Raw genomic sequence first — 46,879 nt, 5'->3', positions numbered from 1 at the left:
GCGTGGCCGGGGGGTTTTTTTGGGGGGGGGGCGGGGGGGCCCCGCCCGGCGGGGGGGGGGGGGGGGGGGGTGGGGGTTTGGGGGGGGGGGGGGGGGGGGGGGGGGGGGTTGGGGGGGGGGGGGGGGGGGGGGGGGGGGGGGCGGGCCCCCCCCGGGGGGGGGGGGGGGGGGGCGTCCGCCGGCCCGACATGAGGGAGGGGTGGGCGTCCGCCGCCCGACACGAGGGCGGACGCTCACCCCTCCGCGAAGTGGGTGCGTGTCCTACCTCCGGACACCACAGCTCCCCTGCTCAGGACACCAACCCCGCCCCGCCAAAACCCGTTCATGGCCGCCCCGAAAGAGCTGGTAGGGTTCTACCCGTCGCCGCGAACACAGCGCCGATACGCCCCCGTAGCTCAGGGGATAGAGCAACGGCCTCCGGAGCCGTGTGCGCAGGTTCGAATCCTGCCGGGGGCACCCCTTATGAGGTGCCCAAAGACCCCGTCACCAGCGGAAACGCTGAGGGTGGGGTCTTCGCGTATGTGCAGCCGTATGCCACCGTGAGCGGTCCTATGTCGGAGTCCGTGGACTATTCGTGGACACGATCTTGAGGCATCGCCCCTGGTCAGCCCCAGGAACGGCGAAGGCCCCCGGACGAATCCAGGGGCCTGAAGCGTAGCGCGGCGCGTGTGGGATCACTCGTACTCGCGCAGTAGCTCTTCGATCTTGCGGTTGCCGGTCTCCTGCCGACCGTCGATGCACTTCGCGTAGCGGCTCAGCAGGACCTCAACGCTGTTGCCTGCGCGTTCGGCAACCTCCGTTGCGTCGACTCCGGAGTTGAGCCAGGTCGACAGCGCCGAGTGCCGTAGGTCGTATGGGCGGGCGGCGAGCGGTGAGGCGAAAACGGCAGGCGGGAGCGCCAGCGCGCGAGCCTCCTGCCACACGCGGAAGTACGTCGACGAGCCGACCACTCCCCCGCGTTCGTTGGTGAAGAGGCGCCCATCGTCGGCCACGCCGAAGGTGTCGATGTGGTCCCGCAGGATCGCGACGAGATGCGGCGGGATCGGCACAGGCCGGACCTCTTCCACGGGCCGGTTCTTGAGCCCGCGGTCGTCGTGCGTTTCGCCGGAGTCGGTCCACCGCTTGCCGACGCTGGGGCGAGTGTTATTCAGCAGCGCAGTTCCCCAGCCGCTTTCAGGCAGCTTCAAGTCTGCCTCTTTAAGACCGACAGTTTCGGCCGGACGCAAAGCGCCGTAGTACATGCAGGCGAAGAAGCCGACCAGTCGACGACCGCGAGCCCGACCATAGCCGCCGATGTACGAGACTGCGGCCAGAAGAGCACGGGCCTGTTCAGGGTTGGCCACCACACGGGGGTCGACTTCCTTGACAACCTTCGGCTTTTTCCAGCGAACCGAGGTGACCGGGTTCTCTTTGAACTCACCGAGATCCACCGCATAGTGCATGGAATTGACGAGTGTCCGCCGCTTGCGCCGTACGGTTTCCGCAGCCGCAGCCGTCCCGTCGAGCTTCAGTTTCAAGGAGTCCAGCACGGCCCTGGCGATCGATGCGTCGCCGAGGTCCGACAGCGGGCGCGAAGCCTTCCCCACCCAGTGCAGCGCGTTCGCGATCTCAGTCGGCAACTCGCGGTCGTCGGGACCAGGCAGGACGAAGGCCCAGTTCCGGAGAGCCTTCCGAAGCAGATCATCAGCCGGTCGTCCTGGACGATCGTCGAGGAGCGCCACAGTCACCGCGGTCAGCGACTCGTTGATTCCGTCGCGTGTGTTCGGCGCAGCGTGCGGCCACTTCATCGCAAGGTACTTCAACGCGAAGGCATACCACGTCATCGAGGGCGCCTTTTCGACCATCGAATCCGGCAGCCCGGTCACCGTGTCGAATTCCACTCCGTCGCGCATGGCACGGAGCAACTTGGAACGGTAGTTGTCGGCAAGTCCCTTGGTGCGGAACTGATCGGAGAACACGTTGCCAGCGACGATCCACCTGACATCGTAGGACGGTTTCTTGGTGTTCCTCTTCCGTACGCCCCAGACCTTCACGTCGAGTGACTTCATGCCGCAACCCTTTCTCGGCTATTCAGCCATGCCGTGAAGTCGCTCCGCCAGACCCTCAGTTCACCATTGGGCAACTTGAAGGCCTGCGGGGCGTGTCCCAGTTCGCGCCAGCGGTAGAAGGTCCGGCGCGAGATGCCCTTGAGTTCAGCGAGGATCTCCGGGACGGTCATCAGCTCGTCTTTCACGCCGGTTCTCCTTTCAAGGTTTCGCGGGCGGTGTCGCGGTTGAGTTGGAGGTCGCGGGCGATGGTGGCGGCGAGGGCGGATTCGCCGGGGGTGTGGCCGTGTCCGGCGTATTGCCAGTCGGCGAGGACGAGGACGGTGTCCGGCTCGACATCGTCCAGGCCGAGGGCGGCGCGTTCTTGTGTGGCGCGGTAGTCGGCGCGGACTTGGCGGAGTTCGCCGAGGGTGGTCGAGTAGCGGCGGGACTTGGAGCTGAAGTGGCCGCGGAAGCCGAGCATGTGAGCCCAGGCCCACAGCCGCCGGTCCGGGTAGAGCGGGTCGAGGTCGCGGCATGCGGTGATGAGTTGGCGGGCGTGGTCGGGGACGCTGTGGCGGTCGAGTTCGGCGAGTTCGCCGATCCGGCGGTCGAGGGTTCCGGTGTTCTCGGCGGCTTTGGTGGCGTATTTGGCAACGTAGGAGGCGACGGCCTGCTCTGTGATGTCGGAGCCGTCTCCGAAGGCCTTCACGGGCCGGACGTCGAGTTGTCGGCCCCACCGGAACGTACGGGCGGGTTGGTCACCGGAGGCCGGGACGCTGACGCTCGTGTAGGTGTGCGCGGCGGCGGCGCGGATCGCGGCCGTGAGCAGGTTGGTGCTGGCCCAGGACGGCGGCGGGGTTGCAGGGCCGTCGGGGCCGTCGATTCGGATCACAGCGTGGAAGTGGATGGCGCCGCGCTTTTGGAACTCGGCGACCTTGCCGTAGGAGACGCGGCACACGTCAGCCAGTTCGCGTTGGGTCAGTCCGGCGCGGGCGGCGATCTCACGGCGGAGCCGGTTGACGAAGCGCATCCACAGGTCGCCCGCGTGGTTGTTGAAGAGCACGGTGCCCGCGTAGTCGTAGGTGGCCGGGTCCAGGGCCGTGCCGAGCGCGGGATCGTCGGCGGCGTGCCGAACGCTGCAGCGGCAGACACCACGGTCGGGCCGGTTGTGGACCGGGCCGAACGACGGGGCGGTGAAGGTGGCGAAGACGCGGGGGTGTTCGCGGACGGTGGCCGGGATGTCCTTGTCGGCGTCTCCGGCGAGTCCGGCGCGGATGAGGTGGTAGGTGTCGCCCGCGTATGTCCAGGCGCAGGCCGGGCAGCGGGAGGCGCGGCGGTTGCCGCAGGCGATGCGGAGGCGTCCGCCCGGCTCACCCTCTGTGGAGTAGTGATGCAGGGTCTCGCCGGTGGTCTTGTCTTTGGTGAGGGTCCAGCCGGTGAGGTGGATCGGGTTGGCGCAGCCACCGGTGCGGCGGATCTGGTCTTGCCAGCGGTCGAAGCCCGGGGACCCGGCCACCCGGAGGAGGTCTCCCAGGGTGATCGGGTCCAGGCCCGCGAAGGTCGCGGTGTCGGTCATACGCGGCCCCCAGCGAACTGGGCGACGCGGGCGTGCCGGATGCCGGTGCCGTGGCAGGCCGTGCAGTCGACGGTGAGGGTGCGCAGGTGTCCACGGGCGTTGCGGCCGCCGGAGGTGATGGCGGCGGTGGCGAAGCCGTCGCAGTTCGGGCAGATCCGTGCCGTTGTAGCCGGAGCCGGGGTGTGGCCGGTCATGATGGAGGTTCCTTCCGGTTCAGTGGATCGGGCAGGGACGGCGCCCGGGCGGCGGAGACTTGGCGGTTTCAGGGCCGCCCGGGGGCCGGTCAACGGCGCTTGGCCTCGGAGGCCAGCAGGGAGCGCAGGACCACAGCGCACACGGCGACTGATGCGCCGGTGATGGCGACCGCGAGCAGGAGCGAGACGAGCACGGCGCCGACGACCAGGACGCCAGCGATGCCGCTGCCGACGAGGGCGACCACGGTGCCGGGGGTGAGCTGGACCACCGGCCGGGACGGCGCCGGGGCCATCGCGGGCGGCGGAGTGGGGGTCTGCGCGCTGGGGACGATGGCGGTCGGCTCCACGACGGCGGGCGGAGTGACGAGGCCGGTCGGTGTGGGCATGGTCGGAATCTTCGGGCGGAGCATCGGTGAACACCCTTCTGTGGTGGGCTACTTGACGAATGTGTTGATGGCGGGGGCGAGGACGCTGTCGGCGAGGAGGAAGCCGCCGAGCAGGAGAACGCCGATGAGCCATGCGGGCGGGCGGATGAGCTTGACGCCGAGGTAGCCGACGGCAAGCAGGGCGAACCAGAGCGGGACGTCCATGCCGGTGACCTCCTAGCGGACCTTGCAGCGGTGGGTGCGGGCGGCGAGCTGCGCGGCCGACTGGCTGGAGTAGTCGGAGGACCAGCCGCAGTTGTCAGCGCTGCACACGGCGGCGTGCTTGGTGTGGCCGTGACGATCGCGGTGGGTGCCGATCTGCACGGGGCCGATGCGCATCACGGAGTGGAAGAAGTCGCGGGCCGTCATGACGGGTGGTGCTCCTTTCGGGTCAGGTGAGTTGGGCGGCGATGGCGTTGGCGAGCGGGGCGGGGACGCCGAGGCGAGCGCGCAGGGTGTCGGTGTCGATGCGGGCGCCGGTACGGGCGTGGTGCTCGTCGGCGACCTTGCGGGCGTGGTCAACCAGCGCGGCCGGAACGGCGGGAGCCGGATCGGCAGCGGGCAGAGCCGGGGCAGGCTCGGCAGCAACCACCGGTGCGGGCTCCGCGGTTTCGGCGGGGTCCGGCTCGATGACAGTGCCTTCGGCTTCGGGGGCCGGGACTGCGGGCGCCGGCGGAACCGGCACCCGGTCCCCGGCTGAGTTCGAGTGGGCGAGGAGTGTGCCGCCGAGGAAGGCGAGCGCGGGCCATCCCGCGACGCCGAAGCGCAGCCAGGCCGGGGGATGTTGCAGGTTCAAAAATCCGGCAGTGGCGACGTTCGCGCCGAGCGAGGCAACCAAAGCAATCAGGAACCAGGACCACGCCAGCCGGGAGGGGCCGGAGTTGCGCAGCCGTCGCCAGGCAGCGACCAACAGCAGGTCCACGCTGATCGGGTAGGCCCAAGCCTTCCAGCCGGTCTGTCCAGCCGCGTCAGCGAGGTCGTGCAGGTGGGCGAAGGACAGCGCACCAGCGATCACAGCTTGCACGAGGACGGCATCGGGGCGGATCGAACGGGTCATGTCTTCACCTCCTTCAGGGTGGTTGGGCCTGGACGGGGCGGGGCTCACGAGGTCCAGCCGCCCCATCCCGGCGCGGTCAGCGGCGGTTGAAGCCGGGGCAGCCGTTGACCATGTGGTCCACGCACTGCGGGCAGTCCCCACGCAGGCCCCTGTGGACCGTGCGGTCGTGGGCGTGCCGCCAGCACTGCGGGCACTCGACCTTCGGCGTGGACAGGGACCGTTCAGCAGTACGCGGCGATGTTCCGAACAGACCCATCACGGGCTCCTCTTCTGTGGGTGGCGGCTGTTCAGGCCTGGAGCGCTTCGCCGGTGCCGAAGCAGCCGAGGCAGAGGCCGGTCTGCTGGCCGACCAGACGGCGCTTACGGCCGACGTGGACGGTGACGGCGACTTCACCGGTGCCCTTGCAGGCCGGGCACTGCTTCGCCCTCGGCTTGCGGACGGCGGGCTTGCGGGCGGCGGGCTTGCGTGTGGCCATGGGTGGTGCTCCTTCCGGTGTCAGGCATGGAGGGGGTAAGGACCTGGCGCGAGGCGGTCGCGCCGACCGGTGGAACCGGGGATGGATCAGGCCGCGGCGGGGGCGGTCTCGACGGCCGGGGCGGTGACCGGGGCCAGTGGGCCAAACCGGGGCCGGAACGGGGCCAGCGCGGGCAGGTCCGGGGTGCGGTCGGCGTGCCGGTTGCAGATGTTCACGGCCTGTCGCAGCGTGGTGTGCGGAGCACGGATACGGGCCCAACCACCCGTCGAGTCACCGGTGATGGCGATGCCGGGGGCATCGGTAGGGATCTGGATCGCGGCGAGGACCGCGTCGGGGGCGATGTCACCGAAGGCCATGTTCGCCGACGATTCGTCGTTGACTCGGTGCGCGGTGCGGCCGGTGAGCTGGGCCCGGAGCATGGTGATGCCCTTGCCGAGTTCGGAGCCGAAGCGCTGCCCGCAGATCTCCAGGTAGATGCCCGCGGCGCGGCCGAGCTGGGCGAGGCGGACGAGCGCCGTGATGATCTGATCCCGGCGCTTCTCCTCCGCCTTGCTGGCGAACAAGGCGAGTTCGGCGACCTCATCGACCAGCACCACGACCGGGATGGGGCGCAGGTCGGCGGGCAGGTCCCAGATGTCCGCGGCAATCTCCGCATCCGGCACATCCACGGTGATGCGCTGCTGGGCGCGGATGAGCTGGTAGACGTCCGCCATGTGTGCGACGAGGGCATCGAGCAGAGCGGCGGCGGTATCGGGGGTGTCGGCCAGCGCCGTGAACCGGCGGGCCAGCGGGAAGAGTTCCACGCCCCCTTTGCAGTCGATGCCGACCAGCGCCACATCGAGCGGGGCCAGCCCGGCAACGAGGTTGCGCTGATAGACGGACTTGCCGGACTCGGTGGCACCGAGAGTGAGGGCGTGCGGCACTGCCCGGTAGTCGCGGTAGTGCACGGCCCCGTCCTCACGCAGGGCAACCGGGACCCGCATCGGGCGCGTGTCGGTCCTGGCGGGCATCTGCACCCGCTTGAGCACGTCGTAGCCGGTCATCCGCAACTCCACGACACCCGAGTGCAGTTCGCGGGAGGTGACGCCGTACATCGCAAACGAGTGCCGCAGCCGGTCGCACGAGGCAGCCACGTCGAAGGCGTCCTGCCCGGGACGGAGCTTGAGACGCAGGACCAGGCCGGTGCGGGTCAGACCTATCCGGGCAATACGCGGGGCACGGGGACCAGGAATCGGGCGGTTGGCCATCCGGGCCAGGGCCAGGCGCCAGCGGGAGGGCGGGACGGTCAGCCCGCAGGCGTCCATCACAGACGCGTACCGCACCAGAACCCGCACGCTCGCGAGGGCAACCCCGAAGGTCAGCCAGTACCAGGCGGGACGCCGCCACCGCAGGAGCACTGCGGAGGCGACGACCATCACGAGCACGACCGTGCACCAGGCCATGGTCAGGCCGCCTTGGGCTTCGAGGCAGCGGCGACGAGCGAGGTCACGGCGACCGCACGAAACGCGATGCCGTGCCGCTTCTGGCCGTTGAACTCGTTCTCCCACGGCCGGGCGATAAGGCCCGTGAGCGCGACCGGGGTGCCCATGGTCAGCTCGCCGGAGATGCTCGGCTCCGGGACGGTGATGGACAGGATCTCTACTTCGTCGTTCGCCGCGAACATGACGTCGACAGTCATCATCGTCGCGCCGGTGTCGGCGTCGGTGGCGATCTCGCCGGTACGACGGTCCTTCACCTTGGGCTGCGGGGTCTTGGCGACCATCACGGTCGCGGTGGAGGTGTCGACGGGAATCTGACGCATCGTCTGTTCTCCTGATCATGCCGGGTGTTGGAACCGGCTGGCTTGCCGGTGAGATCAGGAGACCGCGAAAGGTAGTGGACGTATCACGGTCCGTATGGACGTTTAGGGACGTCTGAGCTATCGTCAAAACGTCCCCTAGACGTCCCAAGAGAGGGCTCGCCATGGCGAACGAGCGTCTGCGCGCGGCGATTTCGGCAAAGGGCGAGACCATCCAGTCCCTTGCCCAGCACGTCGGAGTCGACCCGAAGAGTGTGGAGCGCTGGATCACGACCGACCGGACGCCGCACCGAGGGCACCGGTGGAAGACCGCGAGCTTCCTGGAAGCAGACGAGATCTACCTGTGGCCTTCAGTCGAGAAGCAAGCTGAGACGGCAAGCACGTCCGAGCTCATCACCTACTACCCACACCGGGGCGCCGTTCCAGCCCCACTGTGGCCATCGCTTTTCGAGAAGGCCGCGAGCCAGATCGACGTCCTCGTGTATGCAGGCCTGTTTCTCTTCGACGGTCACCCCGACTTGCCCGAGCTGCTGGCGGAGAAGGCCAACGCAGGCACTCAGGTGCGCATCCTGCTAGGCGACCCGGACTCCGAGATGGTGCGGCAGCGGGGCGAAGAGGAGGGCATCGGTGACGGCCTGGCCGCGCGTGCCCGGATAACCCGCAGCTACCTCGATCCGGTCGCCAAGACGTCAGGCCTTGAGATCCGGCTGCACGACACGATCCTGTACAACTCGATCTACCGGTTCGACGACGACGTGTTGGTGAACCCGCATGTCCTCGGAGCACCAGCCGGGCAGAACCCGGTTCTGCACTTCCGGTACATCCCGGGGGCTCGAACCTTCCGGCACTACATGCGCAGCTTCGACTACGCATGGGACCGGGGACGATCTGCGTAGCCGAGGCCGAATCGGCCGGCGGGGAGACATGCGACGCTGGAAGCATGGCCCGCATCGACTACTTCAACGACCCGAGCGCCCCAAAGGCGAACAGCATCGTCCCCTCAGTGACCGCGGTTGCCCTCAACGAGGCCGGGGATGTGCTGTTGATCCACAAGACGGACAACGATCTGTGGGCACTACCCGGCGGCGGGGTGGACGTTGGCGAGTCAGTCGCCGACGCAGCCGTACGGGAGACCAAGGAAGAGACCGGGTTCGACGTCGAGGTGACCGGCCTGGTCGGGCTCTACACCAACCCCGCGCACGTCATTGCGTACGACGACGGGGAAGTGCGCCAACAGTTCTCGATCTGCTTCACAGCGCGCATCGTCGGTGGGGAGCTACGGACGAGCAGCGAGAGCAAGGAAGTGGCGTTCGTAGCCCCGAGCAAGCTGGACGAGCTGAACATCCATCCGTCCATGCGGATGCGGATCGATCACGGCCTGGAGAACCGAGCGAAGCCCTACATCGGTTAGTCAGCGAGACGCGCAAGCGTCCGCTCGACGGCCACCCCGAGGTAGGGCCGGGCCTTACTGATCGCGTTGTGAACTTCACTGCCTGGCTTGTAGCGAACCAAGATCTCATCCATTCGCTGATCGAAGGCGAAGGACTGTCCCGCCGGACCGGTCGTCATGTCGGCACAGATGAGGGCGTCCGAGAGCGGAGAGTCTTCACGCTCGTACACAGCCAACTCGGCTGTCAGCCCTCGCTGTTCCGCCTCATAGACGGCGCCGGAGTGATGGGCGACGAGTCGCACGAGTCGCGTTGGCGCGCCGAGCCGCTCCAGGTGTCGGGCACCGTCGAGGGGATGGAACCCTGTCTCATTCAGCTCCGGGGCGTAGCCGATGTCATGCAGCCAAGCGGCGGCAACAAGAAGCTCCCTCTCGTCCTCGGACACAGCCGCGGAGACCTCACGCGCCCTGGCTGCCACGGCCTGAGTGTGCAACCAGCGGTTCCCGAGCGGGGGCAGCAGGGACGCAGCCAGTTCGGCCGCACCCTGGGGCGTGTCCAATACAGAAGGCATGGATGGAACCGTAGCCGAGTCGAGAGGGTGGCCGACAGCCCGAAGCCGGACGCTCCGGATCATGGCGCGGTGGGAGTTTCCCTACTTCATCAAGAGCCCGCGCACGGCGCGGGCGCGCGCCGCCCGACGGCGCGGCCTGCCTCTGTCTTCGCCCCGGCTGGCCGCGCCAGGCGGCGCGCTACGTGCATGCGGGCGAAGGTAGGAAACTCGCTGTGGCTGGGGCGGTCGGCTCCACGACTTTAGGCAGCCACCATGGGGCGAGCCTCGAAGATCATGGCCCCAACGTCGTGCTTTAACGGGCAGGTCCACAGACTGCCCGACTCGCCGGAAGCTTACGGGGCCATGATCACTCGCCCCATGGCAGCTCCCGCCCAAAGTCGCTACGCCGACCTAGTTGTCTCCTGACCCCTGTGTCGATCACCTACGAAGGAAGTAGTGAGCTCGAAGCGCATGGCCCGAACCAGACGCCCCCTCTGTTCTGTCAGTTCGGCCAATTCGTCGCCCCCGGTCAATGCTTCTCGTGCGGCCCTGTAGATCTTGGCTCGCAAGTCATCTAACACCGATAGAACAGGCGTACCTGCAAGCACAGTCATCTCGACATCGCCTCTGGCGAAGCCGCGAGAGGCTTCCAGGTGAGCGGCGGCCAGCGGTGAAGCCTGGCGGGCATCATCCGCCGTCTGGATGTCCGGCGCATTTGGTATCCCCCCGCGGTCGCGAAGATCCCGGAGAAGCTCGATCCATTCATCGATCTGTGTGAGGAAGCGGATGTAAAGCGCCCGTCGTTCCTGCCAGAGCAGGGCCTCGCGCTGGTCGAAGGTGGCCGACGTGGATTGGAGCAGCGCCAAGGTCTCCTGGCGGGCCAAGTCGGACGTCTGCCAGCTTCTCTGTTCCCTAGCCTGCCGCCGCTGAAGGAGGTATCCGACCACAGCTCCCAGCAGAGTCCCAAGGACCGCGAGTAAGGCAACAACGTAGGGCTCCAAGCCTCCACCCCCGTGACGCTCCACTACAGATCGGGCCAGGATGCCCTATGGCTTCAGAGACCGGGGGCCCTTTGCCGACAGCGAGCGCCTGACTGGCCCGCCCGTCGCGCTGCCAGATCTCCGGTGTAGCGGCAAACTTTTGCGTAGACCCTCACGAGACAACAGAGCCAGTGAACATGGGAGTGCAGGATGGGCGTGATCTACATCGACGAGACTACTGATGGTGTGACCATGGCAGCGGTCAAGGCTCGCGACAACGGACGCAGGGTCTTCGTCTACGAGTTCAGCGAAGCTCATACTGAGGCCGAACGCAAAACCACCCTCGCCGAGGCTATCGATGCCGTCGAGGAACTCAACTGGCGGTTGGATCACCTAGTGTCTGCAGGCCAGAGTCGTTCCACGGATGGCTCCGGGACCCTCGCCGTGTGCTTGTTCCGGAAGACCTGAGCGCCGGTTCACAGCCAAACCAGCTCAGCGCCCATGTGGACGCCGACTACTGGCGCGCTGCTCCGGGGAGGGCATCGGCGGTCTATGAGAGCGGAGCGCCGCATGTGCACCTGGGTGCCCGATCCTAGAGCAGCGTCAGGGGGAACCACGAGGGACATCGGCGAGGGCCCGGAGAACTTCCAGGTCAACGCCTTGTCAGCGCATAAGCCGTCCGCATACGTGATCTTCCAAACTGGTGCCATGAGATGCGCGCGGCGGGCTTGCCTCAGCGATTAAGGCTCCGCCGACTGCGCTGATCACTACTACATCGTGCACCCGAGGACCAGGACCTATAGCATGAATGCTATGGCATGGGGTACCGTTGAGTTAGAACCCGAGGTGGATCGATGGATCGACGACCTGTCCGACGATGAATGGGCGCAAGCACTCTTCCACCTGGACCTACTGGAAGAGCGAGGCATCGGACTCGACTTTCCATACACGAGCCAGCTAGCTGGGAAGCTGCGGGAACTTCGGTTCTACTGCGGCGGCCAGCGAGTAAGGATCACGTACTTCATCACGGGCGAGCGCCGCATCATCATGCTCACCGTGTTCCGCAAGACACGCCGACGTGAGCAAGCCGAAGTGGAACGAGCCAAACGAGCGATGCAAGCATGCATCGATGCAGGCCACACAGCAGACGACGAGGAGGAATCGTGAGCGCCCCCAAACGACGCACCTTGAACGACCTCAAGTCCAGCGATCGCTTCAACAAACCTGCTGTGCGTGAAGCGTACGAGCTGACTCGCCTGCGCTTTCGACTTGCCGAGGCCGTTCGGGAACGTCGCGAAGAGCTCGGATGGTCTCAAGAAGAGCTCGGACGACAGGCAGGGATGACCCAGTCCAGCGTTGCTCGCTTCGAGCACGGCGGTACCGAGCCAACGCTGCCAACGCTGGAGCGACTTGCTGAGGCTCTGGGGCTGATCCTCAACGTTGAGATGAAGACGCCCCCAGACACCGAGACAGACGCTCAGCGCAGCCTCAGCCCAGTCTGATCCAGAGTCACGCTCGGCTTTAGTGACAACTGGTTTGAGGACCATCAGCACCCTGACCAGCAACTTCGCAAAGTCAGCCATGTCGGGCCTGCTAGGCTCGCCAGGAGCAAGCAGAGAAGTCGATGAGCCTAGCAGGCCCGACATCACCAATCAACGTTTTCCCAGGCCAGGACGTCGTACCCTTTGTTGACTCCACAGGCATCCACCAAAGGCCAAGTAGGGCCCCGTGGACTATTCGTGGACGAGTGATCGTTAACCCACCGCCAAAAAGCCCGTGACCTGCGCATACGCCTGGGACCGAAAGGCCCTCCGGAGCCGTGTGCGCAGGTTCGAATCCTGCCGGGGGCACCTTGTATGAGGTGCCCAAAGACCCCGTCACCAGCGGAAACGCTGAGGGTGGGGTCTTCGCGTATGTGCAGCCAGATGCCGCCGAAAGCAGCCGTTTGCCAGTGATCACGTAATGACGACGTAATGATCTTGGCGGGCCTTCCGGCAGGTCAGCGGCCGTTTCTCGTCCGCTTGAGCGTAGCTTTCCGACACACCTCCGACACGGCGAAAGCCCCGGATCTCTCCGGGGCTCGCGTGAGGGGCGTGTGGGCTCCATCAGTCAGTCTTCCCTACGTTGTCCTGCGGGAGGCGGTGAGCCCTTCGTATGGTTCATCCACCCAGGGGCGCCGGGTGTGGCTTTCAACCTTCTGCCGCTTGTGGCTTGCAGCGATTGGCCGCCCGGCACCCCACGACGACTCGGCTGCCAATTAGGAATTGCGAATGATCGCTCCGTAGGGAATCGACAGCGAGGTCGTCCGTGGGAGGAACCAGCCGCACACCGCACGGAGGCACCCCATGGCCGCAATCTGGGCCGGCATCGACGCAGGCATGACCCACCCCCACTGCGTCGCGATCGACGAGAGCGGCCACCGGCTGCTGTCACGACGCGTCGCCAACGACGAGCCCGAGTTCCTCGAACTCCTCGCCGCCGTCCTGGCCTTGGGTGACGAGGTGACCTGGGGCATCGACCTGGCCGACGGGGGCGCCGCCCTCGCCATCGCGATCCTCCTCAACCACGACCAGACGGTGCACTACATCTCCGGCCGGGCCATTCACCGCGCTTCCGAGAGCTACCGCGGCGAAGGCAAGACCGATGCCAATGACGCCGCGGTCATCGCCGACCAAGTCCGCGTCCGCCGCGACCTGCACCCCTTACGCACCGGCGACGACACCGTCACCGACCTGAAGATCCTCACCGGCCGTCGCATGGATCTGGTCGCCGACCGTACCCGCACCATCAACCGCCTCCGGGCCCAGCTCACGGGGGTCTTTCCCGGCCTGGAACGGGCACTGGATCTGACCAAGGCAGGCCCGCTGACCTTGCTGACGGGCTACCGAACCCCCGCCGCCATCCGCCGGATTGGTGCCAACCGGCTGGAGACCTGGCTGCGAAACCGCCACGTTGTCCACTCGGACCGGCTCGCTGAGACAGCGGTCCAGGCTGCCGAACGGCAGCACACCAGCCTGCCCGGGGAGACGCTAGCCGCCGAGCTGGTGCACACGCTGGCGAAGGAGGTGCTGGGCCTCAACCAGCAGGTCGCCGAGCTCGACAAGGCGATCGAGGCCCGGTTTCGTGAGCACCGCGACTTCGACGTGATCACCAGCATGCCCGGCCTAGGTGTCATCCTCGGCGCCGAGTTCCTCGCCGCCACCGGTGGCGACATGGCGGTCTTCGGCACCGCCGACCGCCTCGCCGGCTTCGGCGGCGTCGCTCCGGTGCCCCGTGACTCCGGGAAGATCAGCGGGAATCTGAAGCGCCCGCAGCGATACAGCCGCCGCCTCCAACGCGTCTTCTACACCTCGGCGTTGTTCAGCATCCGCAAGTGCGAGGAGTCGCGCAGGTTCTACGACCGCAAACGAGCTGAGGGCAAGCGCCACACTCAGGCCGTCCTCACCCTCGCCCGCCGCCGCGTCAACGTCCTCTGGGCCCTCCTACGGGACGGCCGGTGCTACGAGCCAGCTCCGCCGGCAAGGGCTGCCGCGTAGGAACCGACGCGATACGTTCCGCGTCGGACGGTCGATCTGGCGCGCTCAGTCAGACCAGGCAGAACTCGTTACCTTCAGGGTCTGCCATCACCACGTGATCCGGCCTGCCCTGCAGCTCGTCCTCGCGGACCACAGTCGCACCCACCATGGTCAACCGCTCGACCGCCTCGACCACACGCGGCCAGCGGATCTCCCACGGTGTTTCACGGCCTCCACCTACTTGCACGTCAAGGTGCAACCGGTTCTTCATCAACTTCGGCTCTGGCACCTTCAAGAAGGACAAGGTGGGGCCTACGCCGTCCGGATCCAAGAGATACGCCCCGTCATCCCACTCGTCCTCCGGAACGCCATGGTGCGCCAACCACTCCTCCCAGCTCCCGAACCCTGCGGGCGCGGGCTTCTCCGCATAGCCCAATGCCAGCGCCCAGAACTTGGCCAGCTTGGCCGGGTACGCGCAGTCGATCGTCAAGCTCCACTTGGTCGCCATGAGCCCTCCCCAGTCTGATGGACGCACCGTACCGGGCACCTCTGACAATCCCCGGCCCGCTACTTCGCGCGTGCCCTGTGGCTTGACGAACGGCATTAGGAATCGCTGTCTCCCTCCTCCCCCAGACCCTTCAAGATCCGGTCGTTCATCTCCTGCTCCTGGCCGTCGATACATTTCGCGTAGATCTTCAGCAGGACGTCGACCGAGTGACCGGCACGGGCCGCCACTTCCGGGGCGGGCACACCGGAGTTGAGCCACTGGGAGACGCCCGCATGACGGAGGTCGTACGGGCGGAAGGCCAGTACCGAAGACACCTGGTGCGGGAGGAGCGCCAGTTCCCGGGCCTGCTTCCACGCCCGCGAGTAGGACGAGGCCGCGATGACGTTGCCCCGCTCGCTGGAGAACAGCCGGCCGTCCTTCGCCGTACCGAACTCCTTCAAGTGCTCGCGCAGCAGCCGCACCAGCGGAGGCGGTATCGGCACGATGCGCACTTCGCCGCGGGCCCGTTGCTTCAGGCCTCGCCGGTCGTGCGCCTCCCCGGAGTCCGTCCACGCCTTCCCCGCCGTGGGACGAGTCTCCATCAGCTCGATACGACCCCAGCCGGACGCCGGAAGCGTGCAGTCGGAGCGGCGAAGGCCGAGCGCCTCCCCCGGCCGCATGGCCGCGTAGTACAGACACCCGAAGAACGCCCGCAGCCGCCGGCCGCTCGCACGGTCGTAGCCGCCCACGTACGTGAGCGCGGTCAGCAGTTCCCGAGCCTGCCGAGGATTGACCACCACCCGGCGGTCGACCTCCTGCACCGCTCGCTTGCCACGCTTGCGGCGCACCCGGCTCAGCGGGTTGGACGGCAGGTGCTCCAACTCCACCGCGTATTCAAGTGCGTTGAAGACCACCGCCCTGCGCCGACGGTACGTTTGGGTCGCCGCAGGCTTGCCGTCCAGCTTCTTCCCCAACCCGTCGATCAGTTCATGCACTCGGGTGATCTCTTGCAGTTCCCCCACGGGGAGCGACGCCTTTTCGATCCACCGCACGGCCGCCGCGATCTCCTCGGGCCGTTCCCGCTCCCGACGGGGAATCGGCAGGACGTACGAGCGCAGCGCCCGCCGCAGCACCTCGGGAGCAGGCCGCCCCCTCCCCGGCTTGACGAGGAGGGGAACGACCGTCGCCAGGGCATCGGTCATGCTGTCCCGTTGCTTAGCTGACGCCTCCGCCCAACGCGCATCCACGTATTTCCGCGCCAGGTCGAGGAACGACAGCGCCGCCTTCCCTCCGCGAAGCGAGTCGGGCAGACCGGTGACGGTGTCGAACGGTTCACCCTTGTCAGCGGCGCGGAGGAGCTTGGCCCGGAAGCGGTCCGCGAGCGCTTTCGTCTTGTGCGACTCGTGGAACGGCTCGCCGTCCACGGACCAGCGGACGAGGTAGGTCGGTTTCTTCACGGAGCGGTTGATGCTCAGCTTCCAGATGACGACCTTGTACGACTTCACGACGCGGCCCCCTCCGCACGCTCGGCCAACCAGTCGTTGAGTACGTCGCGACGAACCCTCAACTCCCCGTTGGGCAACCGGATGCAGGCCGGCGCGATGCGCAGTTCCCGCCAGCGGTAGAAGGTGCGCCGGGAGATCCCGCCCAGCTCATCAAGCACCTGCCGCACGGTGAGCAGTTCGGCGGCCCTCTCACGCGCCATGAGGACCACCGCCCTCCCGCACGGAGGCCGCCAGGAGTGCCGCCTCCGGCGAGTAACCGCGCCCTGCATAGCGCCACTGGCCGACCGTGACGGTTGACCGCCCACTGATACCGAGAGCGGTCCGCTGCTCCTCCGCACGGTGCTCTGCACGCGCCTCACGGAGTGCGGTCAGAGTCGTCGAGTAGAGCCGTGACTTGGTGGAGAAGTGACCGCCGTAGCCGAGCATGTGGGCCCAACGGCGCAGGCCGAGAGGTTCGAAGGGAGGCAGGCCGCCGAGCCACCAGCACGTACTGATCATGCGGAGGACGTGGGCCCGTACCGGCAGCATGACCAGTTCCCGCGCCTGGTGAATCCGGCCGTCGACTGCACCGGCGGACTCGGCACCCTTGGTGGCGTACTTCGCGATGTAGCCCGCGACTGCCGCGGAAGTCAGTCGCTCCCCCGCTCCGAACGCCGCGATGGGCCGCACGTCGACCTGATCGCCGAAGCGCAGCACGCGGGCGCCGACGACATCCGCGCCAGGAGCGACGAGCCGTACGCGGCCGACGACGTCTCGTACCGCATCCGTCAGGAGAGCCGTCGTCGCCCAACCGGGCGGAGCCCAGGCCGGTCCGTCCGGTCCGTCGACACGGATCACGGCATGGAAGTGGACCAGGCCCCGCCGCTGGTACTCGGCCACCTTGGCGTACGACAGCCGGGCCACGTCGCCGAATTCGGTACGGGACAACCCGGCCCGTCGGGCGACCTCGCGGCGCAGCTCCAGCGCGAACCGGTGCCACAGCTGACCGGCGTACGCCTGCCAGAGGACGGCCCCGGCGTAGTCGTAGCAGCGCGGACACAGCGGCTCGCCGAGGCGGAGTTCACCCTCTGCGTGTCGCTCATGGCATCCGATGGGCGAACCATGCGGGCAGCACTCCCCCAACCTGCGGGGACGGCAAGCCCGTACACGCCCCGCACGCTCACGGCGGGTGTGGACAGGGCCGAAGCCCGGAGCGGTGAGGGTGGCGAACACGCGAGGGTGCCCGCTCACCGACTCCGTGACGTTCTTGCCCCCGACCAGCCCGGCTCGGATCAGTTGATAGGTGTCGGCTCGGTAGAGGCGGGAGCAGGCCGGGCAGACCGTCGCGCGACGGTTGCCGCACGCGGTCAGGAGTCGACCGCCGTAGACGTCCGACGCGTACGAGAACAGGGCCTCGCCCGTCGTCGTGTCGACGACGGTTGCCTCGCCGACCAGGTGGATCGGGTTGGTGCAGCCGGCGAGGCTGACGATCTTGCGCCGCCAGGCCGCGAACTCTGGCTCCGTTGCCCTGGTGAGCAGGGCAGCAACGCTGTTCGGCAGGGGTGCGGTCATTGCCGACCACCGCCTCCGAATGCCTGCCCCATCACGGCAGCGATTGCTTCGGTGCGGGTCTTGGCGCTGAACCGGAGTGTCGGGTCCGTGAGCCAGAGTGCGGCGGCGTGTGCCGGGCACAGATGACGCTCGAAGCCGTCGAGCTTGACGAGGACGATCTGCTCCCGTCCTGCACAGGTCGACACTTCGGAGTCGGCAGCCCTCAGTTCGCACTCCGGCAGAGGGGATTTGCGCGAACGATGCGCGGTGGACAAAGTGTGAGTACTCCTTTCACTGCTCACGTGGCGGATGGAGTGGGTTCCTGACGGGGTCGGGTTTGGCGACTTCGCGCCCCGTCGGGAGCCCGCCGTACGGGCGATCGCTGGCGCTCCTCGGGCGGTATCGCGATCACCGGAGCGGATTTCGTACGTGGGCATGACTCACCCACCTCTCTGTGCTCGAACACGGAGTGCCGTCGCTTCAGAAGCGGAGTTGGCCGAGAAAGCCGCTGACCGCGACGAGGACCGCCTGAACGACCGGCGCAGCCACGGTCTTGGCCATCAGGAAGCCGAAGGTTCCGCAGAGGATCGTGTCCGCCCAGCGCAGATAGCGGATACGCAGCAGGAACCAGATGAACAGGCCGAGCAGCAGCACGGCCGACATGGACACCAGCACGGCAGTCCCCCTTCACTTGGCCTCGATGAGCAGCTCGGGCAGGACCGGGGCGAGGGAGGCGTACTCGGCCGCGATGGCTTCGGCATCCGCCTCGGTGATCAGGTGGGAACGGGCTCGCTCCCAGCCATCGCCGGAGGCCAGCACGGCCGTACCGGCTTGTTCCGGGGTGATGGCCTGGGCGGCCTTGAGGGCGTCGGGATTGAGATCTCCGAGCGCCATTTCCGCCGTACCGGGATCGGCGACCCTGTGGCACACGCGTCCGCCGAGTTGGGCCCGCAGTGCCGTGACACCCGGCCCCAGGTCGGAACCCACCCGCTGGCCGGCCACGACCAAGAACACCCCGAGTGCCGCGCCGAGTTGGGCGAGCCGGATCAACGCCGTACCGGCCGCATGTGCTTCGTCCTTCTCGTTGCGGCTCGCGATGAGGAAGAGTTCCGCGATCTCGTCGACGATCACGACGACGGGGACCGGACGTTCCTTCTCCGACAGGCCCCAGATGTTGCGTACTCGGGCCGCCCGACAGACGGTCATGCGGTCGAGCGTCAGGTCGACAAGCGCCGCCAGGAGCCGAACCGCCTGCTCGCGGTTGGTCGCCAACGCGGACAACCGGGGTTCGTACAGCGACAGTTCCATGCCGCCCTTGCAGTCGATGCCGACCAGCGCGACCGGTTGCGGAGCCAGGCCCGCTACGAGGGCGTTGATCAACGTCGATTTACCGGACCGGGTCGCGCCGACGATGAGCCAGTGCGGCACCCGGCGCAGGTCGATCACCCAAGCGGCACCGGTCTCCAGCACACCCACAGCGACCCGGAGCAGGTGACCGGGCCCGCGCTGTTTCGGCAGCCGCGGAGCGGCCAGTGGATCGGCGACCGAAGCGGCGATCCGTACGACTCCCGGCCTCCAGGAGGTCACTCGTACCCCATGGACCTGCCAGTCCTCCGCCATGGCAGGCGCCGCCTTGACGAAGTCCTCGGGCACCTGCCCCGGTAACAGCCGCACCAGCAGCCAGAATCCACCGCCGGTCGGGCGTATGAACCCGTGCCGCGGCACGCGCGGCTGAGGTGGCGGCGCTCCGTTGCCGACGAGCCCGGACACCACAGTCAGCGCGGGCCGACGGCTTACGGCGAGTCCGCACCCGGCCATCAACGGCCGCCAGGTGCGCATCACCCGGACAACCACGACCGGGAAGCCGAGTAACAGCCACCAGGCCAGGGGGTAGCGGCGGCGCAGGGCCGGGCCTGCGAGAAGCAGGCCCGACACCAGCACTGCGGCCACCACCAGAACCCAACTCGGCCAGACCGTCCCGGCCGAGGAGGTGGAGGAGGCCAGAGTCATCACTGCCCGGCCCCCTTCCCCGCCGGAGCGCTCAGGGGCCGGATCTCCGCAGCACGGAATGCGACCCCGTGCCGCCCGTCGTTCTCCCAGGGCGTGGCGACCAAGTCCCGTACGGCCACGGGCATGCCGAGCTGCACACCGGCCGGCTCACCGGCGACGCTCACGTTCACCACGTCCGCCGACGCGTCGGCCATCAGGCAAAGACCGACCTGATACACGGTCTTGCCGGTCTCACGGTCAACGCGAAGCTGACCGGTCTCACGATTCGCAACCCGCGGAGCCGGGGGTACGGCGCAGATGATCCCCGTGAACTTCGCGGTGTCGATCGGAAGGCTTGCCACTGATCTGAACTCCTCATCTCTGGCACCCGAAGGCTGATCCTTCGGGTTGCTAGACCACCCGTACTACGGGTCGATGGAGTCCAGAGTGCGACCCGTAGTACGGGTTGTCAACCGTCTTGTGATGAGGGATGGTGTTCCACGCGTGGAAGGTCCGTTCCACGCGTGGAACGCCGAACGTATTGATCACGGCCGTGGAGGGCATGCATGCCGCCGAAGAACACGCAGCCGAAGTATCGGCAGATCGCCGACTACCTGCGCGAAGGCATCCTGAACGGCACCTTCCCCGCCGGCCAACCCCTCCCCTCCGAGGAGGCGTTGGCAAAGCAGTTCGGCGTGACGCGCCCCACAGTCCGTCAGGGCCTCACGGAGCTGCGAGCATCCGGCCTGGTCGAGGCGATCATGGGTAGAGGTACCTTCGCCCGCTCACCCCAGGGCCGCCCCAGCCTCACGCGCCCGCGCGGCGTACGCCTGGCGCCCGACGGCCGGTACGTGGAGGCAGACGGCATCCAGTGGACGAACGCCGAGCCACCGGTAGCCACTCGCACAGACGCCCCCTTGGCGTTGGCGGACCTCCTCCGCATCCCGCCAGGCGAGCCGATGTTCACGTACGACGCGTTGCAGACCGCCGACCATGGCCGCCTCCGCCAACTCCACCGCACGTACGTGCCGTTCTCTGTTCTCGTCGACACGAAGTACGAGGAGGAGGCACCGCCGCCGGCACCGGAGCTCTACGTCGCGCTCGCCACGCTGGGCCACGAACTCCACTTCACGGAGTACGTCCGCACGCGCATGCCCCTGCCGGACCAGGCCCAAGCCCTCCGCCTGCCCGAAGGCGTCCCGCTCCTGCACGTCATCCGCGTGACGCTCGCGGAGGGAGACAAGCCGCTGGCCCTGGAGGAGTTCCACCTCCCAGGAGACGATCTGGAACTGTCTTTCAGGCTGTAGACGAACGTCAGTTGGCTCAGACTTTCTCCACGTCATCAAGACGGCTCGCTCCGCTCACCGCGCGCGGCCCGGCCCCCGGCCAGGCCTGCGCTCCTGTCTCCGCCCCTCTCCAGTCCGGCCGGCGCCCGTGCCGCACTCCCCTGATCAGCGAGCTCAACGTCATAGCGGCAACGGCAGCAGACTTCCACCACCACTCTTGATCGACATGCTAAAGACTGTCGGCCAGAGCAGCATGGGTGTTGGTACGTTCCGGTCGCGCTGCAGCGTGAACCCTCCTTTCAGCCACGGCGAAGGGAAAGCGATATGCCTGATCCGCGCATCAAGGTGGCATACGAGCTTGCAACGAGAGAGCTCGACGCTCAAGTCGTGGAGCTCAAAGCCATAAGAAATCGGATCTTGGGCACCTTGTGGATCACAACGCTCATCACTGCAATCGCAGCAATCGTAGGCCGACTTAGGATTCCAGCCGGAACCGATAATGCTACAGCCGCATTGCCGGGGTGGGCGGTCTGGACGCTGATGGGTCTTTCGATTGGGGTCGGCTTGTCAACGCTAATTGCACTTGCTCCGTCGCGCGACTGGCGGGAGGGGCCTACCTCCAGTCAAGTCATGGAGCGTCAACGCTTGGGTGCCAACGAAAGCGACATACTCACATTCATAGCGAGTGAAATGTGGGCGAGTTACAATCAGGCCAACAAGCGGATGCTCGATTTCCGACGTAGTCTTCTCTATGTATCAATAGCCTTGAACCTCATTCAGGTAGTAATCTTGCTTACCTCCCTGGCGATCGATTAAGAATGAATCAACGGCCGGTTGCAGCAGCTATCACCAAGGTTGCCATCTCAAAAAACAACATCACGGCCCCTGTCCGCAAATAGCGTGACCTTCGATCGATGACCGCATTATTGGCGTTAGCTTTGCCGCATAGGTCACCGATCGATTCGGTCAGGATTCTATTCTCACTTCTACCGGCCTGGTAGCGGGCCATGATGTAATCCGCCGAGGGGCCGTACCACCATTGGTTCACGGGCCACAGTACAGCCATCGAGGTAATACCTATCACGGCCAGAATTCCGAGAAGGACCCACGGGGACCAGGCCGGAAGTGAGACCCGCCTACCGGGATTAACAAATCCGATGCCTGTCGATAGTGTTGCGACGAGGGATGCGATAGAAAATATCGTCGTCGCTCGATTCCGCACACTTGCTAGTACCTCAGTCTGCGCCTTCAATTGATTCGCGAGGGCAGTGTAGGCACGTTCAAGGGAAGGGTCGCCCATGGTGATTCTCATTCCCCCTACACCATGTGGGGCCTTGCTTTCCCGGTAACGAGCGCTTCAAGGTGCTCCTCGGGAAAGGTGACGTAGTCCTTTCTTCGGGAGCCCGCTGCACGCACATCACTACGGTTCGTCGCACGCACAGCCTTTGGTTTTTTCGGGAATGTCAACGTAACGCCATGATGCAGATAGATCTGCTCCACACGTACCGGCGAAACGGAGACACTGTCACCGTGCTTCAGGGTGGGGGACCCGCTGAGTGCATCCCTGTCTACATCCACCTTGATTCCCCCATGTCCGTGATCCAAAGGTGTAGCGGTTGCGACAGGGATTGCGTACACCGATCTATCAGGCAGCCGAATCTTCGCCAGCAACGCAACGAAATGTGTTGGCTCTCTGTAAATGTCGAGGATTTCTCCAATTGGCTCACCTTGGGCGTCCACCGCCATTTGCCCGCGAAGCCTGTCTGGGGTGAACCCTTGGCCGTTGCTCTCGGAACCACCGTTGCTCATTCCAGCCCTCCTTTGACGGTCATCTACTCAACAGCATCTGTCTTTCCTGCCTAGCTCGCCTGTTAAGAGGGCAGAACGTTGAGCCAAAAGGAGCAGAGATATCAGCATTGGCCGCTGTCTGCCCTCACCGTGGCTGCTGTAGCGGTCTCACTGGTTGCCACCAAGAACCGAACAGCGTGGTTGCGGTCGGTGGGGGTGCAGCGAGACATACGCGCGCCTGGCCGGTCGACGCACCCGCCGTCGTGGCTGGCTGTCGTCGGGCTCAGGTCCATGCGACCCGTTTGGTTGCCTCCGTCGACCAACGGCCGATTCCTGGTGATCAACTCTGGGCCGTCCCTGGGCCGCGCGAGGGTGCCCGAGGTCGACCAGTGGCGACCGACCACGCCAGACCTCCTGCAGCCACCAGTAGAGTCAGAGGCGCCGCTCGAATCGGGTTCCCCCAGGGGGTAGCCGCCCTGCATGATGGGGTGTTTCTTCCGTCGGAGTGGATCAGGCTGCTTGTCGTCAGAACCCAGGGCCGGACGCTGCAAAGCACTCCATACTGGGCGCACTTGAGGTAGGGGGTTTTGTCATGTTGAGACGGTGGGCACAGCGGCGTTACGACAAAATTCAGGCGGAGTACTGGCAGAGCATTGAGCCCGTGCTTGAGACCGGGGAACGGAAGATTGCCAGCTTGCCCGCGCGGAACCTCTGGGCCGGCCCTCAGGATGGCGTCCTCTTCCTCACCGACCGGACCATCTACTGAGGCGCATGGCTGGGGCAGGGGAGGCGGACCCGACCCATGTTCGCCCAGGAGCTTCGGGAGTGTCCGAGTGCACGCATCGGCGAGCAAGGCGCCTGGGACGTAGCAGTGAGCGGCGAGCGCGTCGGATCGTTCGCTTCGTTTGCGCCGGCTCCCGGCGCCGAGTGGAACTTCACCGAGTTCTGCAAAAGCTTCGGCCAGGCCGTGGAGAACAGCCGCCAGCTGCCACCAGCCGCGGAGACACCGCCTGTTGACTCGGCAGGCTAGGTAGGCACAGCGGGTTGAGGCCCAACAAGCCCAGCCCCTGGGGCTTCGAGACGAAGGGCCGAGAGTCGTGCCAGTCGCGTGCCAGATGCAGCGGAGGCTCACGGGGAACAGCGGGGACCCGGCCACAGATCCGCCGAGGCTGGAATGCCCTTCCACCGCAGGTCAGTGCAGTAATCGGTCCTGTAAAACCCAAGCTTCCCAAGCTCAAGGCTCAGACACCACATCATGTGCTGGCCGTCGTGGCTTGCCCTGGTCGACGGCACCGACTGGTGGAGGCCGGTGGGATTGCAGCCAGGCGCACTCCAGACGGCAGTCACAGGGGGCGAGTTCCGGCAGCTTCCAATCAACCCGATCAGCGAAGGCGCCACCTGCGCTACCACCGCGCGCTGCACGGAAGGGAGCATCAGGCCATATCGGGCATTCAGGCAGGCATCTAAACGTTACCTGCCTCCTCCCCAAAAAAATGTGCTCCCCAGACGTCACGCTCAGGGGCTCCGCTGCCCACTACCCCACAACAGCGCTACTGAAAGGGGAGCGGGATGTTGTCGGAGACCGGGATCGCAGCCATCGTCGTCGTTGTTGCACACGTTCTGGTGCTTGCTCGCACGTGGGTGCGCGAGCGTGCGCACGTCCAGGTGGAACGGCACCGGGGGGCTGTGCGTCGAGACATCGTGCGTGCCCTACCGCCTGGAAGCCGGGTGCGTGAAGCTAGCGGCACAACTGTGATCGAGGTGGGCCACTTTGATCAGCGGTCAAAGGGGGATACGGCATGTGGGTAGAGGACTGGTCGTCACTGGCTGCGTGCCGAACTGCTGACCCTGACGGGCTGTTCTTGCAGGGCCCGGCACAGCTTCGCGCGAAAGCCGTGTGCCGGGGATGCCAAGTTCGAACAGAGTGCCTGGCTGACGCGCTAGACAACCGCGTCGAGTTCGGCGTCTGGGGTGGCTATACCGAGGGCGAACGTAGGGCTCTCTTGGACCGTCGCCCCACAGTCACTTCGTGGCGTCGTCTCCTCGAAACAGCAATGAAGGAATACTCGATCTCGACCAGGAGATTTGAGGAGGAATTCGCAGCTGTCTTCAAGGATTCCCTGCATCGCCTAGTCGGATTCCTGATCACTGCTGGAGCGCGCCGAGTCGACGCGGAGGACGCCGTACAGATGGCCTTTATCGAACTTGCCAGAGTTTGGCACTCCGTGGAACAGCCCATCGCATGGGTTCGACGCGTATCTTTCCGATTGTGGACCAAAATTCTTGGAAAGGATCGACTGCATGAGTTGAGTGAGAGTATCCCAGACACCGTCCACCCCGACTCTAGCGACGAACTGGTGGAACAATCGAAAGTCGTTCAATTTCTGCGAAGGCTCCCGCCCTTGCAGCAGGCTGTCATGGCATTTGCGTACGACGGTTGCTCGCCGGCCGAAACCGCCGAAGCCATGGGGATGTCACCGACGAACGTGCGCCAGAACCTACATCGAGCACGCGCCAACCTGGCCAAAATTCTTCACACGGAAGGAATCGGCTGATATGCCTGAGTCGAAGAGCTACACGCGTGCAATGGATGACTTCATGCAGAGGGGAATCTCGCAGCTACGTTCAACTCTCTCAGAGTTGATTGACGTGGATGAGCGACTTGAAGAAGCTCTTTCCGAGATCTCGGCACCCGGGCTTTCTCAAATTTCAGCCATCCCAGTGCAGGTTTCTCCCGAGACAGAAGACCAACCACTCATTGTCCCGCCAGATTGGCGGGACGAATTCTCGACAGAACAACGCAATAGAGCTCCCGCAAAGCTCGGGGTTTAGCGTCTACTATCCGCTGAATGATCACGGGGTGCATTCAGCACTGCGGCGGGGCACTGCCGGGCGCGCTCAGCTTGCAAGTTCCCTCAGGGTAGAGCTGCCCGGCGGGCACCATGGACCATCCGTCGACAAGCTGGTCAGCCAGTCAAGGACGCGCACCCTGACCAGCAATGCTTCGTAGGACCGCAGGGCCCTCCGGAGCCGTTGTCTGCACAGCAGGGACGAAACCGATACCTGTGTGACTCCGGTACATCACGCCGTACCGTGCAGTTGTGACCAACGACGTACCCCACGACCTCACAGCCGACATCGGGATGTGCAAGGACTTTCGAGATCTCCATGCCAAGACAGGCAGGTATGAGGAGGTCAAGGCCCTGCAGGCCCGCTTGCAGTTCACTCTCGCTCGCTACGAGGACCAGGCGTCGGATCTGGGGCGAAGGGGAGCAGCGATCACGTTTGACATCCAGGGCTTCGTCTTGGCTGCTCAGCAAGGCTTCGAGGCTCTTCGGGAAGCCGAGGACCTGCTTCCCCCGGAGGAAGCGCTGCTTGCAGCCCGTGCCGCGGTCGACGACGCGGCAGAGCAGTTGGAAATGGGTGTCTTCCACGAAATGGAAGAGGTCGGGCGGGGCGACCTAATCGAGGCCGCCCACAGGTTGGCGTCAGCCGCCGCTCGTGCCAGCAGATGGCGAATCGACAATGAGCATCGCGGAGCGTGATCATCTCCCGTGCTGCTGGACTCGCATCAAACCGCACCAGATTGAGCGGGGAATAGCGGGCAATCACGGGAAGGGAGCCCAGCCCAACTGGACTTCCACACGGCCGTTCGCCCAGGTCAGGGGCCGAAGCGGCGCCAAATGACCGCAGCTTCCCAAGCTGAGGTGCGCTGTGTCCCGGCCCTCCGAGTTGGGAAGCATCTGAGTCATGGATCCGGGTTGGGCAGCCATGCTTGGAGCTCTAGTAGGAGCCACCGCCACTAGCTGCGCAGGGGTGTTGACCTGGTGGTCACTTCGTTGGCAGCAACATGTGCCGGTCCAGGCCGAGCGAGACAGGTGGTTGCGAGAGAAGCAGCATGCCGCGTACGGCAACTTCCTTGATGCCACTCAAGGTGCTTTAGATGGACTGGAATCGGTAGGCCGAGGCCTAACCGCCGCAACACCAGATGTCCCGGACCTCTACAACTGGCTAGGAGAAGAGGTCATCCCGCACGTGATCTCCGCGCGTCGCAGACTCGCCTCGGTCCAGATTGATGGGCCGGCGTCGGCAGAAGTCGCCGCCCGCAAGCTCCACAGATCAGTCAACGAGTGCATGATGACTGTTCAACGAGACACTGAGCGTCGTCCACTCTCATCTCCGAGACTTCACGCAGGCCGCCCGGGCAGTGATCCAAGAGACATGAAATCCGGGGCAGCCCCGTCTCAGTTTCCGTCTCATTCAGCGCCGTTCGCCAACGTTCAGGCAGGACCAGACGGCTGAACCCATCCGGCCGTCAGCCGCCCGTGAACCCAGGTGAACGGCCCTGCACGAAGCCCCCGTGACACCACCACGGTTGGAAATCGTGTGGACGAGGCGGCGGCGATCCCGCTCCGATGATGAACGCATCAGGTTTAAGGAACCCTGCCGAGTCGGACCGCTGGCGCCCTTCACGACTTTGGGAAGCAGGAGGCGAACGTCGAGCTCTGATTGCCAGCAGAAGGCCAGCGGACTCCCCGGCCTCAGCCAGGTCGCCGCGCTCGCAGGCCTCCACCGCCTCGGAACAGCCAACGCAGCGGCTTGGCTTAACGTCAGACCGCTAGCACTGCGACCGAGCTGACACGATTCCTCCATGCCCGAGTACACGATCAGCACCGCAGACGGCAGCGACTGGCCAGCCCTTGGCACCAACCTCTCAGCCGTCCTGCTGCCAAGATCTTTCGAATGCGAGATCCTGCGGGACTCGGAGATGCTCACTTTTCGCACGAGTACGGCAACCGTCAGCGCGTCGTGGGAACTGCTCGGTACCTGGTACGTCCATGTCGAGGACGCAGTCTCCTCCGAAGTGGCCGACGAGCACGTCGCCGAAATGGCCAGCCAACTCGGGCAAGCGACGGGCCAACAAGCCGTCCACTACCGGATCACCGACTAGCGAACACCCACACCCCAGCGGACCTCGGCTCAGCGCCTGAGTCGGTCATTAAGACGCCGCCGCCTGGTCTCTCCAGGCGCCACTTTTACCGTGCGCAACGCTTCAAGTACAAGAGGCTAGGGTATCGATAGGTCCATAAACCAGGAAGGGGGCGTCATGGGGAGAAGCCGTCGCGCCAATAGGCCGACGCCAAACGACAGGAATAGATCCAAAAAAAGCGAATATATTCCCATTGGCTGGAAGTCGGAATATATCACAGGTCCGACTTTCGCAGTTTGCCTTTGCCTGGCTATTTATTTTCTCCCGCTAGGGCAAACCGATGCTTCCAATTTATTCACTGGGACAGCATTTCTGACCTATTCGTTCATATCCGTAATTCGGGTATCAAAGAGATGGTTGGGCGGAGAGCTCCCGACTCGCAAGATCGCCGTACATGTAGCCAGGATATATTTCTTTCTCGTTCACATCATCTTCCTCTATCTCGTAGGTTTTGCCAAGCTTTACCTGGCAGTGGGAGATGGTCCTGCTAATTCTTGCATGAATCAGCACCTAGATAAAGTCTCTAGCCTATATTTTACGCTCACCGTATTCACCACAACAGGATTTGGGGACATCTCCGCAGTCACAGATAAGTGTAGGCTTATGACTTCAATTCAGATGTTCTCAGGATTCGTTCTGATTACCGTTGTTTTGGTTCTATGCCTTGCCCGGTTGGGTGAAATTCTAGGGAGGGGTGGGAAGTGAGTCCGGACCTGATGGACAGCTGAGCATCCACGTCTGACATCAACGACAGGGGCCTCCAGCAGCTCTACGCCGCCATGGACCGCCGTACTTGGACATCACCGCAGCCCGATCCGTCGCTGCTCGAACTCCTAATGCGGTGGTCCTGATGCTGTGGCTGTCCGTACTCATCGGGGATTGAACCCGGAAGACCCTCTGTGGGCAGTTCGGACGTTTTGGCCTCACAAGACGTACGGCGTTTCTACGCTGGTCTCCTTCGGAGCCTTATGCGTGAGGGATCGAGTGAGCGTGGACATCGTGCAGTTGGTGGAGCAGGCGGGACCGTATCTGACAGCCGCGGTGGGCGCGTACGGGGTGGCTGTGTTCACCCGGGCGGAGAGTGCGGCCGTGGATGCCACGGCGAACCTGGGGTGGCGGATTCTGCAAGCTGTGTGGTGCCGCCGCGACGAGCAGGGGCAGGCGGAGCTGGAAGCTTTGGTCCAGGACACGGCAGACGCGCCCGACGATGCGGATGCAGCGGCCGCTCTGCGTCAACAGATCAAGCGTGCGTTGCGGGAGGATGCCGAATTGCTGGCCGAACTTGCCCGGCTGCTGCCCTCGGCCGGTGAGACGGTGAATGTGACGGCGTCGGGTGCGCGGTCCATCGCCGCAAAGACCATCGGAACGGCCATCACCGGCGACAACACGACGATCAGGCCATGACGGACAACCTTGTGCCCGGGAGTAGCGGGCCGCAGGCCGCGGGTCTGCGGTCCATAGCGGTGGATGGCAGTGTCGGTGTGGCGATCACCGGAGACGGCACCCAGGTGGTGATGGTGCCCGCCGAGGCGGTTCGCTGGGCAAAGGAGGTGGACGCACCGCCGGGGGCCGGCAATCTCCCCGGGTCTGCATCCGGCGTCTTCGTCGGGCGACAGCACGACCTTACCGAGTTGCGCCGGCTCCTAACTGACGAGGGTGAGGCGGCGGTCACTCAAGTGTCCGGGTCGCGGGCGATCCATGGGCTGGGAGGGATCGGCAAGAGCACACTCGCTTTGCACTACGCCCATACGCACCGGCGCACGTACACGCTGGTGTGGTGGATTAACGCCGCCAGCGCCGAGGAGATCGTCAGCAGCCTCGCAAGCCTCGCCACCCAGCTATGCCCGCAATGGGCTGTTACCACGGGAGTGCAGAAGCGGGCGGCGTGGGCGATCCTGTGGCTGCAATGGCATCCCGGCTGGTTACTCGTGTTCGACAACGTCGAAGACCCGGCTGAACTGCGCCACTACCTCGGCACGCTCCCGGACGGGCATCACCTGGCAACCAGCCGCACCGCGACCGGATGGCACGCCATCGCCCCCACCATGCCCCTTGGGCTGCTCGACGCCGATGCGGCCACACATCTGCTGTGCGGCCTCGCTCTCGGGCCAGAGCAGTCTCCCTCCCAGGAACAGCGTCAGGAGGCTGCGGCCCTGGCCGCGCAACTCGGCTACCTTCCACTGGCGTTAGAACAAGCGGGCGCCTACCTCTTCGAAACCGGCACCTCGCTGGCCGACTACCGCATCATGCTGCGGCAGGTCATGGACAGACCGGCAGGAGGGATCGATCCCGAGCGCACCATCACCCGTATCTGGGACCACACCCTAAACGCCGTTGAACGCCGCAACCCACAGGCCGTCACACTCCTCAACGCAATGGCCTGGCTGGCACCCGACGGCATCCCCCGCGCCCTGCTCGCGCCACTCTGTCCCGACCCGCTAACCCGCGGCGAGGCCCTGGGCGCTCTGCACGCGTACAACATGATCGCGCACAGCGCCGACCGACAGAGCGTCAATGTCCACCGGCTCGTGCAGACCGTCCTGCGCCACCGCCCGACTGCCTCCGACGGATACCCACCCGGTCGCCAGGACGCCGAACACATCATCCAGCGAGCCGTCTCCTACGACGAGATAGACACCCTGGAGTGGGAACGGCTCCTGCCCCATGTCATCAGCGTCGCCGAGTCCACACCGCCCCACGGTCCGGCATCAACTGAGACGGCCGATGCCTACCACGCCGCTGCGCAATACCTCTACTACCAAGGACGTGAAGCCCACACCATCCGGCTGCGTACAGCCGCCCTCGTCCAGCGTGAGCAAGTCCTCGGCGATACACACCCCAGCACCCTGACCAGCCGCAACAACCTCGCAAGCGCCTACGAGTCAGCGGGAGACCTGCAACGGGCCATACCGCTGTACGAGGCGACTCTCGCCCAGCACGAGGAAATCCTCGGCGACACCCACCCAAGCACCCTGACCAGCCGCAACAACCTGGCCTACACGTACTGGTCGGCGGGGGACTTGAATCGGGCCATACCGCTGTACGAGGCAACCCTCGCCCAGCGCGAGGAAATCCTCGGCGACACCCACCCAAGCACCCTGACCAGCCGCAACAACCTCGCAAGCGCCTACCGAGCGGCGGGGGACCTGAAGCAGGCCATACCGCTGTACGAGGCAACCCTCGCCCAGCGCGAGGAAATCCTCGGCGACACCCACCCTGACACTCTGACCTGCCGCAACAACCTCGCAAGCGCCTACTGGTCAGCGGGAGACCTGCAACGGGCCATTCCGCTTTTCGAAGTGGTGCTTGAACAGCGCGAACGGGTGCTGGGAACTTCCCACCCTGACACCATGACCGGTCGCAACAACCTCGCAAGCGCTTATTTCAAAGCAGGAGACCCAGAGCGGGCCATCGAGCTGCTTAACGCCGTTCTCGTCCAGGCCGAACAGATCCTCGGCGACATCCACCCCCACTGCCTGGCCGCTCGCAACAACCTCGCAAGTGCCTACCTCATAGCAGGAGACGTAGAGCGGGCCATCGAGCTGCTTGAAAACGTCCTCGCCCAGGCCGAACAGATCCTCGGCGACACCCACCCCACTACCGTGACCAGCCGCAGCAACCTAGCGGATGCTTACCTGGAATCCGGGGCTCCAGCACGGGCCATTCCACTGTTGGAGACGGCCCTCGCCCAGAGGCAACAGTTTCTAGGCGACATGCACCCCGACACGCTGGCCATCCGCAACAACCTCGCTCACGCGCGCCGAGCTGTAGAGCACGGAAGTACAGCAACCTCGATGACTGACGCTGACTCTCAGCAAGCACCGACGGCCGATTAACCAGCCCACAGGACCCGACTGACCATCCGGCCGAGAGTTCGGGACGAAGAGGTCATGCCAGGTTGCGCGGGGAATATCGGGGAATCAATTGGCGGCCGACCAGGGGCGCCAGCGCCCTTGGCCGCAGGTCAGCAAGGCAACCGGGGCCAGGAGCCTCGCGCTTCCCAAGCTGATGCTCAGTGTGGACCGCCGCCGTATGTCCTCTGTGCCGCTTTGGAATCTGCCTCAGTGGTCTGCCGTTCGTCCGGGCTGCGGCGCTGGGGCGCCGGTCCCGGACGAGCGGCAGACCACTGGCGGAGAGGTGCTGGAGAGGTCGAAGCCCCGCACGGTACTCGCCGGGGAGACGGGATGCCGTACGGGGCTCGGGGCCGGCCGGTCGCGGGAGGCTTGCTCGGACCGCGACGAGTCGGGGCTCGTGGTTTCGCTGGTTCAGGCCGCAGAGGCTTGCTGGTGAGGAGTCTCCGGTGACGCCTGCGCAGGAGCGTCGGGCTGCGTGTGTGCCGCGAGCCCCGACGTGATCAGTTCGGCAAGTAACAGTGCTGCTTCCGGGCGGATGGTGCCGAGGTGCACCAGGCCGTCGCCGAACACGTTCACGTCAGCGGCCAGGGCAGGGAAGTCGGAGTCCAGGCCCAGAGCCGTGAGTTGCTCGGCCAAGATCCCTGCACTCTGTCGAGCCTGTATCCAGCCGCGGACGTAGGGGACACCGGGCAGCAGGTCCTCGGCTCGCTTGGCTATCACTCCTCGCCTGTCGGTCATGGTTCAGCTCTCCCCTTCGTTTCTCGTGGTCGTGTCCGTGTTCGCCGGGCTCTTCTCGGCGAAGGACAGCGCGAGTCGGAGCAGCTCGGCCAAGCGCTCTGCTGTCGCAGGAGACACGCGCCCGAGTTCGATAAGGCCGTGCCCGAAGGCGTTCAAGTCCGCTCGGAGGTAGGGGAAGTCCTTCTCCATGCCCGCGCGGATGAGGGCGTCGCGTAGAGCGCTCGTCGCGTTCCGGGCGGCGTACCACCCCTCGCTGTCCAGGGCAGACCACTCGGCGGCGTCATGACGTTCGGCCGCGTCATCCCGCATCAGTGGCCGCCTCCTCGGGAAGCGCCGCGACGGCCGCGTACGGAGTGCGGTACCGCTCGCTGTATCGGTCTGCCCGCGCAAGCAGTTCGGCCGAGGCCACGAGCATGGTCGCGAGAGCCACCGCGCGCAGTGGGTTCGCCTCCGGGCGGCGTGATGGAGCCCGCAGCCACTGATACCGATCACCGTCCATCGGCATCGGGCCGGGAACGACCACCACGGAGTTGCTGCCGAGGTAGCGATAGTCAGGCGGTTCCGCCGTCTCCTGGCCGAGGAAATGCGTGAAGGGTCCCTGACTGCCGGACCCCAAGAAGAAGCCGACACGGCTGGCTTTGCAATCCAGAATGGTGGGGCCGAACGGCAGGCTTCGCCGGAGCAGTTGGTCGAAGACCTCCAGGCCGAGGCGCTGCTCGACTGCCACGACGTCGAAGATGCGGCCGGCCGAGAGCATGTAGGGCCTGCGCGGGTCGTCCTCCCAGGCATTCCGGCACATCGCCGGATCATCGGCCGCCACGGACAGCCACTCCACGCCCCGCCTGGTCATCCTCTGCACGTCATCCCACCTCAGTCGGACTGTGTTGCGGCTTCGGTGCCGCCGTGCATCCAGACTCGGGGTAGGCGGCCTGACCACGGCAGATGACGAGAGGTGACGGGAGATGACGTATCAGTGCGCGATGCGTCATCCCCCGTCACCCTGAACTCAGGGTCGATCTCGGTTACTTGCCTGCCACGGGCGGTGACGGACGCGTACATTCGATGGAGAGAGTGAGTCGTCGCACCAGCACACGCGCAGGGAAGGAACGGACACCTCTCCGATGGATTCGACCAGCGTCCGCTTACGTGAGGCCCGCACGGGCCGAGGGTGGAGTCAGCCGCGATTGGTGCGCGAGTTACGCCAGGCCGCCGCCCGGCGAGGTCATCAGCTTCCGTCAGACGCGAGTGTCAAGCGCCGTATTGCCAGTTGGGAGAACGGGCACAGCGCCCCGGACGACTTCTACGGCCCGCTCCTCTGCGACGTCTACGGTGTCAGCGCTGCGGAACTCGGGCTGAACCACCATTCGCAGCAGGACTCCGCGCTCTTGGACGCCGGATACCCGGCCAGTCCGGATGCGGCGATCCAGGCCGTCGGAAAGCTGTGGCGGGCCGACCTCAACCGGTACGAGCCGTTGTTTGACGCCGAGCCGTCCGAGCCTGCATGGAGTGAGGCATCCCTGCGCTGGTTGGTAGCGCCCGAGCCTGCTATTCCCCGACCCCGCACGGAAGGTATGCATGTTGGGCTGGGGGACGTGGCCGCCATCAAGACCACCGCGGACATGTTCGCCCGACTCGACGACCAGTTCGGTGGGGATCACGCGCGGCACGCCGTAATCCAGTACCTCAGTAACGACGTTCTGCCGATGTTGCGGGGCAAGTTCACAGAGCAAGTAGGGCGGGCCCTCTTCTCCACGGCAGCTGAGGCGACGCTGCTCGCCGGCTGGATGTCCTACGACTCGTGTCATCACGGCCTGGCACAGCGGTATTTTCTCCAGGCGCTCCGACTGGCCCAGGACGCCAACGACCGTCGGCTCGCGGGGAGCATCCTCTCCGCGATGAGTCATCAGGCCACGTTCCTCGGTCAGTTCACGCATGGAGCGACACTCGCCCGTGCCGCGCTCATGGGCATTTCCCCGGTAGCCACGCCGACCCTGCGCGCCCAGTTCCACGCCATGGAAGCCCGCGCGCTCGCGCGTACAGGCGACGTCACCGGATGCGAGGCCGCGCTGAACGCTGCGACCAGGTCTCTGGACGGTCGGAACAGCGACGATGAGCCGGAGTGGATCAGCTACTTCGACGAGGCCGAGCTTGCCGCCGAAGCCGCGCACTGCTTCCGCGACGTGAACAGCGCCCGCCAGGCCGTGGCCCATGCCGAGAACGCCATGAGCGGAAGCCACGTACGAAGCGACTTCTTCGCGACCATGGTTCTCGCCGACGCGCACCTACGAGCCGGGGAAACCGAGGAGGCGTGCCGCGTCGCGCTCGATGCCCTCGATTTCGGAGAACAGCTCAAGTCCGCCCGTTGTGTCAGCTATCTCGCCGAGTTCCGGAAGGACCTCGCTGCCGCCGGTGACACCGCGATCTCCCGAGACTTCATGGAGCAGGCTCAAGAACACAGATTGTGGGTCGCTACGGAGATGCAGCTCAGCCTCTGACCACTCTCAGAAGGGGCCCCACGCGTCCCGTCCCTCGCCGGTTCGCAGCGACCGCACGCGTCGGGCAAACTCCGCCGCGGAACGTTCACTTGCGGCGACCTGGTGGCCGAGCCAGGCGACCATCATCAGTTCGCGGAGATCCGCCAAGGTCTCGTAGCCGGGCCAGTTCATCAGGTCAAAGCCGTATCGGTGAACGAACTCGGCGTACTCAGCCTTCGTGTGCCAGCCGTAGCGGTCGTAGAACATCGCAGTCTGGATCAGGTCCCACTCGCGTGGCGCCAGCGCGAAGCCGTCGAGGTCGATGAGTACCGCGTGACCGTCCCGGTGGCGGAGCACGTTGCCTATGCTCGCGTCCCCGTGGATCATCCCGAAGGGGAGGATGAAGTCCAACCGGTCGTAGTCCTTGTTGAGCTTTGCGGCACGGTCCTCCAGGAACGTGCGATCTTCCTCCGTGACGCCGCTCATCTGCCTCAGAGAGCGCGAGAGCTTCGCGAACGGGTCGAAGTACGGCAGCCTCAGCGACTCGGGCTCTTCAAGCCAGTGAAGTCGGCGCAGCAGGTCGGCCAGCTCGCCGACCGTGGCGTACTCCTCGCGCTCCTGGACGCTCTCCCAGAGGGTGACGACCAGGCCGCCGACGACCAGAGGTTGCGTGACGCCCGCCGGCACCCGAGTAGCGGGAAGGTCTTCGGCCTCCAGCCACCGCGCAACCCGGACCGCCCGTTCCATCTCTTCCAGGACATCGGGGTCACGGGCAACGCGGACGATGATCGGCGACGTCGATAAGCGGTACACGGCATTGGAGCCGAGCCGCAGCAACTCGGCACCATCTGGGTCCAGTTGGGCCGTCTCGCACGCCTCGCGCAGCACGGCCCCGAGGCTTTCCGCCGTGAACTCCATGCCGTCGTCCTGGCCCCCGCCGCTGCCCGAGATCATGCCTTCGACCATACGGCGCCGCCCCGACGCCCAACAGGTCACCTACGTAATAGGGGCGTAATGACCTTGCTCGGCGGGTCCCACGGATGCCTCTCCCCCGCAGGTCAGGTGCCTGAAAGAGTCACGGTCTCACCTGGGCTCCGGAGCCGTGTGCGCAGGTTCGAATCCTGCCGGGGGCACTTCGCCTCAACCAGCATGATGATGCGGTTGACCAGCGTAGATGCCACGCATGAAGAGCGGGAACCAGTCTCACTGGGTCCCGCTCTTTGTCGTTGTTGCGCGCTGATCGCGATAGACCTGCGATAGAACCCTGGCACGCGACACACCCAGACCGCCTCGGCAAGACCTGCCAGCCCCGCTAGCCTGACGCCCCTATAAGGAGGCTGGTCGCCGTGGTCATCTTCGTCTATGTGGACAACTCCAACGTCTGGATCGAGGGGCAGCGACTGAGCGCCGTCAAGAAGGGCATGGCTGCCAACCTCACCGACGCCATGAACCAGAAGATCTGCGACATGACGTGGGCCTACGACTTCGGTCGGCTCTACGAGCTGGCCTGTCCCAAGAACCATCAAGTAGGCAGATCAATCCTCTTTGGCTCTCGGCCTCCGGCGAACGACTCTCTCTGGGAACGTGCTCGCCAAGATGGTTTCGAGGTCAAGGTCTACGACAGGAACGCCTCCAATAAGGAGAAGGAAGTCGATGTGAGTCTGTCGACAACCCTCATGGAGGACTCCTACGAGTACATGCGCGCGGAGCGCAAGGACATGGCTGTTCTGCTCACCGGAGACCGCGACTACGTACCGACCGTCGCTTCACTCCAACGGCGCGGCCTCCGGGTCCGAGTGGTGTTTTGGGAGCACGCGGTTGCCCGCGCCTTGAAAGAGGCAGCAGACGAGTTCATCGCCCTAGACCCCGCTCTCGACTACATCGGCCACTCGGGTGGTTGGGTGCAGCCACCAGCAACCAGCAATTGAAGCCCGATACGGCGGTGTCCTGTCTCCTCAAGGGAGTGCGAGACCGCTCGATCGGGGTGACCAGCTCGGACCTGTCCGGCCGATCATGTGACTAATCAATTCCTGGGTCGTTGCCGTGGGCATGGGGCGGGGTGATCTGAAGGATGCCGAGTGGGGAACGGTTGCGGCCGTTCCTGCCGGTCAGCAACGGGCGTTGCGGTCGGTGGCGGGATCACCGGCAGGTGATCAACGGGATCCTGCACAGGGTGCGGACCGGGGTGCAATGGCGTGACCTGCCCGAACGGTTCGGCCCGTGGAATAGAGTCACCGCGCTTCGCACGGAGGCCACTGTAGTTCCATTGCCGAACTGGCCGGTTCGACAAGAGCCGTGCTCTTGACGGCCGTCTCGTCAAACATTTCGCAGGGCCACAACTCAGCGCTCTCGGGAGCGGCCCCCGCCCCCGAGACAGTGCCACGCAACAGCCAACCCAGGCCTTCCCGGCCAAGGAATCGCACGTCCATCACCTTCTGCTCACCCCCGGGGGTGAAGACAGGGACGCGCGCTTGGATCCCAGACCCTGACGGACCAATAATCTCCTCTGCCGTCCCACCGTCCCGCCGAATGCGAGCCACCAGTTCAAGCCGGACGGAATCCCAGGAACGGCCCACGGATACATGGAACGCCTGGAGCTGAATCGCTGTCCGACCCCGCACTGCGGTGACGGCCACCACCGCGCCGCTCTCCCCGCCGACTATCGGCAGAAGCCGCACTCCCGCGCTGGCCGGGACCTTCAAGCCTTCCAGATCGAAGAAGCCTCCGCCCTCATGCTGCCAGCGGACCTCACGATTGGTCACGACGCACCCCCGTAGTGCTTGATCAGTCCTCAGCATGACGCACCCCTTATGCGAGGGATAGGGGCTACGCCTGGACTATGGACAAGCTTCGTGGATGATCGGCCGGACAGCTCCTAGTCCACGGCTCCCTCTGGCCAGTTGAGTTCCTTTTCGATCTTCTTGTTCATGACCTCTTCCTGGCCATAGATGCACCCTTCGTAGACGCGGTGGATCACCTCGGGTGAGTTGCCGACCCGACGCGCGATCTCGGCCACGGGCACGCCGGCGTTCAGCCACGTCGTGATGCAGGTGTGCCGCAGGTCGTACGGCCGCCCTCCGAGGATGGACGCCTGAAGGTCCGGCGAGAGCGCGTACTCCCGAGCGTCCCGCCACACGCGCCAATAGGTACTGCTGCCCACGAGACCGCCCCGCTCGTTCGTGAAGAGCCGCCCGTCCTTGGCCGTGCCGAACTCCTTCAGGTGGGCGCGGAGCATGGCCACGAGCGGCGGGGGGATCGGGACTGGCCGGTCTTCCTTGGCCTCCCTCGACTTCAGGCCGCGCTTGTCGTGTCGCTCTCCGCTGTCTGTCCACTGTTTGCCCGACACGGGGTGCGTCTCGTGGAGCGTCAGAACACCCCACCCCTCCTCCGGGAGGAAGCAATCAGCCTTCTTGAGGCCCACAGCCTCACTCGGACGGAGCCCGGCGAAGTACATGACCGCGTAGAAGCCCACCAGGCGCCGGCCCTTCTTGCGGTCCCATGTCCCGACGTAGGAGACCCCGGCGAGGAGTTGAGCAGCCTGCGTCTTGTTCACGAGAACACGGGGGTCGACGCGGTCCGATGAGGAACTCTTCACCTTCTTGATGGCGGTAAGTGGGTTCTCCGTCAGAAGCTTGCGCTCGATGGCGTATTCAACCGCCGTGTTGAGCGCGCGCCGGCGACGACGGGAGGTCTCCCCCGCCGCGGGGGTGCCGTCCAGCTTGAATGAGATCCGATACTGAACATCGCGAAGAATCTTCGGGTCTTCCAGCGAGGAGACGAGAAGCGACTTCGTGGATATCCACCCGTAGGCGTCTTCAAGTTCCTCCGGCGGGTCAAGTTCAGCGTTCCTGGGAATGACCGCCCACCGGAAGGCAAGACGCAGCTCTTCCGGTGACGGCATCTTCTGCTCCTGCTCCACCAGAGCCAGTGTCACCGCGGCGAGCCCGTCGGCAATGCCCTCACGGGTCTTGGCCGCGGCGGTCGGCCAACGCATCGCCATGTACTCGCGGCAGAACGCGAACCAGGGAAGTTCCTCACGGGCTTGCTCCGCAGTGGCCTCGGCCCGTACCTCGGATTCAGGTAGCCCGTCCGAAATGCGGAATGCCTCGCCACGGCGCATTGCCTGCCACAGTTCAGACCTACGGCTCTCCGCGAGAGCCACCGTGGCGAAAGTGGCGCTGCTGACCTTCCCTCCGACTTTCCAACGGAGTTGGTTGGGACGGGTCTTGCTCTGCGCCTTGGATACCTTCCACAGGCGCACATCGAGCGAAAACCCGTCCGGGGCCGAGCGGTTGTTCTGCTCGGCCCCGTTGTCGGCGTATTTCGTCACGCGCTTTCCTCCAGCGTCTGGAGCCACCGACTCAGTTCGGACCGGCGGATGCGCACTGCGCCGTTCGGGAGCTTGATGGACTTCGGGCCCTTCTTGTAGCCGCCAGCGGTAGAACGTCGCTCGCGGTAGCCCTCTGCGCGACCAACTCCACCAAACCCGAGAGCAGCAGATCCAAAGCGGGGCGAACGGCCCGTGACCCCCTCCCCCGTCACCCCCGGCGGCACGCTGGTTCTCGACAGCGAAGGGCTGGCCAAGGCCGTCCTGCGCGACCGCACGGTCACCGGCTGGCTCGCCCTCGCCCGCGCCGACGACCTACGGGTGATCACTTCCGCAGCCACCCTCGTGGAAGTGATCCACCCACGGATCAATCGCCCAGCCCTGGAATGGACCCTGTCCCGCCTCGTCATCGAACCGGTCACCGAGCCCATCGCCCGCCACGCCGCCACCCTCCTCGCCGACGCCGGCCTGCACGGCCACAAGTACGCCATCGACGCCATGCTCAGCGCCACAGCGTTGGCCGCACCCCGCCCCGTCACAATCCTCACCTCCGACCCGGAGGACCTCACTGCGCTCTGCCGCAAGCGCGTCACCGTCATCAAGATCTGAGGGCACACCGCCCGCGTGCCCGCCATGGGGACTCATGTCGCATGACGTCCCCGTGAGCCAACCGTTCGGTTCGCTTCAGTTCGGTTGGAAGAATGCGAGGAGTTTCTGGGCGGCGTCCGGTGACGTGAGCAGTTGTTGCATGTCTGCGGACATGCGGGCGGCGGTGCTGGTGCGTTCGAACATTTCGCGTTCGTAGTTCTGGACGGCGGTGGGGACGTCGTCCGGGTGTGCGGCCAGTGCGAGGGCGAGCAGGGCGCCGTCGAGCAGGGCCATGTTGGCGCCCTCGCCCACGGGCGGCATCAGGTGCGCGGCGTCGCCGAGCAGTGTGACGTCCGGCTTCGACGGCCAGGTCAGGCCGACCGGGAGTGTGGTGAGCGACCGCGGCACGACCGTGTCGTCGCAGGCCGCGATCAACGCGGTGAACCGTGGGTCCCAGCCGTGGAGCAGGTCGATCAGCCGGGCCCGGGCGGCGGCCGGGTCGTCGAACGGGATCTTGCTGGTGGCGAACCAGTCCTCGGCGGTGTTGTAGAAGCTGAGGCCGATGCGAACGCGGCCGTCGCCGTTGCGCTGCGCCGCCAGGGACAGTCCGTTGCCGAGCACCCAGTAGTTGCCGCGCCCGACCATCGCCGCGAGGTCGGGGTGCGTGCGGTCGATGTCGGGAATGCCGACCTCGACGACGTTCTGGCCGAGGTGCGCCGGGCGGGCGTCGGTGAGCAGCGGGCGGACCCGGGACTGGGCACCGTCCGCGCCGACCAGCAGGTCGTACGTCGCAGTGGTGCCGTCGGCGAAGTGCAGCAGACCGTCATCGGCGTGCTCGAACGCGTGCCCCCAGCGCACCGTGCGTTCGGGGAGGGAGTCCAGCAGCAGGTTGCGCAGATCGGCACGGTCGACCTCGGGTCGATCGAGCGGGGCGTCGTCGGGGGTGTCCTCCTGGAGCAGCAGGGTGCCGTCCGGCTCCAGGAGACGCATGTCCTGGCCTTCGCCACGTGCAATCGCGTGGAACTGGTCGATCAGGCCCGCCTCGCGCAACGCCCGCTGGCCGGAGTGGATGTCGAGCATGCCGCCCTGGCCTCGTGCATCGCGTGACGGTTCGCGTTCGTAGACGACGGCGTCGATGCCGTTCACGTGCAGCACTCGGGCAAGGGCCAGGCCGCCCAAGCCGGCTCCGACGATGGTGACGGTCATGGTCATGGCTGCCTCCGATTCACCGTATTGCCTGCCGGCGGGACGTCGACTCGTGATGCGCGCGGGTCACTACTGGCGGGGCGCCGACGCCCTGCGCCTAAGGCGATCCCGTCCGCGACCGGGCGGTTCACCGGCTCAGCCGGGGCGCGAGGATCGTGCGCACGGTCCTGGCCGCCTTGCTCGCCGCGGAACCGTCCTCTTCTTCGGGTTCCGGGTCCAGTACGCGCTGGATCTGCAGCAGCAGTTGGTTGGTCGACCGCCAGAGCGGGATGAACAGGCCTGCGACCGGACCTGCGCCCTGGATCGGGCCGTTGGACAGCTCGGTGACCTTCTTGGCGAGCGTGACCGTGGTCGGGTCGCGCAGGATCAGGTGCACCTCGTCGTCGACTAGCCGGATTTCCATCCTGCGCGCGGCGGTCTCCTCCGGGTTCGCGTCCGTGGTCGTCTCCGGATCCAGTTCGTCGATCTTGGCGGCGACCGCGTCCGGGTCGACTCCGAGTTCGCGCAGCACCCTGGCCGCCATGCTGTTCTCCGCCCGCAGCATCGCCTCCAGCAGGTGGTGGCTGCCGACCGGGGCGCCGCCTGCCAGCGCGCCGGCGGCGGACACGGCGTCCTCGGTGGCCGATGTGCCGGCCGGCCAAGAGCCGGCCGCGATGTCCTGCCGTCCCTGCGGTCCCTGCGATCCCTGCGATCCCTGCGATCCGTGGGATCCCTCAGATCCCGCCGAACCCTCAGATCCCTCCAATGACGCCAGCACCGCGGCACGGATCCTGCTGATCGGGCTGATCCGTTCGGCAAGTACCTTCGCGGCGACGCCCTCACCTTCCGTGACCAGGGCAAGCAGGATGTGCTCCGTACCGATGTAGGTGTGGTGCAGCTGCAGCGCCTCGCGCAGGGCGAGGTCCAGCGTCTTCTTCGCGCTCGGCGCGAACGGGATGTGGCCGGTCAGCTCCCGCTTGCCGGGCTTGACCACCGCGGCGATGTCGGCCTGCGCCGTCACCTTGCCGTACCCGAGCCGGTGCAGCACTTTCGCCGCCACGGTGTCCGGCGCGTCGAGCAGCCCCAACAGGATGTGCTCCGTGCCGATGTAGTCCTGCTTGAGCAGCCTCGCCTCCTCCTGAGCCGTGACGACCACCTTGCGGGCTTCCGCTGTGAACCTCTCAAATGGCATGGCTCCATGGTCCCAACCCTGTCAATACACTGTTATTAATAGGGTCACCGTGTGGAAGGGAGGGTGTGATGGAGACACCGTCGGACTGGGAGGACCGGCTCGCGCGCTGGCAGAACGAGCTGGAGCTGTTCGAGCGGCTGGACGAGACACCGTGGGTGACGCTGGCCAAGGCGGAAGCCGAGACCGGCGTTTCCCGTTCGGCCCTGCGGTCCTGGTACCGCAACGGCGAGATCCGGTCCCGGCTGGTGGACGGGCCCAACGGGCCGCAACGCCTGGTCCAGCTGGAGGCCGTGATCGAGCGCGCCGCCGCCTCACCGCGCATCCAGCGCAGGGCGGAACGAGAAGTCAGCCTGGAAGCCCAGGTCACCCTGCTACGGCACCGGGTCGACCAGCTTGAGCTGCGGCTGGCCGCGCTGGAGCGGAAGTGACCGGCTGAGCCCTGGGGACTCCCGCCGGGGGTGTGGCTCTACGGCGGCTTGCCTGTGAACCGGTGGGCGTCCCGCCCGGCCCGGCCCGGGAACCGTTCCTCCGGATCCTGCGTGACCTCCTCTTGACGTGTTGTCTGCTGGTGCTGAGGGGACCGAATGAGAGCGCGGACGATCGGGAGCGTGGCGGTATCGGCATGTGTGGCGCTGGTGGCGTGCGCATGCGGGCCGGACAAGGCGAAGGAGGACGACGCGGGCGCGAAGCCTTCGCAGTCGTCGGCGTCCACGCGGGCCGCGGAGCCTACGGCCACGCCGTCCGCGTCCGCTCGGACCGAGAAGCCGTCGGCCGAGCCGACCGGTGACCAGCCCGCGCCCAGGACGAAGGAGGGCGCGATCAAGCGGTACGAGCTGTACCTCCACGCCCTGGGCCGTGAGGACATCAACACGGTCTGCGACGTGGCCGGGCCCGCCGCGAAGAAGGCGCAGGACCAGGGGCTCGGCCCGTGCACGTCGACGTACACCGCCGTGTTCCGGATGATCTCGCCCGCGCAGAAGAACGCTCTGAAGACCGCGACGGTCGACCCGCGGCGCGTCGTCGTGCGTACGCCCGACAAGGTCGACATGCCGGTCGCAGCGGTCAGGTCCTCCGCCACCTTCTCCGAGAGCGACCTCGGCAGCTACACCCTGGAGTACCTCAAGAACGACTGGTACATCACCGACTGAAACCGACTGAACTCGACGCGCGAGAAAAAGAATTCTTGCGTGAACTCCCTTTGTGGGGATTGGTGTTGGTGTTCCAGGAGGGGCAGCCAAAGGAATTGCGCGAGATGCTCCCCGGGTGATGTTGCGCACATCAGTGGTCGGGGTGTCTAGGCAAGTGGCTTTTTTTAGTCGACAGTTGGGCGAGTTGGGTGACGCGTTGTCGCCGGGGGGTTTGAGGCTGGGGCGCACTTTTTGTGCGGCCCGGCGTTGCCGATCTTCTGCAGAAAGCTCTCGCTGACATGCGCAATTCGTCCGACATCCCCGTGCAGCCCCATGTCGTCTCCGTCGCCGAGGTCATTCCCGGTGATCTTCTCGCACTGTCCGAGGAGGACGTGGCGGCGGACAAGTGGTACGTGGTCATGCATACGCTGCCCGAGACGCCCGAGACGATTCGGGTCACGTTGCGACCGCCGCTCGGCGGTATTGATCGCGACGAGTTGTTCCAGCGGGGACACCGGGTGACGGTGGCCTGTCGGCGGGTGGATGTCGGGGGAATTCCTCATCTCGTCCCGGCCGATCTCGATGCGGTGGAATTCCGCGAAGGGGATCGCGTCACCCTGCTGCGCGCGGTGGATCCGCGGGCCGTGGAGGAGTCGTACACCCGCAGGTGGGGGCACTGGCACCGGGATCTGGAGGGACCGGTCCAGGAGCACGTCGAGGAGCGCGTCGACGACGCCGAGCTGCGGAGGCTGGGCGCCGAGGCGGCCGGGGAGGGCTACGTCGTACGGCATCACCCTCGGCCGGGCTCCACGGCGCGCGTCGCGGGGCCGCGGCGGGTCGTCGTCACCGGTCTCGGGGCCATCACGCCGCTCGGCGTCGGTGTCGGGGAGCTGTGGCAGGGGCTCGTGGAGGGCCGGTGCGGGATACGGGAGTTGGAGGGCGAGGAGTTCGCCGAGTTGCCCGTGCGGGTCGCGGGGAGTGTTCCCGTGGACCCGGTCGGGCTGCTGCCCCGGCCGCAGGCGCGGCGGATGAACCGGGCCGCCCAGTTCGCCGTGCTCGCGGCCCGGGAGGCCTGGCAGGACGCCGGGTTCGACGTGGCGGGTACGGCCGAGAGCGGGCTCGATCCCGAGCGGGTCGGCGTCAGCGTCGGTGCGATTCTCGGCGACGCCTCCGTGCTCGTCGGCGGCGACCGGAAGCTGCGGGACAAGGGGCCGCGCGCCGTGTCACCGCTCACCACCCCCATGACCGTGCCCTCGCAGGCCGCGTCCCAGGTGTCGCTCGCGCTGCGGATCACCGGCGAGGCGCGCACCGTCACCAGCGCGTGCGCCTCCGGCACCGAGGCGATCGGGCAGGCCATCGACCGTATCCGGTACGGGCATGTCGACGTCGCCCTCGCGGGTGGCGCGGAGGCCGTGGTCACCCCGGCGATCATGGCCTCCTTCGCCGCCATGCGCGCCCTGTCCACACACGGGCTCGACTCCCGCGACTCCGCCAGCCCCTCCCGGCCCTTCGCCGAGGACCGCGACGGCTTCGTGAACGGGGAGGGCGCCGGGCTCCTGGTGCTGGAGGCCGAGGAACACGCCCGGGCACGCGGCGCCCGCATCTACTGCGAGGCCGCCGGCTGGGGGCTCTCCGCCGACGCCCACCACATGGCCGCGCCCGACCCCTCCGGCCGTGGCGTCGCCCTGGCCCTGCGGCGGGCCGTGAAGGACGCGGGCGCTCACGTCGTCGACGTCGTGCACGTCAACGCCCATGCCACCGCCACCGTCGACGGCGACCTCGCCGAGGCGAGCGCCGTGCACGCCGTCCTCGGCCGGGGCGTCCCCGTCACCGCGCTCAAGGGGCACCTCGGCCATCTGCAGGGGGCTGCCGGCGGGGTCGAGGCCGTCGCCACCGTCCTCACCCTCCACCACGGCCTCATTCCGCCCACCCTCGGCTGCGAGCACCAGGACGACGCCGTCGACCTGGACGTGGTGACCAGGACCGCGCGGCCGCTGCCCACCTCCGGCGACCTCGCCCTCAGCAACTCCTTCGGGTTCGGCGGGCACAATGCGGTGCTGGCCCTCCGGCGGGTCGGATAGTCGGTCGGCCAGGGGGCAGTTGGCAGAAGTTCGGCCAGGGGGCAGTTGGCAGAAGTACAGACCAGGCACGAGTACGCGATCAGGCGGAAGCACGCTTTCGGGGCGTCGTCGTCTTTGCGCTGCTCTTCTTCGCCGCTGATTTCTGAGCCGTCGTCGCCGTCTTCTGCGCTGCTGTCTTCTTCGCTGCCGTCTTCTTGGCTGCCGTCTTCTTTGCTGTCGTCTTGTCCGCTGCCGTCTTCTTTGCTGTCGTCTTGTCCGCTGCCGTCTTGTTCGCCGTCGTCGACTTCTCGGTGGCCTTCTTCGTTGCCGACTTGTTCGTTGTGGCCGTCGCCGTCTTCTTCGTCGTCGTCTTCTTCGCCGTCGACGTCGACTTCTTGCCGCCGACCTCCTTGGGGGCCGTACGAGCGGCCTTTCGGGGTGCTGTTCTGCGGTCCTGGAGCGGGGTGACGTCCGCTGTGCCGGTGGCCTTCCCGGTCGTGTCGTCAGGGGTCTCGCCGCGGGATTCCTTGGCCGCTCGAACGCTTTTCTCCAGGGCCGCCATCAGGTCGAGGACCTTGCCGGCAGGCTTCTCCCCGGTCGGAGCGGGCGGCTTTTCCTGGCCGCCCGCCTTGGCGGCGATGAGTTCCTCGACGGCCTCGCGGTAGTCGTCGTGGAGGTCGGCGAGGTCGACCTCGCCGAGGGTGTCCATAAGGGCGTCGGCGAGGTCGAGTTCCTTGTCGCGGACGGTGACACCCGAGTCCGGGGCGACCTCCTCGGTGGTACGGATCTCGTCCGGCCACAGCAGGCCGTGCATGGCGATGACGTCGTCGACGACGCGCAGCATCCCGAGCCGCTCGCGCCCGCGCAGGGCGTACTTCGCGATGGCGACCTTCCTGCTGCGCTTCAGGGCCTCACGCAGGAGGGTGTACGGCTTGGCGGCGGGGACTCCGCTCGCGGACAGGTAGTACGCCGTGTCCATCTGGAGGGGGTCGATCCGGTCGGCCGGTACGAAGGCCACGATCTCGATCGTCTTGGCGGTCGGGATCGGCAGCTGGGCCAGGTCGTCGTCCGTGATCGGGATGATCGTGCCGTCGGCCTCCTCGTACCCCTTGCCGATCTCCCCCGTCGTCACCTCGCGGTCCTCCAGCTCGCAGAACTTGCGGTAGCGGATGCGGCCGCCGTCCTCCAGGTGGACCTGACGGAAGGAGATCGAGTGGCTCTCGGTGGCGTTCACCAGCTTGATCGGGATGCTGACCAGGCCGAAGGAGATGGCGCCGTTCCAAATGGATCGCACGTGCAGCACCCTTCCTGTCGGTAGGCAAAGCCATGCTAAACGGACCGGCCAAACGTCACATCTCGGGCTTCTACGACTTCTCGGGCGCGATTCCTTTCCGTGTTGCCGCTGGTCTGCATGACCAAACGCTCTCGCCCCCACGGGCGGGACACGACGGACGGCAAGACGACATGAGGAGAGCGGGACCATGACCATGAACGACATCAGCACCAGCACCGGCACAACTGCGGGTACGGGTTCGGGGGCGACCCTGGAGGAGCGCGGCGCCGAGGCGGCCGTACTCGCCGTCATCGACGGGGTCTTCGCCGCCTGGGCCGACAACGACGCCGACGCGGCCGTCGCCTCCTACGCCCCGGACGCGACCGCGCTGCTTCCGGGCACCTACCTGGAGGGCCGGGAAGCGGTCCGCACGGCGATGGCTGCCGCCTTCGCCGGGCCGCTCAAGGGAGCCCACGTGATCCACGACGTACTGAGTGTCC

53 protein-coding genes, 1 tRNA gene and 3 pseudogenes (1 of these 57 only partly in view) are annotated in these 46,879 nt (G+C 66.1%); 24 read left to right on the top strand and 33 right to left on the bottom strand.

Annotated elements, in window-relative coordinates; all coding sequences use genetic code 11:
* Positions 1 to 384 precede the first annotated feature (384 nt).
* Positions 385 to 456, top strand: a tRNA-Arg gene (locus ABZS97_RS04845).
* Positions 457 to 674: 218 nt separating this feature from the next.
* On the opposite strand, the gene ABZS97_RS04840 is transcribed toward ABZS97_RS04845, so the two are convergent.
* From ABZS97_RS04840 to ABZS97_RS04785, 12 genes are all read right to left on the bottom strand, one after another.
* The gene (locus tag ABZS97_RS04840; protein ID WP_356133574.1) at positions 675 to 2,048 is read right to left on the bottom strand and encodes a site-specific integrase; all 1,374 of its coding nucleotides are present in this window, start codon (positions 2,046 to 2,048) and stop codon (positions 675 to 677) included.
* A complete protein-coding gene (locus ABZS97_RS04835; protein WP_356133583.1) occupies positions 2,045 to 2,218 on the bottom strand; it encodes a helix-turn-helix domain-containing protein in 174 nt (57 codons plus the stop codon). The genes ABZS97_RS04840 and ABZS97_RS04835 overlap by 4 nt, the downstream gene beginning before the upstream one ends.
* 11 nt (positions 2,219 to 2,229) lie before the next feature.
* Positions 2,230 to 3,603: a replication initiator protein RepSA gene (gene repSA / locus ABZS97_RS04830; protein ID WP_356133572.1), complete on the bottom strand. Its 1,374-nt coding sequence runs from the start codon at positions 3,601 to 3,603 to the stop codon at positions 2,230 to 2,232.
* The gene (locus tag ABZS97_RS04825; RefSeq protein ID WP_356133571.1) at positions 3,600 to 3,797 is read right to left on the bottom strand and encodes a hypothetical protein; all 198 of its coding nucleotides are present in this window, start codon (positions 3,795 to 3,797) and stop codon (positions 3,600 to 3,602) included. The genes repSA and ABZS97_RS04825 overlap by 4 nt, the downstream gene beginning before the upstream one ends.
* Positions 3,798 to 3,886: 89 nt before the next feature.
* Positions 3,887 to 4,207, bottom strand: coding sequence for a SpdD-like protein (locus tag ABZS97_RS04820; RefSeq protein WP_356133570.1), 321 nt, complete (start codon positions 4,205 to 4,207; stop codon positions 3,887 to 3,889).
* Between the two features lie 24 nt (positions 4,208 to 4,231).
* Positions 4,232 to 4,387, bottom strand: coding sequence for a hypothetical protein (locus ABZS97_RS04815; protein ID WP_356133568.1), 156 nt, complete (start codon positions 4,385 to 4,387; stop codon positions 4,232 to 4,234).
* Positions 4,388 to 4,399: 12 nt separating this feature from the next.
* Positions 4,400 to 4,591 carry a mobile element transfer protein gene (locus ABZS97_RS04810; RefSeq protein WP_356133566.1) on the bottom strand — a complete coding sequence of 64 codons (192 nt, stop codon included), beginning with the start codon at positions 4,589 to 4,591 and terminating at the stop codon, positions 4,400 to 4,402.
* A gap of 22 nt (positions 4,592 to 4,613) precedes the next feature.
* Positions 4,614 to 5,279, bottom strand: coding sequence for a DUF2637 domain-containing protein (locus ABZS97_RS04805; protein WP_356133564.1), 666 nt, complete (start codon positions 5,277 to 5,279; stop codon positions 4,614 to 4,616).
* Positions 5,280 to 5,355: 76 nt separating this feature from the next.
* Positions 5,356 to 5,535: a pRL2-8 gene (locus ABZS97_RS04800; RefSeq protein ID WP_356133561.1), complete on the bottom strand. Its 180-nt coding sequence runs from the start codon at positions 5,533 to 5,535 to the stop codon at positions 5,356 to 5,358.
* A gap of 31 nt (positions 5,536 to 5,566) precedes the next feature.
* Positions 5,567 to 5,755 (bottom strand): hypothetical protein, encoded by a 189-nt coding sequence (locus ABZS97_RS04795; protein WP_356133559.1) that lies wholly within the window; start codon positions 5,753 to 5,755, stop codon positions 5,567 to 5,569.
* 86 nt (positions 5,756 to 5,841) lie between these two features.
* Positions 5,842 to 7,197 carry an FtsK/SpoIIIE domain-containing protein gene (locus ABZS97_RS04790; RefSeq protein ID WP_356133557.1) on the bottom strand — a complete coding sequence of 452 codons (1,356 nt, stop codon included), beginning with the start codon at positions 7,195 to 7,197 and terminating at the stop codon, positions 5,842 to 5,844.
* A 2-nt stretch (positions 7,198 to 7,199) separates the two neighbouring features.
* The gene (locus ABZS97_RS04785) at positions 7,200 to 7,556 is read right to left on the bottom strand and encodes a hypothetical protein (RefSeq protein ID WP_356133555.1); all 357 of its coding nucleotides are present in this window, start codon (positions 7,554 to 7,556) and stop codon (positions 7,200 to 7,202) included.
* Between the two features lie 161 nt (positions 7,557 to 7,717).
* Between ABZS97_RS04785 and ABZS97_RS04780 the strand changes: the two genes are divergently transcribed.
* Positions 7,718 to 8,449 carry an XRE family transcriptional regulator gene (locus ABZS97_RS04780; RefSeq protein ID WP_356133553.1) on the top strand — a complete coding sequence of 244 codons (732 nt, stop codon included), beginning with the start codon at positions 7,718 to 7,720 and terminating at the stop codon, positions 8,447 to 8,449.
* Between the two features lie 44 nt (positions 8,450 to 8,493).
* Positions 8,494 to 8,964 (top strand): NUDIX domain-containing protein, encoded by a 471-nt coding sequence (locus ABZS97_RS04775; RefSeq protein ID WP_356133551.1) that lies wholly within the window; start codon positions 8,494 to 8,496, stop codon positions 8,962 to 8,964.
* Here the strand turns inward: ABZS97_RS04775 and ABZS97_RS04770 are convergent.
* Both ABZS97_RS04770 and ABZS97_RS04765 read right to left on the bottom strand, forming a co-directional pair.
* Positions 8,961 to 9,512, bottom strand: a complete 552-nt coding sequence (locus ABZS97_RS04770) for an HD domain-containing protein (RefSeq protein WP_356133549.1) — start codon at positions 9,510 to 9,512, stop codon at positions 8,961 to 8,963. The genes ABZS97_RS04775 and ABZS97_RS04770 overlap by 4 nt on opposite strands.
* 380 nt (positions 9,513 to 9,892) lie before the next feature.
* On the bottom strand, positions 9,893 to 10,375 hold the full coding sequence (locus ABZS97_RS04765; RefSeq protein WP_356133547.1) for a hypothetical protein: 483 nt from the start codon (positions 10,373 to 10,375) through the stop codon (positions 9,893 to 9,895).
* 306 nt (positions 10,376 to 10,681) lie between these two features.
* Between ABZS97_RS04765 and ABZS97_RS04760 the strand changes: the two genes are divergently transcribed.
* The 4 genes from ABZS97_RS04760 to ABZS97_RS04745 all read left to right on the top strand — a co-directional run bounded on the left by ABZS97_RS04760 (position 10,682) and on the right by ABZS97_RS04745 (position 14,007).
* Positions 10,682 to 10,939: a hypothetical protein gene (locus ABZS97_RS04760; RefSeq protein WP_356133545.1), complete on the top strand. Its 258-nt coding sequence runs from the start codon at positions 10,682 to 10,684 to the stop codon at positions 10,937 to 10,939.
* Between the two features lie 345 nt (positions 10,940 to 11,284).
* Positions 11,285 to 11,638, top strand: a complete 354-nt coding sequence (locus tag ABZS97_RS04755) for a type II toxin-antitoxin system RelE/ParE family toxin (protein WP_356133543.1) — start codon at positions 11,285 to 11,287, stop codon at positions 11,636 to 11,638.
* Positions 11,635 to 11,973: a helix-turn-helix transcriptional regulator gene (locus ABZS97_RS04750; RefSeq protein ID WP_356133541.1), complete on the top strand. Its 339-nt coding sequence runs from the start codon at positions 11,635 to 11,637 to the stop codon at positions 11,971 to 11,973. Before ABZS97_RS04755 ends, ABZS97_RS04750 begins: the two co-directional genes overlap by 4 nt.
* A gap of 843 nt (positions 11,974 to 12,816) precedes the next feature.
* Complete coding sequence (locus tag ABZS97_RS04745) at positions 12,817 to 14,007, top strand: IS110 family transposase (protein WP_356133539.1); 1,191 nt, start codon at positions 12,817 to 12,819, stop codon at positions 14,005 to 14,007.
* A 49-nt stretch (positions 14,008 to 14,056) separates the two neighbouring features.
* Here ABZS97_RS04745 and ABZS97_RS04740 read toward each other — a convergent pair whose 3' ends face one another.
* The 8 genes from ABZS97_RS04740 to ABZS97_RS04705 all read right to left on the bottom strand — a co-directional run bounded on the left by ABZS97_RS04740 (position 14,057) and on the right by ABZS97_RS04705 (position 19,859).
* Positions 14,057 to 14,494 carry a VOC family protein gene (locus ABZS97_RS04740; RefSeq protein WP_356133537.1) on the bottom strand — a complete coding sequence of 146 codons (438 nt, stop codon included), beginning with the start codon at positions 14,492 to 14,494 and terminating at the stop codon, positions 14,057 to 14,059.
* 95 nt (positions 14,495 to 14,589) lie between these two features.
* Positions 14,590 to 15,978, bottom strand: coding sequence for a site-specific integrase (locus ABZS97_RS04735; RefSeq protein ID WP_356133535.1), 1,389 nt, complete (start codon positions 15,976 to 15,978; stop codon positions 14,590 to 14,592).
* A complete protein-coding gene (locus tag ABZS97_RS04730; protein WP_356133533.1) occupies positions 15,975 to 16,178 on the bottom strand; it encodes a helix-turn-helix domain-containing protein in 204 nt (67 codons plus the stop codon). The genes ABZS97_RS04735 and ABZS97_RS04730 overlap by 4 nt, the downstream gene beginning before the upstream one ends.
* Positions 16,168 to 17,529 (bottom strand): replication initiator, encoded by a 1,362-nt coding sequence (locus ABZS97_RS04725; RefSeq protein ID WP_356133531.1) that lies wholly within the window; start codon positions 17,527 to 17,529, stop codon positions 16,168 to 16,170. Before ABZS97_RS04725 ends, ABZS97_RS04730 begins: the two co-directional genes overlap by 11 nt.
* Positions 17,526 to 17,783, bottom strand: coding sequence for a hypothetical protein (locus tag ABZS97_RS04720; protein WP_356133529.1), 258 nt, complete (start codon positions 17,781 to 17,783; stop codon positions 17,526 to 17,528). The genes ABZS97_RS04725 and ABZS97_RS04720 overlap by 4 nt, the downstream gene beginning before the upstream one ends.
* 205 nt (positions 17,784 to 17,988) lie before the next feature.
* Positions 17,989 to 18,183 carry a hypothetical protein gene (locus ABZS97_RS04715; protein WP_356133527.1) on the bottom strand — a complete coding sequence of 65 codons (195 nt, stop codon included), beginning with the start codon at positions 18,181 to 18,183 and terminating at the stop codon, positions 17,989 to 17,991.
* 12 nt (positions 18,184 to 18,195) lie between these two features.
* Entirely contained in the window at positions 18,196 to 19,518 is a 1,323-nt protein-coding gene (locus ABZS97_RS04710; protein WP_356133525.1) for an FtsK/SpoIIIE domain-containing protein, read from the bottom strand.
* A complete protein-coding gene (locus ABZS97_RS04705) occupies positions 19,518 to 19,859 on the bottom strand; it encodes a hypothetical protein (RefSeq protein ID WP_356133523.1) in 342 nt (113 codons plus the stop codon). The genes ABZS97_RS04710 and ABZS97_RS04705 overlap by 1 nt, the downstream gene beginning before the upstream one ends.
* 204 nt (positions 19,860 to 20,063) lie before the next feature.
* Here ABZS97_RS04705 and ABZS97_RS04700 point away from each other — a divergent pair, with 204 nt between their 5' ends.
* Both ABZS97_RS04700 and ABZS97_RS04695 read left to right on the top strand, forming a co-directional pair.
* Positions 20,064 to 20,804, top strand: coding sequence for a GntR family transcriptional regulator (locus tag ABZS97_RS04700; protein ID WP_356133521.1), 741 nt, complete (start codon positions 20,064 to 20,066; stop codon positions 20,802 to 20,804).
* Between the two features lie 303 nt (positions 20,805 to 21,107).
* On the top strand, positions 21,108 to 21,599 hold the full coding sequence (locus ABZS97_RS04695; protein WP_356133519.1) for a hypothetical protein: 492 nt from the start codon (positions 21,108 to 21,110) through the stop codon (positions 21,597 to 21,599).
* A 501-nt stretch (positions 21,600 to 22,100) separates the two neighbouring features.
* Here ABZS97_RS04695 and ABZS97_RS04690 read toward each other — a convergent pair.
* On the bottom strand, positions 22,101 to 22,592 hold the full coding sequence (locus ABZS97_RS04690) for a hypothetical protein (protein WP_356133517.1): 492 nt from the start codon (positions 22,590 to 22,592) through the stop codon (positions 22,101 to 22,103).
* A gap of 1,778 nt (positions 22,593 to 24,370) precedes the next feature.
* Between ABZS97_RS04690 and ABZS97_RS04685 the strand changes: the two are divergent.
* The 7 genes and pseudogenes from ABZS97_RS04685 to ABZS97_RS04655 form a co-directional block, all read left to right on the top strand.
* Positions 24,371 to 24,625, top strand: a pseudogene (locus ABZS97_RS04685) (WhiB family transcriptional regulator); the annotation flags it as partial.
* Entirely contained in the window at positions 24,626 to 25,126 is a 501-nt protein-coding gene (locus tag ABZS97_RS04680) for a sigma-70 family RNA polymerase sigma factor (RefSeq protein ID WP_356133581.1), read from the top strand.
* Positions 25,127 to 25,672: 546 nt separating this feature from the next.
* On the top strand, positions 25,673 to 26,116 hold the full coding sequence (locus tag ABZS97_RS04675) for a hypothetical protein (RefSeq protein WP_356133515.1): 444 nt from the start codon (positions 25,673 to 25,675) through the stop codon (positions 26,114 to 26,116).
* Positions 26,117 to 27,222: 1,106 nt separating this feature from the next.
* Positions 27,223 to 27,522: a hypothetical protein gene (locus ABZS97_RS04670; RefSeq protein ID WP_356133513.1), complete on the top strand. Its 300-nt coding sequence runs from the start codon at positions 27,223 to 27,225 to the stop codon at positions 27,520 to 27,522.
* Positions 27,523 to 27,678: 156 nt separating this feature from the next.
* On the top strand, positions 27,679 to 28,266 hold the full coding sequence (locus ABZS97_RS04665) for a potassium channel family protein (protein WP_356133511.1): 588 nt from the start codon (positions 27,679 to 27,681) through the stop codon (positions 28,264 to 28,266).
* 285 nt (positions 28,267 to 28,551) lie between these two features.
* Positions 28,552 to 28,965, top strand: coding sequence for a hypothetical protein (locus tag ABZS97_RS04660; RefSeq protein WP_356133509.1), 414 nt, complete (start codon positions 28,552 to 28,554; stop codon positions 28,963 to 28,965).
* Positions 28,962 to 31,397: a tetratricopeptide repeat protein gene (locus ABZS97_RS04655; protein ID WP_356133506.1), complete on the top strand. Its 2,436-nt coding sequence runs from the start codon at positions 28,962 to 28,964 to the stop codon at positions 31,395 to 31,397. The genes ABZS97_RS04660 and ABZS97_RS04655 overlap by 4 nt, the downstream gene beginning before the upstream one ends.
* A gap of 429 nt (positions 31,398 to 31,826) precedes the next feature.
* Here ABZS97_RS04655 and ABZS97_RS04650 read toward each other — a convergent pair whose 3' ends face one another.
* From ABZS97_RS04650 to ABZS97_RS04640, 3 genes are read right to left on the bottom strand one after another with little or no spacing between them, the layout of a single operon-like run.
* On the bottom strand, positions 31,827 to 32,153 hold the full coding sequence (locus ABZS97_RS04650; protein ID WP_356133504.1) for a hypothetical protein: 327 nt from the start codon (positions 32,151 to 32,153) through the stop codon (positions 31,827 to 31,829).
* 3 nt (positions 32,154 to 32,156) lie between these two features.
* On the bottom strand, positions 32,157 to 32,462 hold the full coding sequence (locus ABZS97_RS04645; protein WP_356133502.1) for a hypothetical protein: 306 nt from the start codon (positions 32,460 to 32,462) through the stop codon (positions 32,157 to 32,159).
* Positions 32,452 to 32,988 carry a bifunctional DNA primase/polymerase gene (locus ABZS97_RS04640; RefSeq protein WP_356133500.1) on the bottom strand — a complete coding sequence of 179 codons (537 nt, stop codon included), beginning with the start codon at positions 32,986 to 32,988 and terminating at the stop codon, positions 32,452 to 32,454. The genes ABZS97_RS04645 and ABZS97_RS04640 overlap by 11 nt, the downstream gene beginning before the upstream one ends.
* A gap of 286 nt (positions 32,989 to 33,274) precedes the next feature.
* Between ABZS97_RS04640 and ABZS97_RS04635 the strand changes: the two genes are divergently transcribed.
* A complete protein-coding gene (locus ABZS97_RS04635) occupies positions 33,275 to 34,648 on the top strand; it encodes a helix-turn-helix transcriptional regulator (RefSeq protein ID WP_356133498.1) in 1,374 nt (457 codons plus the stop codon).
* A gap of 6 nt (positions 34,649 to 34,654) precedes the next feature.
* Here ABZS97_RS04635 and ABZS97_RS04630 read toward each other — a convergent pair whose 3' ends face one another.
* Entirely contained in the window at positions 34,655 to 35,581 is a 927-nt protein-coding gene (locus tag ABZS97_RS04630; RefSeq protein ID WP_356133496.1) for an aminoglycoside phosphotransferase family protein, read from the bottom strand.
* A 392-nt stretch (positions 35,582 to 35,973) separates the two neighbouring features.
* Here ABZS97_RS04630 and ABZS97_RS04625 point away from each other — a divergent pair, with 392 nt between their 5' ends.
* Together ABZS97_RS04625 and ABZS97_RS04620 are read left to right on the top strand one after the other, a co-directional pair.
* Positions 35,974 to 36,555 (top strand): NYN domain-containing protein, encoded by a 582-nt coding sequence (locus tag ABZS97_RS04625; RefSeq protein ID WP_356133494.1) that lies wholly within the window; start codon positions 35,974 to 35,976, stop codon positions 36,553 to 36,555.
* 121 nt (positions 36,556 to 36,676) lie between these two features.
* Positions 36,677 to 36,851 (top strand): annotated as a pseudogene (locus tag ABZS97_RS04620) (transposase); the annotation flags it as partial.
* Between the two features lie 7 nt (positions 36,852 to 36,858).
* Here the strand turns inward: ABZS97_RS04620 and ABZS97_RS04615 are convergent.
* The 3 genes and pseudogenes from ABZS97_RS04615 to ABZS97_RS04605 form a co-directional block, all read right to left on the bottom strand.
* Entirely contained in the window at positions 36,859 to 37,425 is a 567-nt protein-coding gene (locus tag ABZS97_RS04615) for a DUF3710 domain-containing protein (RefSeq protein WP_356133492.1), read from the bottom strand.
* A gap of 77 nt (positions 37,426 to 37,502) precedes the next feature.
* Positions 37,503 to 38,957: a tyrosine-type recombinase/integrase gene (locus tag ABZS97_RS04610; RefSeq protein ID WP_356133490.1), complete on the bottom strand. Its 1,455-nt coding sequence runs from the start codon at positions 38,955 to 38,957 to the stop codon at positions 37,503 to 37,505.
* A pseudogene (locus tag ABZS97_RS04605) lies at positions 38,954 to 39,128 on the bottom strand (excisionase). The gene ABZS97_RS04610 and the pseudogene ABZS97_RS04605 overlap by 4 nt, the downstream one beginning before the upstream one ends.
* 21 nt (positions 39,129 to 39,149) lie before the next feature.
* On the opposite strand from ABZS97_RS04605, the gene ABZS97_RS04600 reads away from it, so the two are divergent.
* Complete coding sequence (locus ABZS97_RS04600; protein ID WP_356133488.1) at positions 39,150 to 39,563, top strand: PIN domain-containing protein; 414 nt, start codon at positions 39,150 to 39,152, stop codon at positions 39,561 to 39,563.
* A 75-nt stretch (positions 39,564 to 39,638) separates the two neighbouring features.
* Here ABZS97_RS04600 and ABZS97_RS04595 read toward each other — a convergent pair whose 3' ends face one another.
* A complete protein-coding gene (locus tag ABZS97_RS04595) occupies positions 39,639 to 40,748 on the bottom strand; it encodes an FAD-dependent monooxygenase (RefSeq protein ID WP_356133579.1) in 1,110 nt (369 codons plus the stop codon).
* A 127-nt stretch (positions 40,749 to 40,875) separates the two neighbouring features.
* Positions 40,876 to 41,919, bottom strand: a complete 1,044-nt coding sequence (locus ABZS97_RS04590; protein WP_356133486.1) for a Clp protease N-terminal domain-containing protein — start codon at positions 41,917 to 41,919, stop codon at positions 40,876 to 40,878.
* 68 nt (positions 41,920 to 41,987) lie between these two features.
* On the opposite strand from ABZS97_RS04590, the gene ABZS97_RS04585 reads away from it, so the two are divergent.
* The 3 genes from ABZS97_RS04585 to ABZS97_RS04575 all read left to right on the top strand — a co-directional run bounded on the left by ABZS97_RS04585 (position 41,988) and on the right by ABZS97_RS04575 (position 45,127).
* Complete coding sequence (locus tag ABZS97_RS04585; RefSeq protein WP_078645052.1) at positions 41,988 to 42,347, top strand: excisionase; 360 nt, start codon at positions 41,988 to 41,990, stop codon at positions 42,345 to 42,347.
* Positions 42,348 to 42,527: 180 nt separating this feature from the next.
* Positions 42,528 to 43,067 (top strand): hypothetical protein, encoded by a 540-nt coding sequence (locus ABZS97_RS04580; protein WP_356133483.1) that lies wholly within the window; start codon positions 42,528 to 42,530, stop codon positions 43,065 to 43,067.
* A gap of 278 nt (positions 43,068 to 43,345) precedes the next feature.
* Positions 43,346 to 45,127 (top strand): beta-ketoacyl-[acyl-carrier-protein] synthase family protein, encoded by a 1,782-nt coding sequence (locus ABZS97_RS04575; RefSeq protein WP_356133481.1) that lies wholly within the window; start codon positions 43,346 to 43,348, stop codon positions 45,125 to 45,127.
* A gap of 79 nt (positions 45,128 to 45,206) precedes the next feature.
* On the opposite strand, the gene ABZS97_RS04570 is transcribed toward ABZS97_RS04575, so the two are convergent.
* Positions 45,207 to 46,409, bottom strand: coding sequence for a Ku protein (locus tag ABZS97_RS04570; protein ID WP_356133479.1), 1,203 nt, complete (start codon positions 46,407 to 46,409; stop codon positions 45,207 to 45,209).
* Between the two features lie 178 nt (positions 46,410 to 46,587).
* On the opposite strand from ABZS97_RS04570, the gene ABZS97_RS04565 reads away from it, so the two are divergent.
* A protein-coding gene (locus ABZS97_RS04565) for an SgcJ/EcaC family oxidoreductase (protein WP_356133477.1) crosses the window boundary here: on the top strand, positions 46,588 to 46,879 show its 5' portion. The gene runs 170 nt beyond the window's last position; the window shows 292 of its 462 coding nt (coding positions 1-292); the start codon lies at positions 46,588 to 46,590; its stop codon lies beyond the right edge, outside the window.

The organism is Streptomyces sp. NPDC005485 (assembly GCF_040606085.1).
In the GTDB taxonomy this organism is placed as follows: domain Bacteria; phylum Actinomycetota; class Actinomycetes; order Streptomycetales; family Streptomycetaceae; genus Streptomyces.
Note: the sequence above shows the minus strand (reverse complement) of the source record. Positions and strands in the feature narration are given on the sequence as shown.

Coding starts and splice junctions, on each gene's coding strand:
- ABZS97_RS04665 (WP_356133511.1), top strand. CDS start 27,679: ATGGGGAGAAGCCGTCGCGCCAATAGGCCGACGCCAAACGACAGGAAT.
- ABZS97_RS04615 (WP_356133492.1), bottom strand. CDS start 37,425: ATGCTGAGGACTGATCAAGCACTACGGGGGTGCGTCGTGACCAATCGT.
- ABZS97_RS04835 (WP_356133583.1), bottom strand. CDS start 2,218: ATGACCGTCCCGGAGATCCTCGCTGAACTCAAGGGCATCTCGCGCCGG.
- ABZS97_RS04815 (WP_356133568.1), bottom strand. CDS start 4,387: ATGGACGTCCCGCTCTGGTTCGCCCTGCTTGCCGTCGGCTACCTCGGC.
- ABZS97_RS04730 (WP_356133533.1), bottom strand. CDS start 16,178: ATGGCGCGTGAGAGGGCCGCCGAACTGCTCACCGTGCGGCAGGTGCTT.
- ABZS97_RS04790 (WP_356133557.1), bottom strand. CDS start 7,197: ATGGCCTGGTGCACGGTCGTGCTCGTGATGGTCGTCGCCTCCGCAGTG.
- ABZS97_RS04575 (WP_356133481.1), top strand. CDS start 43,346: ATGCGCAATTCGTCCGACATCCCCGTGCAGCCCCATGTCGTCTCCGTC.
- ABZS97_RS04770 (WP_356133549.1), bottom strand. CDS start 9,512: ATGCCTTCTGTATTGGACACGCCCCAGGGTGCGGCCGAACTGGCTGCG.
- ABZS97_RS04585 (WP_078645052.1), top strand. CDS start 41,988: ATGGAGACACCGTCGGACTGGGAGGACCGGCTCGCGCGCTGGCAGAAC.
- ABZS97_RS04775 (WP_356133551.1), top strand. CDS start 8,494: ATGGCCCGCATCGACTACTTCAACGACCCGAGCGCCCCAAAGGCGAAC.
- ABZS97_RS04755 (WP_356133543.1), top strand. CDS start 11,285: ATGGCATGGGGTACCGTTGAGTTAGAACCCGAGGTGGATCGATGGATC.
- ABZS97_RS04745 (WP_356133539.1), top strand. CDS start 12,817: ATGGCCGCAATCTGGGCCGGCATCGACGCAGGCATGACCCACCCCCAC.
- ABZS97_RS04680 (WP_356133581.1), top strand. CDS start 24,626: ATGAAGGAATACTCGATCTCGACCAGGAGATTTGAGGAGGAATTCGCA.
- ABZS97_RS04800 (WP_356133561.1), bottom strand. CDS start 5,535: ATGGGTCTGTTCGGAACATCGCCGCGTACTGCTGAACGGTCCCTGTCC.
- repSA (WP_356133572.1), bottom strand. CDS start 3,603: ATGACCGACACCGCGACCTTCGCGGGCCTGGACCCGATCACCCTGGGA.
- ABZS97_RS04725 (WP_356133531.1), bottom strand. CDS start 17,529: ATGACCGCACCCCTGCCGAACAGCGTTGCTGCCCTGCTCACCAGGGCA.
- ABZS97_RS04645 (WP_356133502.1), bottom strand. CDS start 32,462: ATGCGGGATGACGCGGCCGAACGTCATGACGCCGCCGAGTGGTCTGCC.
- ABZS97_RS04840 (WP_356133574.1), bottom strand. CDS start 2,048: ATGAAGTCACTCGACGTGAAGGTCTGGGGCGTACGGAAGAGGAACACC.
- ABZS97_RS04710 (WP_356133525.1), bottom strand. CDS start 19,518: ATGACTCTGGCCTCCTCCACCTCCTCGGCCGGGACGGTCTGGCCGAGT.
- ABZS97_RS04695 (WP_356133519.1), top strand. CDS start 21,108: ATGCCTGATCCGCGCATCAAGGTGGCATACGAGCTTGCAACGAGAGAG.
- ABZS97_RS04650 (WP_356133504.1), bottom strand. CDS start 32,153: ATGACCGACAGGCGAGGAGTGATAGCCAAGCGAGCCGAGGACCTGCTG.
- ABZS97_RS04785 (WP_356133555.1), bottom strand. CDS start 7,556: ATGCGTCAGATTCCCGTCGACACCTCCACCGCGACCGTGATGGTCGCC.
- ABZS97_RS04670 (WP_356133513.1), top strand. CDS start 27,223: ATGCCCGAGTACACGATCAGCACCGCAGACGGCAGCGACTGGCCAGCC.
- ABZS97_RS04690 (WP_356133517.1), bottom strand. CDS start 22,592: ATGAGCAACGGTGGTTCCGAGAGCAACGGCCAAGGGTTCACCCCAGAC.
- ABZS97_RS04635 (WP_356133498.1), top strand. CDS start 33,275: ATGGATTCGACCAGCGTCCGCTTACGTGAGGCCCGCACGGGCCGAGGG.
- ABZS97_RS04630 (WP_356133496.1), bottom strand. CDS start 35,581: ATGATCTCGGGCAGCGGCGGGGGCCAGGACGACGGCATGGAGTTCACG.
- ABZS97_RS04700 (WP_356133521.1), top strand. CDS start 20,064: ATGCCGCCGAAGAACACGCAGCCGAAGTATCGGCAGATCGCCGACTAC.
- ABZS97_RS04590 (WP_356133486.1), bottom strand. CDS start 41,919: ATGCCATTTGAGAGGTTCACAGCGGAAGCCCGCAAGGTGGTCGTCACG.
- ABZS97_RS04780 (WP_356133553.1), top strand. CDS start 7,718: ATGGCGAACGAGCGTCTGCGCGCGGCGATTTCGGCAAAGGGCGAGACC.
- ABZS97_RS04805 (WP_356133564.1), bottom strand. CDS start 5,279: ATGACCCGTTCGATCCGCCCCGATGCCGTCCTCGTGCAAGCTGTGATC.
- ABZS97_RS04740 (WP_356133537.1), bottom strand. CDS start 14,494: ATGGCGACCAAGTGGAGCTTGACGATCGACTGCGCGTACCCGGCCAAG.
- ABZS97_RS04820 (WP_356133570.1), bottom strand. CDS start 4,207: ATGCTCCGCCCGAAGATTCCGACCATGCCCACACCGACCGGCCTCGTC.
- ABZS97_RS04810 (WP_356133566.1), bottom strand. CDS start 4,591: ATGACGGCCCGCGACTTCTTCCACTCCGTGATGCGCATCGGCCCCGTG.
- ABZS97_RS04825 (WP_356133571.1), bottom strand. CDS start 3,797: ATGACCGGCCACACCCCGGCTCCGGCTACAACGGCACGGATCTGCCCG.
- ABZS97_RS04655 (WP_356133506.1), top strand. CDS start 28,962: ATGACGGACAACCTTGTGCCCGGGAGTAGCGGGCCGCAGGCCGCGGGT.
- ABZS97_RS04795 (WP_356133559.1), bottom strand. CDS start 5,755: ATGGCCACACGCAAGCCCGCCGCCCGCAAGCCCGCCGTCCGCAAGCCG.
- ABZS97_RS04595 (WP_356133579.1), bottom strand. CDS start 40,748: ATGACCGTCACCATCGTCGGAGCCGGCTTGGGCGGCCTGGCCCTTGCC.
- ABZS97_RS04760 (WP_356133545.1), top strand. CDS start 10,682: ATGGGCGTGATCTACATCGACGAGACTACTGATGGTGTGACCATGGCA.